This window comes from Gordonia desulfuricans NBRC 100010 (assembly GCF_001485495.1).
Lineage (GTDB): Bacteria > Actinomycetota > Actinomycetes > Mycobacteriales > Mycobacteriaceae > Gordonia > Gordonia desulfuricans.
Genome location: NZ_BCNF01000039.1, coordinates 55,999 through 100,365 on the forward strand (window position 1 = coordinate 55,999; position 44,367 = coordinate 100,365).

General features: G+C 69.9%; 39 protein-coding genes and 1 pseudogene (1 of these 40 only partly in view). 22 read left to right on the forward strand and 18 right to left on the reverse strand.

The genetic code is table 11. The features are described 5' to 3' along the window. From GD1_RS06765 to msrB, 3 genes are all read left to right on the forward strand, one after another. A protein-coding gene (locus tag GD1_RS06765; protein ID WP_083533928.1) for an alpha/beta hydrolase crosses the window boundary here: on the forward strand, positions 1 to 1,497 show its 3' portion. Its footprint begins 123 nt before the window's first position; 1,497 of the gene's 1,620 nt are visible here — the last part of the coding sequence; its start codon lies off the left edge, out of view; it ends in the stop codon at positions 1,495 to 1,497. Positions 1,498 to 1,544: 47 nt separating this feature from the next. Next, complete coding sequence (locus GD1_RS06770; RefSeq protein WP_020790487.1) at positions 1,545 to 2,831, forward strand: glycosyltransferase family 87 protein; 1,287 nt, start codon at positions 1,545 to 1,547, stop codon at positions 2,829 to 2,831. A gap of 165 nt (positions 2,832 to 2,996) precedes the next feature. Continuing rightward, positions 2,997 to 3,440 carry a peptide-methionine (R)-S-oxide reductase MsrB gene (gene msrB, locus GD1_RS06775; protein ID WP_053776448.1) on the forward strand — a complete coding sequence of 148 codons (444 nt, stop codon included), beginning with the start codon at positions 2,997 to 2,999 and terminating at the stop codon, positions 3,438 to 3,440. A 270-nt stretch (positions 3,441 to 3,710) separates the two neighbouring features. On the opposite strand, the gene hemQ is transcribed toward msrB, so the two are convergent. Genes hemQ through hemE form a run of 3 tightly spaced genes read right to left on the reverse strand, consistent with a single transcriptional unit; the run spans position 3,711 to position 6,861 of the window. Beyond that, entirely contained in the window at positions 3,711 to 4,406 is a 696-nt protein-coding gene (hemQ, locus tag GD1_RS06780; protein ID WP_059036454.1) for a hydrogen peroxide-dependent heme synthase, read from the reverse strand. Between the two features lie 20 nt (positions 4,407 to 4,426). After that, positions 4,427 to 5,800, reverse strand: coding sequence for an FAD-dependent oxidoreductase (locus GD1_RS06785; protein ID WP_059036455.1), 1,374 nt, complete (start codon positions 5,798 to 5,800; stop codon positions 4,427 to 4,429). Beyond that, positions 5,800 to 6,861, reverse strand: a complete 1,062-nt coding sequence (hemE, locus tag GD1_RS06790) for a uroporphyrinogen decarboxylase (RefSeq protein ID WP_053776537.1) — start codon at positions 6,859 to 6,861, stop codon at positions 5,800 to 5,802. Before hemE ends, GD1_RS06785 begins: the two co-directional genes overlap by 1 nt. An 84-nt stretch (positions 6,862 to 6,945) precedes the next feature. Here hemE and GD1_RS06795 point away from each other — a divergent pair, with 84 nt between their 5' ends. Together GD1_RS06795 and GD1_RS06800 are read left to right on the forward strand one after the other, a co-directional pair. Beyond that, positions 6,946 to 7,557 (forward strand): DUF3000 domain-containing protein, encoded by a 612-nt coding sequence (locus GD1_RS06795; protein ID WP_059036456.1) that lies wholly within the window; start codon positions 6,946 to 6,948, stop codon positions 7,555 to 7,557. Beyond that, positions 7,554 to 8,795, forward strand: coding sequence for an HRDC domain-containing protein (locus GD1_RS06800; protein WP_059036457.1), 1,242 nt, complete (start codon positions 7,554 to 7,556; stop codon positions 8,793 to 8,795). Before GD1_RS06795 ends, GD1_RS06800 begins: the two co-directional genes overlap by 4 nt. A 140-nt stretch (positions 8,796 to 8,935) precedes the next feature. Here GD1_RS06800 and dxs read toward each other — a convergent pair whose 3' ends face one another. The 3 genes from dxs to GD1_RS06815 form a co-directional block, all read right to left on the reverse strand. Then, on the reverse strand, positions 8,936 to 10,924 hold the full coding sequence (gene dxs, locus GD1_RS06805; protein ID WP_059036458.1) for a 1-deoxy-D-xylulose-5-phosphate synthase: 1,989 nt from the start codon (positions 10,922 to 10,924) through the stop codon (positions 8,936 to 8,938). Between the two features lie 78 nt (positions 10,925 to 11,002). Beyond that, positions 11,003 to 12,346, reverse strand: a complete 1,344-nt coding sequence (locus tag GD1_RS06810) for a class I SAM-dependent RNA methyltransferase (protein WP_059036459.1) — start codon at positions 12,344 to 12,346, stop codon at positions 11,003 to 11,005. Further along, positions 12,343 to 14,355, reverse strand: coding sequence for an APC family permease (locus GD1_RS06815; protein ID WP_174519023.1), 2,013 nt, complete (start codon positions 14,353 to 14,355; stop codon positions 12,343 to 12,345). Before GD1_RS06815 ends, GD1_RS06810 begins: the two co-directional genes overlap by 4 nt. Positions 14,356 to 14,556: 201 nt before the next feature. On the opposite strand from GD1_RS06815, the gene GD1_RS06820 reads away from it, so the two are divergent. Together GD1_RS06820 and GD1_RS06825 are read left to right on the forward strand one after the other, a co-directional pair. Continuing rightward, positions 14,557 to 15,219, forward strand: a complete 663-nt coding sequence (locus GD1_RS06820; RefSeq protein ID WP_053776444.1) for a potassium channel family protein — start codon at positions 14,557 to 14,559, stop codon at positions 15,217 to 15,219. Between the two features lie 28 nt (positions 15,220 to 15,247). Continuing rightward, positions 15,248 to 15,910, forward strand: a complete 663-nt coding sequence (locus GD1_RS06825) for a potassium channel family protein (RefSeq protein ID WP_053776443.1) — start codon at positions 15,248 to 15,250, stop codon at positions 15,908 to 15,910. 503 nt (positions 15,911 to 16,413) lie between these two features. Here the strand turns inward: GD1_RS06825 and GD1_RS06830 are convergent. Then, positions 16,414 to 16,788, reverse strand: a complete 375-nt coding sequence (locus GD1_RS06830; RefSeq protein ID WP_053776442.1) for an OB-fold nucleic acid binding domain-containing protein — start codon at positions 16,786 to 16,788, stop codon at positions 16,414 to 16,416. 93 nt (positions 16,789 to 16,881) lie between these two features. Here GD1_RS06830 and GD1_RS06835 point away from each other — a divergent pair, with 93 nt between their 5' ends. Next, positions 16,882 to 17,616, forward strand: coding sequence for an alpha/beta hydrolase (locus tag GD1_RS06835; protein WP_059036473.1), 735 nt, complete (start codon positions 16,882 to 16,884; stop codon positions 17,614 to 17,616). A 34-nt stretch (positions 17,617 to 17,650) separates the two neighbouring features. Here the strand turns inward: GD1_RS06835 and GD1_RS06840 are convergent, their stop codons facing one another. Both GD1_RS06840 and dut read right to left on the reverse strand, forming a co-directional pair. Beyond that, positions 17,651 to 18,562, reverse strand: a complete 912-nt coding sequence (locus GD1_RS06840; protein WP_053776441.1) for a DUF3710 domain-containing protein — start codon at positions 18,560 to 18,562, stop codon at positions 17,651 to 17,653. 95 nt (positions 18,563 to 18,657) lie between these two features. Next, on the reverse strand, positions 18,658 to 19,113 hold the full coding sequence (gene dut, locus GD1_RS06845) for a dUTP diphosphatase (RefSeq protein ID WP_059036474.1): 456 nt from the start codon (positions 19,111 to 19,113) through the stop codon (positions 18,658 to 18,660). A 100-nt stretch (positions 19,114 to 19,213) separates the two neighbouring features. Here dut and GD1_RS06850 point away from each other — a divergent pair, with 100 nt between their 5' ends. Continuing rightward, positions 19,214 to 19,795 carry a DUF3093 domain-containing protein gene (locus tag GD1_RS06850; protein WP_059036460.1) on the forward strand — a complete coding sequence of 194 codons (582 nt, stop codon included), beginning with the start codon at positions 19,214 to 19,216 and terminating at the stop codon, positions 19,793 to 19,795. 18 nt (positions 19,796 to 19,813) lie between these two features. Here GD1_RS06850 and GD1_RS06855 read toward each other — a convergent pair whose 3' ends face one another. Then, positions 19,814 to 20,113, reverse strand: a complete 300-nt coding sequence (locus GD1_RS06855) for a DUF4193 domain-containing protein (RefSeq protein ID WP_020793611.1) — start codon at positions 20,111 to 20,113, stop codon at positions 19,814 to 19,816. A gap of 299 nt (positions 20,114 to 20,412) precedes the next feature. On the opposite strand from GD1_RS06855, the gene cei reads away from it, so the two are divergent. Continuing rightward, complete coding sequence (gene cei / locus GD1_RS06860; protein ID WP_059036461.1) at positions 20,413 to 21,126, forward strand: envelope integrity protein Cei; 714 nt, start codon at positions 20,413 to 20,415, stop codon at positions 21,124 to 21,126. Positions 21,127 to 21,231: 105 nt separating this feature from the next. On the opposite strand, the gene GD1_RS06865 is transcribed toward cei, so the two are convergent. Continuing rightward, positions 21,232 to 22,113 carry an inositol monophosphatase family protein gene (locus GD1_RS06865; protein WP_059036475.1) on the reverse strand — a complete coding sequence of 294 codons (882 nt, stop codon included), beginning with the start codon at positions 22,111 to 22,113 and terminating at the stop codon, positions 21,232 to 21,234. A gap of 201 nt (positions 22,114 to 22,314) precedes the next feature. On the opposite strand from GD1_RS06865, the gene ppgK reads away from it, so the two are divergent. From ppgK to GD1_RS06880, 3 genes are all read left to right on the forward strand, one after another. Next, positions 22,315 to 23,103: a polyphosphate--glucose phosphotransferase gene (ppgK, locus tag GD1_RS06870; RefSeq protein WP_053776438.1), complete on the forward strand. Its 789-nt coding sequence runs from the start codon at positions 22,315 to 22,317 to the stop codon at positions 23,101 to 23,103. 162 nt (positions 23,104 to 23,265) lie between these two features. After that, entirely contained in the window at positions 23,266 to 24,714 is a 1,449-nt protein-coding gene (locus tag GD1_RS06875; protein ID WP_059036462.1) for an RNA polymerase sigma factor, read from the forward strand. A gap of 227 nt (positions 24,715 to 24,941) precedes the next feature. Next, positions 24,942 to 25,151, forward strand: coding sequence for a DUF7455 domain-containing protein (locus GD1_RS06880; protein WP_020793520.1), 210 nt, complete (start codon positions 24,942 to 24,944; stop codon positions 25,149 to 25,151). Between the two features lie 131 nt (positions 25,152 to 25,282). On the opposite strand, the gene GD1_RS06885 is transcribed toward GD1_RS06880, so the two are convergent. After that, complete coding sequence (locus GD1_RS06885) at positions 25,283 to 27,007, reverse strand: DEAD/DEAH box helicase (protein WP_053776437.1); 1,725 nt, start codon at positions 27,005 to 27,007, stop codon at positions 25,283 to 25,285. A gap of 143 nt (positions 27,008 to 27,150) precedes the next feature. Between GD1_RS06885 and GD1_RS06890 the strand changes: the two genes are divergently transcribed. Beyond that, entirely contained in the window at positions 27,151 to 28,473 is a 1,323-nt protein-coding gene (locus GD1_RS06890) for a YihY/virulence factor BrkB family protein (protein WP_083533922.1), read from the forward strand. Positions 28,474 to 28,498: 25 nt separating this feature from the next. Here GD1_RS06890 and GD1_RS06895 read toward each other — a convergent pair whose 3' ends face one another. Next, positions 28,499 to 28,774: a DUF3039 domain-containing protein gene (locus GD1_RS06895; protein WP_053776532.1), complete on the reverse strand. Its 276-nt coding sequence runs from the start codon at positions 28,772 to 28,774 to the stop codon at positions 28,499 to 28,501. An 88-nt stretch (positions 28,775 to 28,862) separates the two neighbouring features. On the opposite strand from GD1_RS06895, the pseudogene GD1_RS24625 reads away from it, so the two are divergent. Continuing rightward, positions 28,863 to 29,264 (forward strand): annotated as a pseudogene (locus tag GD1_RS24625) (DUF3099 domain-containing protein); the annotation flags it as partial. 418 nt (positions 29,265 to 29,682) lie between these two features. After that, positions 29,683 to 30,702 carry a sigma-70 family RNA polymerase sigma factor gene (locus GD1_RS06905; protein WP_020793826.1) on the forward strand — a complete coding sequence of 340 codons (1,020 nt, stop codon included), beginning with the start codon at positions 29,683 to 29,685 and terminating at the stop codon, positions 30,700 to 30,702. A gap of 394 nt (positions 30,703 to 31,096) precedes the next feature. Here the strand turns inward: GD1_RS06905 and GD1_RS06910 are convergent, their stop codons facing one another. Further along, positions 31,097 to 33,937 carry a bifunctional acetate--CoA ligase family protein/GNAT family N-acetyltransferase gene (locus GD1_RS06910; protein WP_059036463.1) on the reverse strand — a complete coding sequence of 947 codons (2,841 nt, stop codon included), beginning with the start codon at positions 33,935 to 33,937 and terminating at the stop codon, positions 31,097 to 31,099. Continuing rightward, on the reverse strand, positions 33,930 to 35,177 hold the full coding sequence (locus tag GD1_RS06915; protein WP_059036464.1) for an acetoin utilization protein AcuC: 1,248 nt from the start codon (positions 35,175 to 35,177) through the stop codon (positions 33,930 to 33,932). Before GD1_RS06915 ends, GD1_RS06910 begins: the two co-directional genes overlap by 8 nt. 195 nt (positions 35,178 to 35,372) lie before the next feature. Here GD1_RS06915 and GD1_RS06920 point away from each other — a divergent pair, with 195 nt between their 5' ends. Next, positions 35,373 to 36,056 carry an iron-dependent transcriptional repressor DtxR gene (locus tag GD1_RS06920; RefSeq protein WP_053776531.1) on the forward strand — a complete coding sequence of 228 codons (684 nt, stop codon included), beginning with the start codon at positions 35,373 to 35,375 and terminating at the stop codon, positions 36,054 to 36,056. Positions 36,057 to 36,118: 62 nt separating this feature from the next. Here the strand turns inward: GD1_RS06920 and GD1_RS06925 are convergent, their stop codons facing one another. Together GD1_RS06925 and GD1_RS06930 are read right to left on the reverse strand one after the other, a co-directional pair. Next, positions 36,119 to 37,321 (reverse strand): DUF4192 domain-containing protein, encoded by a 1,203-nt coding sequence (locus GD1_RS06925; protein ID WP_053776435.1) that lies wholly within the window; start codon positions 37,319 to 37,321, stop codon positions 36,119 to 36,121. Between the two features lie 96 nt (positions 37,322 to 37,417). Next, on the reverse strand, positions 37,418 to 38,083 hold the full coding sequence (locus GD1_RS06930) for a hypothetical protein (RefSeq protein WP_157079394.1): 666 nt from the start codon (positions 38,081 to 38,083) through the stop codon (positions 37,418 to 37,420). A 319-nt stretch (positions 38,084 to 38,402) separates the two neighbouring features. Between GD1_RS06930 and GD1_RS06935 the strand changes: the two genes are divergently transcribed. Genes GD1_RS06935 through GD1_RS06945 form a run of 3 tightly spaced genes read left to right on the forward strand, consistent with a single transcriptional unit; the run spans position 38,403 to position 42,030 of the window. Further along, on the forward strand, positions 38,403 to 39,386 hold the full coding sequence (locus GD1_RS06935) for a proteasome assembly chaperone family protein (protein WP_053776433.1): 984 nt from the start codon (positions 38,403 to 38,405) through the stop codon (positions 39,384 to 39,386). Between the two features lie 5 nt (positions 39,387 to 39,391). Next, positions 39,392 to 41,488, forward strand: a complete 2,097-nt coding sequence (locus GD1_RS06940) for a DEAD/DEAH box helicase (RefSeq protein ID WP_373855257.1) — start codon at positions 39,392 to 39,394, stop codon at positions 41,486 to 41,488. Beyond that, positions 41,485 to 42,030: a nitroreductase/quinone reductase family protein gene (locus tag GD1_RS06945; RefSeq protein WP_082365733.1), complete on the forward strand. Its 546-nt coding sequence runs from the start codon at positions 41,485 to 41,487 to the stop codon at positions 42,028 to 42,030. Before GD1_RS06940 ends, GD1_RS06945 begins: the two co-directional genes overlap by 4 nt. Here the strand turns inward: GD1_RS06945 and GD1_RS06950 are convergent. Beyond that, positions 41,994 to 42,965: a hydrogen peroxide-inducible genes activator gene (locus tag GD1_RS06950; RefSeq protein ID WP_059036466.1), complete on the reverse strand. Its 972-nt coding sequence runs from the start codon at positions 42,963 to 42,965 to the stop codon at positions 41,994 to 41,996. The genes GD1_RS06945 and GD1_RS06950 overlap by 37 nt on opposite strands. A 136-nt stretch (positions 42,966 to 43,101) precedes the next feature. On the opposite strand from GD1_RS06950, the gene GD1_RS06955 reads away from it, so the two are divergent. Together GD1_RS06955 and GD1_RS06960 are read left to right on the forward strand one after the other, a co-directional pair. Then, positions 43,102 to 43,689 carry a peroxiredoxin gene (locus GD1_RS06955; protein ID WP_053776429.1) on the forward strand — a complete coding sequence of 196 codons (588 nt, stop codon included), beginning with the start codon at positions 43,102 to 43,104 and terminating at the stop codon, positions 43,687 to 43,689. A gap of 11 nt (positions 43,690 to 43,700) precedes the next feature. Then, positions 43,701 to 44,234 carry an alkyl hydroperoxide reductase gene (locus GD1_RS06960; RefSeq protein ID WP_020793778.1) on the forward strand — a complete coding sequence of 178 codons (534 nt, stop codon included), beginning with the start codon at positions 43,701 to 43,703 and terminating at the stop codon, positions 44,232 to 44,234. Positions 44,235 to 44,367 lie beyond the last annotated feature (133 nt).

Consider the following 44,367-nt stretch of genomic DNA (forward strand, 5'->3'; position numbering starts at 1 on the left):
GCCGGCTGCGCTGTCGGACCCGACCCCGGCCCCGCCCTGGTCCCCGGTGGCGGCAACGGCGGAGGCCCGGCCGCGTCGACCACATCGAGCACCCCCGCCCAGGCACCCACCCTGCAGAAGCCCGGCACCGACCTGGCCTGGGGTGGCTGCGCCGGGGCACCCGCGGCACCGGCCGGGGTCACCCTGCAATGCGCCGAGCTCGACTCACCGGTCAACCCCGACAACCCGCGGTCGACGCTGACGGTGCACTTCACCCGGGCATCGGTCGCCGACACCCCCGCCGACGCCGCGCCGCTGGTCCTCACCGCGGGCACCGACATGCCGTCCTCTCGGGCGCTGCGACTGCTCGCCGACGGCCCGGGCCGCAGCCTGCTGAACAAACACCCGATCGTCGCCGTCGACCGCCGCGGTATCCCCGACAGCACGCCACTGGACTGCCTGACGCGATCAGAACGCGTCACCCTCGCCGACAACGGCCTGACCGCCGGCGCCGACACCGCCAAGCGCATCACCGACCTCGCCGACGCCGCGTCGTCGGCATCCGACGGCTGCACCGAGACCCTCACCCCGGATCAGCTGCAGTTCGGCATCACCGCGGCGGCCTCCGACATCGAGACCCTGCGTCAGCGCTGGAACGTCCCCACCCTCGGGCTGATCGGTCTCGGGGAGGGCTCCGACGTCGCGATCGCCTACACCGCGCTCTACGGCGGGCGCACCGGCCGGCTCGTCCTGGACACACCCACCCCGTTCGGGGCCAACGCCCGCGACGCCGGGGCCGTACGCGCCTCGGGCGTCCAGGCGGCCCTGGTGACCTTCGCCCAGCGCTGCGGCGCCCTCGGCGCCGGCTGCCCGCTCGGCACCGCCGGCGTCGCCACCATGGGTGACGTCCTGACCAAGGGCCGCACCGGCGCACTCGGCGGGCTCTCCGACACCCAGGCGCTCGCCGCGATCACCACCGGACTGGCCCTGGCACCCAACGACACCGCGGGACTGACCTCCGTCGCCTCGGCGATCGCCGCCGCCGACAACGGCGACGTCAAAGCCCTCACCGACCTCGCGAACCAGGCCGAGGAACTGCGCCTGACCGACGGCCAGGTGGTGTCGGTGTGCAACGACGTGACCGGCCCGGTCGGCCAGAACGAGGTCGCCGGCCTGGTGACCGCCTGGACCAAGCAGAACCCGCTCACCGGAACCGACACCGCGCTCTCGCTGGTCCGCTGCAACGGCTGGGCGTCGAGCGAGCCGGTGAACCCGCCGGAGTCGTTCCCGGTGGCACCGCTGGTGCTGCTCAACAGCGGTGACCCGATCAACGGCGGAGAGGGCGTCAAAGGCCTGTCGCCGCTGTTCGCGCGCGCCGGCACCACCCCGGTGACCGTCGACTGGAACGGCCTGGGCTACTCGGTGCTGGCCCGCAGCACCTGCGCCGCCGACGTCGTCGCCCAGTATGTGGCGCACTCCCCGCTGGAAGGTCCCGCCGACCGCGGCTGCCCGGCGTGAACAGGGGTTTGTCGAACGTGGTCGGGGCCACGTAGTACGGTGCGCGGGTGCCCCTTCTCGACAGGTACCTCTACCCGCAGATGAGCGTGCAGCGGATCGTCCCGCTGGTGCTCTGGCCCATCACCATCCTGATGATGTTCCACCGGTCGGTCATCCTCGGCGTCAACGGTGACCGCACCGACGACTTCCGGCCCGTCTACCAGGCCGCGCTGGCATTCCTGAACCGCCAGCCGGTCTACGGCGAGAACCTGAACACCGTCGATCCGCACTACCTGTACCCGCCGTCGGGCACCCTGCTGATGTCCCCGCTGGCGGCGATCGACCCGGAACGGTCCCGCTGGCTGTTCATCGCCGCGAGCGTCGTGGCGCTCGTCGTCTGCGCCTACCTGATCACCCGGCTGTTCGGCTACGCCGCCAACACCTGGGTCCTGCCGACCGTGCTGTTCTTCTTCTTCAGCACCGAGACCGTCGCGCACACCCTGATCTTCACCAACTTCAACTCGTTCGTGCTGCTCGGGATGCTGGCGTTCATGATCCTGATGCGCGGCCGCCACGACTGGTGGGCGGGGATCGCGATCGGACTGACCTTGGCGGTCAAACCGGTCCTCGCCCCGCTCCTGCTGTTGCCGCTGCTGACCCGTCAATGGCGGATCTTCGTCGGCGCCATCGGTGTTCCGCTGCTGTTGAACATCCTGGCGTGGCCGATCTCCGACGACCCGAAGTCGTTCGTCTCCAACACGCTGCCGTACCTGATGGAGGCCCGCGACTACTACAACAGCTCGATCGTCGGCAACGGCATGTACTTCGGTGTCGCCGACTGGCTGATCGTGCTGCTGCGTATCGCGTTCACCCTGATGGCGGTGTTCTCGCTGTGGTTCCTGTACCGCTACTACCGGCACACCGACGAACTGCTGTGGATGACCACCTCGTCGGGGGTGCTGCTGTGCACCACGTTCCTGGTGGGCTCACTCGGCCAGGGCTACTACTCGATGCTGCTGTTCCCGCTGCTGATGACGGTGCTGCTGCCCGGTTCGACGATGCGCAACTGGCCGGCGTGGCTGGGTGTGTACGGCTGCTTCACCTTCGACGCGTTCTACTCCGATCGCTGGGAGCACTTCGGCCGCGCCCTCGAGTACAACAAGGTGACCTGGGGCTGGTCGCTGCTGATGATCGCGGTGTTCTGTTCGCTGCTGTTCCGCTACCTGGACCTGCGCAAGGCCGGGGTGGCCGGCCGCTGGAACGAATGGTCGGCGCCGGCCGCCGCAACCATCCCGGCGACGACGCCGTCCCCGGACGAACTGGACACCCGCAAGGCCGAGACCCCCGCCGTCTGACCGCCGGGCGGTCTGGGCGCCCTGACTTCTGCGAACCCGGACGTCGAACGCCCGGTGAGAGAGCCACGGAATCGGACATCACAGAAGTCTCACACGCCACAGAAGGGCCGCTGTGGGGGCGAGGTCCTGTGGCGTGTGCGGGTGGGGACTCGTACGGTGGGAACCATGACCGATACACCCGCCGAGACCCCCGCTGACACCCCGGCCGAGCTGGCCGATCTCACCGATGAGCAGTGGCGCGAACGCCTGACCCCGGCCGAATACCGCGTCCTGCGGCAGGCCGGTACCGAGGCCCCGTTCACCGGCGAGTACACCGACTCCAAGACCGTAGGCGTCTACCGCTGCCGGGCCTGCAACTCCGAGCTGTTCCGCAGCGAGCAGAAGTTCGAATCGCACTGCGGATGGCCGTCGTTCTTCTCCCCGCTGGCCGGCGAGGCGGTGATCGAACGCTCCGACACGTCGCTGGGTATGCGCCGCACCGAGGTGCTGTGTGCCAACTGCGAGAGCCACCTCGGTCACGTCTTCCAGGGTGAGGGCTACCCCACCCCCACCGACCTGCGGTACTGCATCAACTCAATCAGCCTGTCGCTGGAACCCACCGAGGACTGAACCGGCGAGGCATCGCCCGGCTGCGGCTCGACCACCATCCGGTGGTCGAGCCGCAGCCGTATTCGGTGGTCGAGTATTTGGTGGTCGAACCGCAGCCGTATTCGGTGGTCGACCATTTGGTGGTCGAGCCGGGACCGAGCCCGAAGGGCGAGGACCCGTGTCGAGACCCGGTGACCCGACGGTGTCGGTGACCACCTCGAACGCGAGAAGGGGCCGGTCCGGACGTCATGTCCGGACCGGCCCCTTCTGTCAATCGGGTCGGTCAGTGCGTCACGGCAGGGCCTCGACGAGGGCGTCCACCTCGACCCGCGGGCCGGTGAAGAACGGGGTCTCCTCGCGCACGTGCATGCGGGCCTCGGTGGCGCGCAGGTCACGCATCAGGTCGACGATGCGGTGCAGTTCCGGCGCCTCGAAGGCCAGCAGCCATTCGTAGTCGCCGAGGGCGAACGAGGCGACGGTGTTGGCGCGGACGTCCTTGTAGCCGCGGGCCTGCTTGCCGTGGTCGGAGAGCATCTTGCGACGCTCCTCGTCGGGCAGCAGGTACCACTCGTACGACCGCACGAACGGGTACACGCAGATGTAGTTGCCCGGCTCCTCCCCGGCGAGGAACGCCGGGATGTGGCTCTTGTTGAACTCCGCGGGGCGGTGCAGTGCGACGTTGCTCCACACCGGCTCGCAGACGCGGCCCAGCTGGGTCTCGCGGCGGAACCGGTTGTATGCGGCCTGCAGGTCCTCGATCTTCTCCGCATGCCACCAGATCATGAAGTCGGCGTCGGCGCGCAGGCCGGACACGTCGTAGACACCGCGGACCATGACGTCGGTGTCGGCGAGGGATTTGAAGAAATCCGTGGCGTCGGATTTCACCGCGTCACGATCGTCGCCGATCCCATCGGGTCGGACGGCGAACACCGAGAACATCAGGTAGCGGATGGTCGAGTTCAGTTCGGCATAGTCCAAGCGGCTCATGACCCCATCGTGCCACCGTCTCAGTGCAGGTCGGTGAGCAGGTCCCGGGCCGCACGACCGGCCTGCCCGATACATGCGGGCACCCCGACACCGGCGTAGGACGACCCGGCCAGCGCCAGCCCTGTGGGCCGGTGGCCGAGCACCTCGGCCATGCGGGCCAGATGCCCGGGCGCGTACCGCGGCAGTCCCCCGGTCCAGCGTTGCTGCCACACGTCGATCACGTGCCCGGATGCCGGCGCGACGCCGGCGGCCGCGCAGATCCGGTCGAGGTCGGCCAGGGCCTGGCCGCGCAGCGAGTCGAGGGCGTCGTCGGCGATCGGGGCGCCGTAACGGCCGAACGACGCCCGCACCGACACCGGCCGGTCGGGTCGGCCCAGATGCGCCCACTTGCGGGAGCTGAGCGTGAACGCCTTGGCGTGCAGGTCTCCTCCGGTCGCCACCAGCACGCCCGAATGGGCGGGCAGGTCGGTGCCCGGAGCCAGGGCCAGGGACAGCACCACCGACGACGCCGGTTCCACTGCGCGCAGCGTGGGCGCCAGGTCGGGTGCCTGCGTGGCGAGCAACTCGCCGGCGATCCAGGCGGGGACCGCCAGGATCACACCGTCGTAGGTGGCCTCGACCGGCCCGTGTACCGCCCAGCGGTCGCCGGTACGGGAGAGTCCGGTGACCCGAGCGCCCAGATGCACGGTGGGGCGGGCGGCGTCGACGAGCGCGTCGAGCAGCACCCGGTACCCGCCGACGAGGGTGCCGAACACCGGCCCGGTGCCGGTGGATGCGGCGAGGATGTCGGTGACCGCCCCGGTGAGACTGGTCGCGCCCTGATCCAGACGCAGGGCCAGGGCCGGCAGTGCCTCGCGCAGCCCGATGTCGCCGGCCAGGCTCGAGTAGACGCCGCCGAGCATCGGGTCGACGCAGCGGGCCACCACCGACGGCCCGAACCGGTCGGCGACCAGTTCCCCGACGCTCACGTCGGTACCCGGGCGCCACGACAGCGGCCGGTCGGCCTCGCCGCGGATGCGGTCCACGTCGGCCGGGTCGGCGATACCGGCGACGATGTCGGCGGATGCCGGGATGCCCATGAGAGCCGGGGACGGCAGCGGGTGCAGGCCGCCGTTCGCCCAGATCGCCGGTCGTGCGCCGGTCGGCGCCACCACCCGGTCGGTCAGGCCCAGCTCGGCGACCAGGTCCACCGCCTCGGGGCGGCGCACGATGAACGCCTCGGCGCCCACGTCGACCGGCCGGCCGCCCACCTCGACGGTCTGCAGGATGCCACCGGTCGACTCCCCCGCCTCGAGGATGTCGATCACCGCGTCGTCGCCGAGTGCCTGCCGCAGCCGGAGTGCGGCGACGAGGCCGGACACACCGGCACCGACGACAGCGATCCGGGCGGACATCAGAGTGTGTGGATCAGTTCGACGGCGCGGGTGAGCACCTTCGCGTCGGTGTCGGGGAGCACGCCGTGCCCGAGGTTGACGATGTGGCCGGTGGCGCCGGTGGCGATCGCGGTCGCCCCGTCGTCGAGGACGCGGCGGATCTCACGTTCGATCACCTGCGGCCCGGCGAACAGCACCGTCGGGTCGAGGTTGCCCTGCACGGCCTTGCCCGGACCCACGCGGCGCACCGCCTCGGTCAGCGGCACCCGCCAGTCGACGCCGATCACGTCGGCGGGGGCGGCCATCGCGGCGAGCAGTTCACCGGTGCCGACACCGAAGTGGATGCGGGGTACGCCATAGCCGGCGACCTCGGCGAACACCCGGTCGGTGTGCGGGGCGACGTAGGTGCGGTAGTCGGCCTCGGAGAGGGCCCCGGCCCACGAGTCGAAGACCTGGATCGCGTCCACCCCGGCCTCGAGCTGCACCTGCAGGAAGGTGATGGTGATGTCGGCGAGCCGGCCCATCAGCGCATTCCACACCTCCGGCGCACCGCGCATGAGAGCCTTGGTGTTGACGTAGTTGCGGCTCGGACCGCCCTCGATCAGATATGACGCGAGGGTGAACGGCGCCCCGGCGAAGCCGATCAGCGCGGTCTCCGCCGGCAGCTCGGCGAGGATCCGCTCCACCGCGTGGGCGACCGCCCCGACCTGCGCCGGATCGAGCCGCGGCAGCCCCGCGACGTCGGCCTCGGTGCGGATGGGCGCGGCGATCACCGGGCCGGTCCCGGCCACGATGTCCAGGTCCACACCGGCGGCCTTGAGCGGCACGACGATGTCGGAGAACAGGATCGCGGCGTCGACGTCGTGGCGTCGGACCGGTTGCAGCGTGATCTCGGTGACCAGCTCCGGGTCGAAGCACGACTCGAGCATGCCGTGGTTCTCCCGGATGGCCCGGTATTCCGGCAACGACCGACCGGCCTGCCGCATGAACCACACTGGGCGCCTGCTGGGCGTGGAGCCCTGCGCCGCGGCCACCAGCGGCATGGTGGCGTGGCCTGAACGGGTACGTTGTGAATGCGACATCATCGATCACTCTGCCATGTCGTCCGAATCGACCACCGGCGCGCCTCCGCCCTTCGGCGCAGTGCTGGTCTTACCGTCACAGTTGTGACCTCCTCCGGAGCTCCGACGGAGCCTGCCGACTTCCGCACCGCGGTCGAGTCGCTGCATTCCGCGCGCATCCGACGCGACATCGAGGTCGGGCCGATCCGCCCGCCGCAGCGCCTGGCGCCCTACAGCTATGCGGTGGGCGCGGAGGTGCGCCGCGCCGACGACGATCCCGACGACGACCTGCAGGGCAGCGCCTTCGGGCGGCTGATCCTGCTCTACGACCCCGACGGCCAGGACGCCTGGAACGGGACGATGCGTCTGGTCGCCTACATCCAGGCGGAGGTGGAGGCCGCGCTCGCGGCCGACCCGCTGCTGCCCGAGGTGGCGTGGAGCTGGCTCGCCGATGCCCTCGGTGTCCCGGTCGGTGAGACCGCCAACGACGAGGGACCGGTCCACGTGACCGCTCTCGGCGGCACCGTGACCTCCACGTCGTCGGTGCGCTACGGCGACATCGCCGGTCCGCCGCGCGCCCATCAGCTCGAGTTGCGGGCGTCGTGGACCGCCCCGTCGGCCGAAGGGCTGGGCGCGCACCTGGAGGCGTTCTGCGAAGTGTTGTCGGCGGCCGCGGGTCTGCCCCCGGTCGGTGTCACCGAACTCGGGTCGGCGTGAGCGATCCGGCAGCGCCCGCCGAGGACGCCACCCCCACCACCCCGCTGCTCGAACCGCGCGAGGGCGTCCCGCCCGTGCTGTCGTCGGCCGGGCAGTTCGCCGACGCCGCCGAGCGGCTCGCCGCCGGCACCGGGCCGATCGCCCTCGACACCGAACGCGCGTCGGGCTACCGGTACTCCCAGCGCGCCTACCTGATCCAGATCCGGCGCACCGGATCGGGCAGTTTCCTGATCGACCCGATCGAGGAACCCGACGCACTGGACCCGCTGATCGAGGTGCTCGACGGCCCCGAATGGGTGCTGCACGCCGCCGACCAGGACCTTCCGTGCCTGCGTGACCTGGGTTTCCGCGCCAACGACCTGTTCGACACCGAACTCGCCGGACGGCTGCTCGGGCTGACCCGGGTGAATCTGGCCGCGATGGTCGCCGAGTTCCTCGGCCTCGGTCTGCAGAAGGGGCACGGCGCCGCCGACTGGTCACGTCGTCCGCTGCCACCGGAATGGCTGAACTACGCCGCCCTCGACGTCGAGGTGCTCGTCGAACTGCGCGATGCGATGGACGCCGCACTCGGCGACGCCGAGAAGCAGGAGTGGGCGGTCGAGGAGTTCCGGTACGTGCTGGGGCGTCCGGTCTCGCCACCGCGCACCGACCGCTGGCGGCGCACCGCCAACATCCACACCATCAAGACCGCACGCGGGCTGGCCACCGTCCGCGAGTTGTGGGCGGCGCGGGAGGAGATCGCGCAGCGTCGGGATGTCGCGCCGGGGCGGGTGCTGCCCGACTCGGCGATCATCACCGCCGCCGCAGCCGCCCCGCAATCGGCCGGCGACCTGACCAAACTGCCGGTGTTCGGCGGTCCCCGACAACGCAAGCAGGCCGCGGTCTGGATGTCGGCGATCCTGCGGGCCCGCGACCTGACCGACAAGGAACTGCCGCCGCGTAAGGCGCCGACCACGGGACTGCCGCCGATCAGCCGGTGGGAGCCCCGCAATCCGGAGGCCGCCGCCCGCGCGGCGACGGTGCGGCCGCTGATCAAGGAGATCGCCGAGGCCCACGAGGTACCGGCGGAGAACCTGCTCTCCCCCGACCTGGTGCGCCAGCTGTGCTGGGACGGGGTGCCCGCCCCGATCACCGCCGAGGCGGTCGACGCGGCCCTGGCCGCCGGTGGGGCCCGCACCTGGCAGCGTGCGCTGACCGCGGCGCCGATCGCGGCGGCTATCGCCGGACTGCCCGGCTAGATCACACCGCCACCCCACCGCGAGACCGCTACCCGGGAGACGGATACCCGGGAGACGACCCCCGGCGATGACGTGATGCCAGAACGACGTGGGGCAGCACCCGCCGGAAATGCCCGGCCGGTGCTGCCCCACGTCATCGGTCAGTCCTGGGTGTGTGCCTCTTCGGGGGTCCGGACCTCCTCGGGAGCCCGCGCGACGTCGGGCTCGGAGGCGGTGTCGGCGCGATCCATCCCCGGCAGGGTCTGCATCTCGGAGACCGTCGCGGTGATCGACCGCGCCAGGTCCTGGGCGGTCAGGCCGAGCTCGGCGAGGATCTGGCCGCGCGAGGCGTGGGCGATGAATTCCTGTGGGATGCCCCGGTTCTGGACCGGGACCACCACGTCGGCCGCCGACAGCGCAGCCGCGACCGCGGATCCGACGCCGCCCTGCACACCGCTGTCCTCGAGGGTCACCACGAGCCGGTGACGGGTGGCGAGGTCGGTGATCGACGCGGGCACCGGCAGTACCCAGCGCGGATCGACAACGGTGGCCTCGATGCCCTGGCTGCGCAAGCGGTCGGCGGTGTCGAGGGCCAGCGAGCAGAACGCGCCGACCGCGACGATCAGCACATCGCCGCCGATCTCGCCGACACCCGGGCCGCGGCGCAGCACGTCGACGCCGTCGTCGAGGCGGGTGACCGCGCGGATGTCCTCGGGCACCGCCCCTTTGGAGAAGCGCAACACGGTGGGGCCGTCATCGACGGCGAGTGCCTCGTCGAGTTCCTCGCGCAGCCGGACCGCGTCGCGCGGTGCGGCCACCCGCAGGCCGGGCACGATCGACAGCAGCGACAGATCCCACATGCCGTGATGGCTGGGGCCGTCCGGTCCGGTGATCCCCGAGCGGTCGAGTACCACGGTGACCGGCTGGCGCAGCAGCGCGACGTCCATCAGCAGCTGGTCGAAGGCGCGGTTGAGGAAGGTCGAGTAGATCGCGACCACCGGATGCAGACCGCCCAGCGCCAGACCGGCGGCCGAGGTCATCGCATGCTGTTCGGCGATCCCGACGTCGAACATGCGATCCGGGAAGGCATCCCCGAACGCCGACAGCCCGGTGGGTCCGGGCATCGCCGCGGTGATCGCGACGATGTCGTCGCGGGTGTGCCCGGCCTCCACCAGCGCGGTGGAGAACACCGTGGTCCAGTCCAGCGGTGAGACCGATGTGGCGCGGCCCGTCCTCGGGTCGATCACGCCGGTCGCGTGCATCTGGTCGGCCTCGTTGTTCTCCGCGTGCGCATAGCCCATCCCCTTGCGGGTGACGGTGTGCACGATCACCGGGCCGCCGTAGGCGCGGGCACGGCGGAACGCCGATTCGAGGGCCTCCACGTCGTGGCCGTCGACCGGTCCGACGTATTTGAGGCCGAGGTCGGTGAACATCGCCTGCGGGGCGAGCAGATCCTTGAGGCCGCTCTTCATCCCGTGCAGCACCGCATACGCGGGGTCGCCGACGACGGGCAGTTTGCGCACCACACGGCGCCCCTCGTCGAGGACGCGCTCATAGCTCGGCTGCAGGCGCAGCCCGGACAGGTGGCGGGCGAAGCCGCCGATCGTCGGGGCGTAGGACCGGCCGTTGTCGTTGACCACGATCACCAGGGGGCGGTCGCCGGCGGCGATGTTGTTCATCGCCTCCCAGCACATGCCGCCGGTCAGGGCGCCGTCGCCGACGACGGCCACCACGGTACGGTCGGGCTGGCCGGTGAGGGCGAACGACTTGGTCAGGCCGTCGGCGTACGAGAGTGCCGCCGAGGCGTGCGAGGACTCCACCCAGTCGTGTTCGCTCTCGGCGCGGTCCTGGTAGCCGGTGAGGCCGCCCTGCTGCCGGAGGGTGTCGAATCGGTCGCGGCGCCCGGTGACGATCTTGTGCACGTAGCACTGATGTCCGGTGTCGAAGAGGATCGGATCATGCGGTGAGTCGAAGACCCGGTGCATGGCCAGGGTGAGTTCGACGACGCCGAGGTTCGGGCCGAGGTGCCCGCCGACCGCGGAGACCTTCTCGATCAGGAATCGACGGATCTCCGCCGCCAGCGTCACGACCTGCTCGGACGTCAGCTCACGGAGGTCGGCCGGGGATTCGATCTGCTCCAGCAGCCCCATCCGGTGTCCTCCCTCATCAGTACCCATCCGTCCCAGTCTACGGTCGTCGCCGCGCATGTCTGCGCAGCGGTGAGGTAGTCAGTGGCGTGACGTCGACCGCACCAGTACCGCGATCGCCTCCAGATGGTGGGTCAGCGGGAACGCGTCGAACCCGGCGATCCGCTGCGGGGTGTAGCCGTGGCGCCCGTACAGCCCCAGGTCGCGGGCGAAGCGGCCGACGTCGCATCCGACGTGCGCGATCACCTCCGGCGCGGCATCGGCGAGCTGGGCGATCACCGCGGGTCCGGCACCGGTCCGCGGCGGGTCCAGGACCACGACCTGCGGGGCGGGCAGGTCGGCGATCAGGCGCGCCACCTCCCCTCGGTGCAGGTGGATGCCGGTGTCGGTGGTGAAGGTGTGCTCGGCGGCCTCGAGGGCGCCGGGATCGGATTCGACGACGTGCACCGAGCCCGCCGCGAGGGTGTCGGTGAGGGCGGCCGCGAACCCCCCGGCCCCGCCGTAGAGATCCCAGCAGACGCCGGGCGCGGCGTCGCCGAGGGCCGACCGCACCATGTCGGTGACGGTCGCCGCGTAGGTGTCGGGGGCGGCCCGGTGTCCCTGCCAGAACCCGGCGACCGGGATCTCCCAGCGTCGCGCGCCGACGCGGTGACCGGCCGTCGGCGCACCGGCGACCACCCGCTGCGGGCGGGGTGCCTCGCGGTGTCGGCGACGCTGCTGTGCGGCCCTGCGGTCCCGGGACCGTCCGCGTGACGAACCGCCCCGCTCCGGTCCTCCGCGTGGTGGTCGGCCGCCGCCCGCCGCAGCGGCCGGGACCGGTCCGATCTCGACGATGTGCCGGGTGCCGGTGTCGTCGAGGGTGATCGCGAGATCGCCGCCGGGGGCGTATCCGTCGCCGAGGTCGGCGACCATCAGCGGATCGTTCTGGGCGCACGGATCTCCGGTGACGATGCCGGCACCGCCACGTTCGTGCAGCCCCGGCCGGCCGTCGGCGTCGACGGCGAGCCGGGTGAGGATGCGCCAGCCGGTCGCGCCGCCGTCGAGGGCCCGCACCGCCTCACCGGGCAGCAGCCGGTCGAGCCGGGCGGCGTCGAATCCGCCGATCCGGCCCAGCACGTCGCGCAGGACCTCCGCCTTGAGCCCCCGCACGTGGTCGGGGGTGATGAACGACTGGTCGCAGCACCCGGCGCCGTGGGCGGCCGCAGCGCACAGCTCGTCGATGCGCTGCGGTGCGGGCTCGAGCACGTCGACGGTCTCGGCGGTGAGGAACCTCGGCTTCTCCTCGACGATGCGGGCGGTGACCTGCTCGCCGGGGATCGCACCGCGCACGAACACCGCGCGGCCGTCGTCGGCGCGCCCGACGGCGGTGCCGCCGTTGGCCGGCCGGTCGACGCGCAGGGTCAGCAGGATGTCGGTGTCGGTCACCGGTCGGGACCGCCGAGAGCGCGGCGGGTGTCGCCGGGGGCGTGATAGGCCATGTCCGCCTTTCGATGTTCGGACGACGTGAGCTGCCACGGCACCGAGGTGACCATCACCCCGGGTTCGAACAGCAGTCGCGTCTTGAGCCGCAGCGCGGACTGGTTGTGCAGGATGGTCTCCCACCAGTGCCCCACCACGTACTCCGGGATGAACACGGTGATCACGTCGCGGGGCGACTCGCGGCGCACCCGGCGCACGTACTCGATCACCGGTCGGGTGATCTCGCGGTAGGGCGAGGCGATCACCTTGAGCGGGATGGAGATGTCGCTCTTCTCCCACTCCGACACCAGTTTGCGGGTGTCGCGGTCGTCGACGTTGACGGTGATCGCCTCCAGGGTGTCCGGTCGGGTGGCACGGGCGTACAGGACCGCCCGCTTGGTCGCCAGGTGCAGCCCCGACACCAGCACCACCGAGTGGGTTCGGCTGGGCAGCACCGCGCCCTCGTCCTCGTCCTCGGCGCGTTCCAGTTCGTGCTGCACCGTCGAGTAGTGGTGGTGGATCGCCTTCATCAGGACGAACAGCGCCACCATCGCCAGGATCGCGATCCAGGCGCCCGCGGTGAACTTGGTGATCAGCACCACCACCAGCACGGTGGCGGTCATGATCAGGCCGACGGTGTTGATCACCCGTGACTGCTTCATCCGACGCCGCGCACTCGGGTCGGTCTCGGTGCGCAGCAGTCGGGTCCAGTGCCGGACCATGCCGGTCTGGCTGAGGGTGAACGAGACGAACACCCCGACGATGTAGAGCTGGATCAGGGCGGTGACCTCGGCGCCGAAGGCGACGACGAAGGCGGTGGCGGCCAGCGCCAGGAAGATGATGCCGTTGCTGAACGCGAGCCGGTCACCGCGGGTGTGCAGCTGCCGCGGCAGGTAGCGATCCTGGGCGAGTACGGAGCCCAGTACCGGGAACCCGTTGAACGCGGTGTTGGCCGCCAGGACCAGGATCAGGGCGGTGACGGTCGCGACGAAGTAGAAACCGACCGGGAAACTCGCGAACACCGCGTGTGCGAGCTGGGCGATCATCGCCTTCTGGTGATACCCCTCGGGGGCACCGATCAGGTCGGTCGCCGGGTTCATCACATATTTGGCGCCGATCCGCTCGGCCAGGAACACGATGCCCAGCAGCAGCGTGATGGCGATCGCGCCGAGCAGGAACAGGGTGGTGGCGGCGTTGCGCGACTTGGGTTTCTGGAAGGCCGGCACCCCGTTGCTGATCGCCTCCACACCGGTCAGCGCGGCACACCCCGACGAGAACGCCCGGGCGATCAGGAAGACGAACGCCAGGCCCATCAGATTGGAGTGTTCGGCCTTGATCTCGAAGCCGGCGGCCTCCGAACGGACGGTGTCGCCGAGCAGATAGATCTGGATGAAACCCCAGATCAGCATGCCGAGCACGCCGAGGATGAAGGCATAGGTGGGGATCGCGAGCACCGACCCGGACTCCTTGAGTCCGCGCAGGTTGACCGCCGCGAGCAGCACGATGGCCGCCACACAGAACCACACCCGGTGCTGGGACACGAACGGGATCGCCGAGCCGATGTTCTCCGCCGCCGACGAGATCGACACCGCGACGGTCAGCACGTAGTCGACGAGCAGGGCACTGCCGACGGTCAGACCGGCGGTGGGACCCAGGTTGACCGTGGCGACCTCGTAGTCGCCGCCGCCGGACGGGTAGGCGTGCACGTTCTGCCGATAGCTGGCGACCACCACCGCCATCACCACCGCGACGGCGACCGCCACCCACGGGGTGTAGACCAGTCCGGAGAGCCCGGCGACCGACAGGACCAGGAAGATCTCCTGCGGCGCATAGGCCACCGACGACATCGCATCGGATGCGAACACCGGCAATGCGATGCGTTTGGGGAGGAGGGTGTGACCGAGCCGATCACTACGGAACGGCCGTCCCAACAGCAACCGTTTGGTTGCGACGGACACCTTCGACACGGTGGGCACCACGCCACACTAAGACCTGCGCCACCCGATCACCACAACTGACACGTCGACCCGCGACGACACGCCCCCGGGACCCGGATCGACCCGGGGAACGACACCGCGCGCCGGGATACCGGGCGCGAGGGTAGGTTCATCTCAACGGCGGTCACCGGACGCCGAGACGACCAGCGGCACCCACCGTGCCGAACGGGAGGATGCGACGTGCGGGTAGTCATCATGGGCTGTGGACGAGTGGGATCGTCCCTGGCCGCAGCGATGGAACGCCGTGGACACGAGGTGTCGATCATCGACCGCAATCCGTCGGCCTTCGCCCGTCTCGGGGACGGCTTCCGCGGCCAGACCATCGTCGGCGTCGGCTTCGACCGGGATGTGCTGACCCGCGCCGGGATCGAGCGCGCGGACGCCTTCGCCGCGGTGTCCTCCGGCGACAACTCCAACATCATCGCCGCGCGGGTGGCCCGTGAGACCTTCGACGTCGAGCGGGTGGTGGCCCGGATCTACGACGCCAAACGTGCCGAAGTGTATGAGCGACTGGGTATTCCGACCGTCGCGACCGTCCCGTGGACCACCGAGCGGTTCGTCTCCGCACTCGGTGAGGCATCCACCACCACCGAGTGGCGCGACCCGTCGGGCACGCTCGCCATCGCCCAGCTCGAGATCCATGAGTCGTGGATCGGGACCAACGTGGTCAAGTTCCAGGAACTCACCGGCGCGCGGATCGCGTTCATCAACCGCGTCGGCCATCCGGTGCTGCCGGAGGCGCGGACCGTGCTGCAGCAGGACGACGTGGTGTTCGGGGCCGTGGTCCTGGACAACCTCGCCGAGACCCGCGCACTGGTGTCTGCACCGTTGAGCGGCGAATAGCGGCCGGGCCGAGAACGAGGAGAGACAGATGAAGGTCGCCATCGCCGGAGCCGGCGCCGTCGGACGTTCGATCGCCCGCGAACTCCTGGTCAACAAACACGAGGTGACGCTGTTCGAGCGCAACGCCGGGCACATCGATCCCGACTCGGTACCCGAGGCGCGGTGGATGCTCGCCGATGCCTGCGAGCTGTCGAATCTGGAGTCCGCCGGGCTGCAGTCGTTCGACGTGATGATCGCCGCCACCGGCGACGACAAGGCCAACCTGGTGGTGAGCCTGCTCGCCAAGACCGAGTTCGCGGTCAACCGGGTGGTGGCCCGGGTCAACGATCCGCGCAACGAGTGGCTGTTCGGCGAGGATTGGGGTGTCGACGTCGCGGTGTCCACCCCGCGTCTGCTCGCCTCGCTCGTCGAAGAGGCCGTGTCGGTGGGAGATCTGGTGCGGCTGATGACCTTTCGCCAGGGTCAGGCCAACCTGGTGGAGCTCACCCTGCCACCCAACACACCGCTGGCCGGCCACCCGGTACGCAAGCTGGCCCTCCCCCGCGATGTCGCCCTGGTGGCGATCCTGCGAGGCGGTCGGGTGATCGTCCCCGAGCGCGACGACCCGATCGAGGGCGGCGACGAACTGGTCTTCATCGCCCCCACCGAGGCCGAGGACGCATTGCACGAGTCGATGCAGGTGGCACCGTAGGACGGACGTCGTTGCGACACGCGACGACGCGCGCGACCATCCACTCGACCACCAAACCCAAACGCTGGTTCGACCGCGATAGCCGGGGAACCCACTCGACCACCAACCCCAAACGCTGGTTCGACAGCAATGGCCGGGGAACCCACTCGACCACCAACCCCAAACGATGGTTGAGCCGACGAGGAGCGCAAGCGACGAGACGAGTCGAAACCTCCGCCGCCCAACCTCGGCAGGCGACCACCATCAAACCGGTCACCGACACCGCAAACCCACCAGGCCTCGACACGGGTCCTCGCCCAGAGGCTCGGTCCCGGCTCGACCACCAAACCCAATGGCTGACTGAGGCGACCACCAAACCCAAACGATGGTTGAGCCGACGAGGAGCGCAAGCGACGAGACGAGTCGAAACCTCCGCCGCCCAACCTCGCCAAGCGACCACCATCAAACCGGTCATCGACAACGCAACCGACGACCTGGCCAACCATCGGAAAGAAGGGCGACGGTCAGTCTTCGGTGCCTTGGAGTTCGTAGTACGGGTTGTAGATCACCTTCATGCCTTCGTGCTCGGCGAGGCGACCGCGCACGGTGATCTTGCGTCCGGGTTCGATCCCGGGAATCCGGTTGCGGCCGAGCCACTTCAACAGCACCACGTCGGAGCCGTCGAAGAACTCCGCCTTGACGCCGGTCTTGGCGGCGCGCGAGCAGGTCTCCACCGACCTGAGTTCGCCGTGCATCGACACCTCGTCGCCTCGGCAACACTCTGCGGCGCGCTGGGCACCGGTGGCCTGCGACTCGGCCGCGATCTGCTCGGCGTCGACGTTGCCGAGGTCTTCGGTCAACCGTCGCGTCAGCCGCTTGAGATAACCGGTTGTCGGCATCACAAACCTCCGGGGACGAACTTCGATCTGTAGGAACTCGCCTCAGCGTAGACCCACGTTCTCATGGGGTACAACGCGCGGCATGATCTGTTCATGCCCGCAGATGACAGGAACAGCCCGGACCGTCCAGAAGTGCTGGTCGCGCTCCCCGGAACCGGCTCCGACGCCGACTTCGTCCGCCGCGCATTCGGCCCGGCCGCAGCGGATCTCGGCATCGAACTGATCGGCCTGCAACCCACCGACGACCTGATCGACGGATACCGCCGACGGCTCACCGACATCGCCGACCAGCGGGGCTCGATCCTGGTCGGCGGGGTGTCCATCGGGGCCGCGGTGACGGTGGAATGGGCCCTGGGCGCCGGTGCGGGGCGCTGCGCGGGTGTGTGGGCGGCGCTACCCGCCTGGAGTGGTCCGGCGACCACCGCGGTGGCGGCCGCGAGTGCACGGGCCACCGCGCAGGCACTGCGCGCCGACGGCCTGGATGCGACCGTCGCCGCGATGGCACAGGGCAGCCCGACGTGGCTGGCCGACGAACTCGGGCGGTCGTGGCGGGCGCTGCATCCCGGACTCGTCGTGCAGCTGGAACAGGCGGCCGCCTATCGTGCACCCACGGTCGCCGAGATCGCCGGGCTCACAGTGCCGTTGGGGATCGTCGCGGCCGCCGACGATCCGCTGCACCCGATCGACGTGGCGCGGGCATGGGCCGACGCCGCCGCGCATGCCTCACTCGCCGAGGTGACCCTCACCGCGTGGGGTGAGCAGCCGGAGCTCCTCGGGCGGGCATGCGCACGCGCATGGCAGTCGGTACGTACGACGACGGCCGGGTGATCCCTGTCGGGACCCACCCGGCCGCTCGCACGACTCAGTTCTTGGAACGCCGCCGACGGAAGCGCTGCATGGCCGATCCGCTCGACGGCGGCGCCTCGTCGGCATCGCCGGAGTCGGGGGCGACACCCGCGGCGGTCTCGGCGTCGGAAGCATCGGAGGCGTCGTCGGCGGTGGCCTCGGCACCACCGGCATCGCCCACCGGCGCCTCGGTCACGACCGTGGCCTGCTCGATCTGATCGAGCGCTCCACCCGGGACGCGATCGCCGGCGTCGGCGGGCTGGGCCTGCGCCGTGTCGGCGACCGGCTCGGATGCGGGTACGGGCTCGGCTGCGGCCGGCTCGCCGGCCTCGGCCCCGGTCTCGCCGAACATCTGCTGCTGGGCGGCGGCGACCTGGTCGGCGAGCACCGGCGGTAGCACGATGGGCAGCATCTCCCGCGGCGGCACCGGGTCCTTGCCGCGGCGCACCACGGACTCGGCCAGCACCGCGCGGGCGAGCTGGGCCAGCTGTTCGGCGGCCTCGGCGGGTCCGCTGGCCACGCAGCGCACCATCCAGCGCGGACCGTCGACGCCGATGAAGCGGTGGGCGGCGCCGGGGACCTCGGCGAGCACCTCGCGGCCCCAGTGGCCGTCCTCGACGCTGGTGGTCGCGCCGTCGTCACGCAGGGACGACGCCAGTTCGCGGACCACCTCGCGCCACAGACCGGGCGACTTCGGGGCGGCGAACGCGGTCACCGAGATCCGGCCGACCGGAGTCACCAGATAGACGCCTTCGGGCTGATGGTCCGGGCTCATCTCGACGGTGACCTGCCCGCCCTCGACCACCGGTACCAGCACCGATCCGAGGTCCAGGTGCGAATTGGCCAGCTCTTCGGCCGGCGTGTCCAGTGCCTCGATGTCATACGGTCCGAGCGCCTGCCCGACCCGCAACTCCCCGTCCTGTGCCATCAGCTCCGTCTCTCCTCGCACGACCCGGTCGAACTGCCCGGTCGACCGGTTCGAGGGTAGTCGAGTTCATCCCCGACGACGGTCACCGACCCGGCTCAGCCGACCTGCGGATCACCCAGGATGGCGTGTCCGCCGCTCGATCCGTATCCGCCGGTCCCGCGACTGGTGTCGTCGAGCTCGTCGACCTCGACGAAGCCGGGCAGCTCCACACGCTGGACGAGCAGCTGCGCGATCCGGTCGCCCCGGCTGATGTGGATGGTCTCGGTGGGGTCCAGATTGATCAGGCACACCTTGATCTCGCCGCGGTAGCCGGCGTCGATGGTGCCCGGGGTGTTGACGATCGAGAGTCCGGCACGGGCGGCGAGACCCGAGCGCGGGTGGATCAGGCCGACGGTGCCGACCGGCAGGGCGATCGCGATGCCGGTGCCGACGAGCTGTCGGCGGCCGGCGGGCAGTTCGAGGTCGATGGTCGAACAGAGGTCGACGCCTGCGTCGCCCGGATGTACGCGGGTCGGCAGCGGGATTCCGGGATCGAGCCGCCGTACGCGGATCGGCGGGGTTTCCGGGGCTGTTCCGGCAGGGGTCTCGGCGGGGTCTCCGGCAGGGGAAGGGGTCAGATCAGCGGCCACGCAGGCAGACTACGCTGGTCCTGTGAGTGATCCATCATCGGCGAGCGGCCCCTCGTCCTCCTCCGGCCCCTCGTCCCCCACCGGCACCGTCCGCTTCAGCGAGCGTCTCTACGTGCCCTGGTGGTGGGGGCTGGCCGCACTGGTCGTCACCGGGGTCGTCGGCTACGAGATCTCGTTGTCGGCGCATCGCTCCGCGTGGGGCTACCTCGGATATGTGGGGACCGCGGTGCTGTGTGCCCTGGTGCTGTGGTCGATGAGCCGGACACAGGTGACGGTGACCGCCGACGGCGAGCTAAGCGCCGCGAAGGCCCGGCTACCGCGTGCGGTGATCGGCCGTGCGGCCACGATCCCGGCGACCGCCAAGAGTGCTGCGCTCGGCCGTCAGCTCGACCCCGCGGCCTTCCTGGTGCACCGCGCGTGGGTCAAGACGATGGTGTTGCTGGTGCTCGACGATCCGGACGATCCGACGCCCTACTGGCTGGTGTCGACGCGGCGTCCGGCCGAGCTGTTGAAAGCCCTCGGAGTGCCCGATGCGGCCGAGGCTGTGACCGCACCGGACGAGGGGACTGCATCTGATGAGGATCGGCGATCCGGGTCCGACTAGGACCTGGATCGGCCCGACTCAGGCGCAGTCGACACAGATCATCTCGGAGCCGCTCTCACGGGCGAGACGACTGCGGTGGTAGACGAGGAAGCAGCTGCTGCAGGTGAACTCGTCGGCCTGCTTCGGGACGACCCGAACCGAGAGCTCCTCGCCGGACAGATCGGCTCCGGGGAGTTCGAACGACTCCGCGGTGTCGGTTTCGTCCACGTCGACCGCCGCGGACTGCGCCTCGCTGCGCCGGGCCTTGAGCTCCTCGAGTGAGTCCTCGTTGAGATCCTCGGACTCCGTGCGACGGGGCGCATCGTAATCAGTAGCCATTGTGTGCCTTACCTGGTTGAAGGAGGGCGCCGTGGGTTCGGGCTCGTGACCTGCGAACCGTGGAGCGCGAAGTCGCCGGGATTGTCTTGCCGGCGTCACTACAACGTCATGACCGGTGCGATTCGTTACCCGCCACCCGCCGTACTGTTGTGATATTCATCACATTGTATTGCCATGACCTCCAACAGTTCCAGGAGGGCGGGCGCCCGAAGCATAGAAGAGAGCAGACCTCAAGTCAACATGCACTCCGTCGGGGCGTCCGACGGCATGTCGGCGCCCCCACCCTCTACAGTGGGCGCGTGGTATCGCAGATCACTACCGGCTACCCGACCGATCACAACGGTCGCCCGATCCGCCGCCGCAGTTTCCGCCCCGCGATCATCCTGCTGGCGGTCCTGGTGGTGCTCGCGGTCATCGTGTGGACGGTGGCACTCAGCAACTCGGAGGCCGCCGCGACACCCACCGACTGCAATCAGCCCACCCCGGCCACACCGACGGCCACCGACGCCTCGGGGGCGCCGACGGCCGCTCCGGCGAGCACCGCGGCGCCGACGGTGACCGTCGCCGATCGCGACGAGATGCTGGCAGTGTCCCCGGCCTCACTGGCCACCTTCCAGGTCCGGGTACTCAACGCCTCCACCACCCGCGGTGCCGCACGCTCGGCCTCCGACGACCTCACCCATCTCGGGTTCACCCCGGCCACCGACTCGGCCTACGGCGACGACCCGATCTACCCCAACCACGACCTCAACTGTGTCGCCCAGATCCGGTTCGGCCCGGCGGGCAAGGCTGCGGCGGCAGCGGTGTGGCTGGCCATCCCGTGCGCCCAGCTCGTCGACGACGGTCGCCGCGACACCACCGTCGACGTCGCCCTCGGTGAGCACTATCGCGCCCAGGAGCAGTCGCAGGATGCGCAGGCGGCCCTGGAGGCGCTGCGCTCGGCCGACCCCAAGAGCGACAAGAACGCCGTCGACCCGGGGCTCGTCAGCGCGGTGCACGCACAGAAGTGCTGAGCCCGGCCGGGTCCGACGCGCACCCGGCCGTCCTCACCCACAGGCGCACGACCGCTCAGCGGGGCACGATCACCCAGAGAGACACGGTCACGCGCCTGCGCACACTCACTCGGCGGTGAGGCAGACCCGCGCGCCGATCTCGTCGAGCAGGCCGAGGAAGTCCTCGGCCACCCCGCCGGCCACCGCGATCGTGGGATGCCCGTCGGCCGAGCGCGAATCCGGCGGCGGCAGGATCACCGTCGCGCCCGCCTCCGCAGCGATCAGGCCGCCGGCCGCCCAGTCCCAGGGACTCAGCCCGTGTTCGATGTGGGCGTCGACGGCGCCGCTGGCCACCATGCACAGGTCCAGGGCCGCGGCACCGATCCGGCGCAGGTCGCGCACGCGCGGCAGCATCTGGGCCACCAGCTGCCCCTGCGCCCGCCGACGCTGCGCGTCGTACCCGAAGCCGGTGGCCACCAGGGCCATCTCGACCTGATCGATGTCGTTGCACCGCAGTCGGCGCGGTGACTCGCCCGGCCCGTGCCGGAATGCTCCCCCGCCCAGCGTGGCGGCATAGGTGATCTGCCGGGCGACGTCGACGACCGCACCGGCCACCGACCGTCCGTCGATCTGCGCGGCCACCGACACCGCATAGGCCGGAATGCCGTACATGAAGTTGACGGTGCCGTCGATCGGGTCGATCACCCAGCGCACCCCGGACGGGACGCTGACGCTGCCACCCTCCTCCTCGCCGAGGATCTCGTCGTCGGGGCGATGGCTCCGCAGCAGCGTCCGGATCAGCTCCTCGGTCTCGGTGTCGGCGAGGGTCACCGGGTCGGTCGGGGTGGACTTGGTGGCGACCGCGTCGCTCTGCTCGTGGGTACCACCCTCGCCGGCGACGCCGAACAGTTCCGGCCGTCGCGTCCGCACATGCGCGGCGGCGGCCTCGGCGACGGTGACGGCCACCTCCCCCAGTTCGGCTGCGCGTTCCCGGTCGGTCTGGCTCATCTGTTCCTGCACTCGTCCATGTCAACACATCCGGCCGCCGCACGTGGCGGCGGGCACACCCCGGCGCCGCACCTCACACCGGCCGGCCGCCGCCGGGCGCCGTGTCGACTTCGCCGGGAACCGCGCACACCGCGCCCGCCCTGGATAGCCTGGTACACCGAGGCTTCCGACAACGACAGTCATCATCCGAGAGGATCTCCCATGACCGAACCCGCCGCATCCGACTCGCCGTCCCCCGCAACGCATCTGAGCTTCGGCGTGGACGTCGGGGGCTCCGGCATCAAGGGCGGCATCGTCGACCTCGACACCGGTGAACTGGTCGGCGACCGGTTCAAGGTGCTCACCCCGCAACCCGCCACGCCCGACGCGGTGGCCGCCGGGGTCGCCGAGGTGGTCGCCCACTTCGGCTGGGCCGGTCCGGTCGGCATCACCCTGCCCGGCGTGGTCACCGACGGCGTGATGCGCACCGCGGCCAACATCGACCACGGCTGGATCGGTACGGACGTCTCGGAACTGTTCGGCACCGCCCTCGGCGGCCGGCCGGTGTCGGTGCTCAACGACGCCGACGCGGCGGGTCTCGCCGAGGTCGCCTTCGGGGCGGGCAAGGGCGTCGACGGCGTCGTGATGCTGCTCACCTTCGGTACCGGCATCGGCTCGGCCCTGCTGGTCGACGGCAAGCTCGTGCCCAACACCGAGCTCGGGCATCTGCTGGTCGGCAAGAAGGAGGCCGAGCACATCGCGTCGTCGCGAGTGAAGGAGGTCAAGGAGTTGTCCTACCCGAAGTGGACCGAGAAGGTCTCCGAGGTCCTGGGGACCTACGAGGCGCTGTTCTGGCCGAAGCTGTTCATCGCCGGCGGCGGCATCAGCCGGAAATCGGACAAATGGATTCCGTTGCTCACCAACACCACCCCGGTGGTGCCGGCGACCCTGCGCAACACCGCCGGCATCGTGGGCGCCGCAATGGCCGTCGAACAAGGCCTGAGAGCCTGATCAGAGACGCGACGCGACCCCATTCACCTGGCCTTTGTCACTTGAACGGTGATGGTGTCGTTACAATGGAACGCACCGGTGCCCATTGTGCCGGACCAAGCCCTGATCCGCGACGGCTCACGCTGCCGCGACGGTTGTGAGATTCATCCCGAAAGGTTGTACGTGGCAGCCACCCAAACCCGTCAGGAGGGCGCCGAGGTAGACGACTCGACCTCGACGACGACCACCCCGGCGCAGAAGGCACCCGCGAAGAAGGCCGCCAAGAAAGCGGCGGCCAAGAAGGCCCCCCGCAAGGCTGCTGCCAAGAAGGCACCCGCCAAGCGGACCGCCAAGAAGGCTGCGGCCAAGAAGGCCACCTCGGCCAAGTCCGGCGAGGGGGTCGACGACGGCGATCTCGAGTCCACCTCGATCGACGACATCGACGGTCCCGACGCCGACCTCGACGACGACGTGGAGATCGATGATCTCGACGTCGACGATGACGACGACGCCGAGGACTCCGCCGACGACGAGGAGGAGGACGAGGGCGACGAGTCCTCGACCCCCGCGGCTCCCGCGGCCGCCAAGAAGGCCACCGCCGCGGCCACCGACAAGAAGGGCAAGGACGACGCCAAGTCGTCCGGCGACTTCGTCTGGGACGAGGAGGAGTCGGAGGCCCTGCGGCAGGCCCGCAAGGACGCCGAGCTCACCGCCTCGGCCGACTCGGTGCGCGCCTACCTCAAGCAGATCGGCAAGGTCGCGCTGCTCAACGCGGAGGAGGAGGTCGAGCTCGCCAAGCGGATCGAGGCCGGCCTGTTCGCCACCGAGCGGCTGCGTCGCATCCTGGAGTCCGGTGAGAAGCTCACCACCACCCAGAAGCGTGACCTGAACTGGATCTCGCGTGACGGCAACCGCGCCAAGAACCATCTGCTCGAGGCCAACCTCCGTCTGGTGGTGTCGCTGGCCAAGCGCTACACCGGTCGCGGTATGGCGTTCCTGGACCTGATCCAGGAGGGCAACCTCGGTCTGATCCGTGCGGTCGAGAAGTTCGACTACACCAAGGGCTACAAGTTCTCCACCTACGCCACGTGGTGGATCCGGCAGGCCATCACCCGCGCCATGGCCGACCAGGCCCGCACCATCCGTATCCCGGTGCACATGGTCGAGGTGATCAACAAGCTCGGCCGTATCCAGCGTGAGCTGCTCCAGGACCTCGGCCGCGAGCCGACCCCGGAAGAGCTCGCCAAGGAGATGGACATCACGCCGGAGAAGGTGCTGGAGATCCAGCAGTACGCGCGTGAGCCGATCTCGCTGGACCAGACCATCGGCGACGAGGGCGACAGCCAGCTCGGTGACTTCATCGAGGACTCCGAGGCGGTCGTCGCCGTCGACGCGGTGAGCTTCACCCTGCTGCAGGATCAGCTGCAGTCGGTCCTCGAGACGCTCTCCGAGCGCGAGGCCGGCGTGGTGCGTCTGCGCTTCGGTCTCACCGACGGTCAGCCGCGCACGCTCGACGAGATCGGCCAGGTCTACGGCGTCACCCGTGAGCGCATCCGTCAGATCGAGTCGAAGACGATGTCGAAGCTGCGCCACCCGTCGCGCTCCCAGGTTCTGCGCGACTACCTGGACTAGTTCTCACCACGCTTTCTGTGATGACGGTCTCGCCGCCGGTTACCCCCCTTGTCGGGCGTGTAACCGGCGGCGGTTCTGTTGTAACGGGTGAGTGACGACACAACTCTCGGCGCGTCGGAACAATACGAACCGCCCGAACGTCTGACAGAGTGAGGTTGACGCATCGCCCGGATGTGTCGGCTCTGAAGGAATGGCGCAGAGAGCGCCGGACCGGGACGGAGGAACCAATGCCAGACATCGCGACCACTACCCCGATCTCCATGCCGCTGACCGCATCTGACCGTTGCGATCGCTGCGGTGCGGCGGCGAAGGTACGTGCCGTGCTTCCCAAGGGCGGCGAACTCCTCTTCTGCCGACACCACTTCAACGAGCACGAGGCCCGCCTGGTCGAGATGAGCGCCATCGTGCTCGACGACTCGGCCACCGAACTCGTGTGACCACCCCGAACTGACCCTCTCAGCAGCGAAAGACCCGGCGGATCCCATCCGCCGGGTCTTTCGCTGTGTCGGGGCCGGTCACCGTCGGGTGCTCGGTCGTGGCCGCCGGCGTGTGGCTCGGTCCGGTCTGCTCAGCGCCACTCGCGCAGCGCCTGGATGCGCTCGCGCAGTTGCTCGGCCGACGCCAGGGCCGTGGGCGGACCACCGAGCCGGCTGCGCAGCTCGCTGTGCACCACACCGTGCGGTTTGCCGGTGCGGTGATGGTGCATGGCGACCAGGGTGTTGAGTTCCTTGCGCAGGGCGTGCAGGTTCTCCCCCGCCGCCCGCGGCGACGCCTCGGCCTTGGGCGCCGGTGTGGGTTCGGCGGAGCGTCGCGCCACCTGGCCGTCCTGACGCTGCCGGAGCAGCTGCTTGACCTGGTCGGCGTCGAGCAGGCCGGGCAGGCCCAGATAGTCGGCTTCCTCGTCGCTGCCGGTGAAGGTGGCCGTGCCGAACGACGAGCCGTCGAAGATGACCTGGTCGAGTTCGGCGTCGGCGTGCAGCGACTCGAAACTCTTCTCCTCCTCGCCGGGCTCGTCCTTCTGCTTGTTGGCCTCGGCGATCAGTGCGTCGTCGAGTCCGTCGCTCTCCCGGTGCGGCTTGCCGAGCACGTGATCGCGTTCGGCCTCCATCTGGCTGGCGAGGTCGAGCAGCACCGGCACCGACGGCAGGAACACGCTGGCGGTCTCACCCGGCCGGCGCGACCGCACGAACCGGCCGATGGCCTGTGCGAAGAACAGCGGGGTGGACGAGCTGGTGGCGTACACGCCCACGGCCAGGCGGGGCACGTCGACGCCCTCGGACACCATGCGCACCGCGACCATCCACTCGTCGTCGGACGCCGAGAACTCGGCGATCCTCGACGACGCCTTCGGGTCGTCGGAGAGCACCACCGTGGGGGCCTTGCCGGAGATCGCGGTGATCAGTTCGGCGTAGTCGCGGGCGACGGTCTGGTCGGTGGCGATCACCAGCGCCCCGGCATCGGGCATGCCGCCGGCACGCAGCTGCCGCAGCCGGGTGTGCGCGGCCTGCAGCACCGACGGGATCCAGTCGCCGTGCGGGTCCAGGGCGGTGCGCCAGGCACGGCTGGTGTGCTCGGCGGACAGGGGTTCGCCGAGCCTGGCGGTGAACTCCTCCCCCGCGCTGTTGCGCCAGCTGGCCTGCCCCGAGTACGCCAGGAACACCACCGGCCGGACCACGCCGTCGCGCAGTGCGTCGGCGTAGCCGTAGGTGTGGTCGGCGCGCGAGCGCATCGCCCCGCCCGGTTCGGGCTCGTAGGTGACGAACGGGATGGGCGAGTCGTCGGAACGGAACGGCGTACCGGTCAGCGCCAGCCGGCGTTCGGCGTCGTCGAAGGCCTCGCGGATCGCCTCACCCCAGGACTTCGCGTCACCGCCGTGATGGATCTCGTCGAGGATGACCAGGGTGCGGCGACGTTCGGTACGCACCCGGTGCCGGGTGGGATGCGCGGCGACCTGCGCGTAGGTCAGGGCCACCCCGTGGAAGTCGGTGCTGGTCTGACCGGTGGAGTTGCGGAAGTTGGAGTCGAGCTGGATGCCGACGCGGGCGGCGGCCTCGGCCCACTGGTGTTTGAGGTGTTCGGTCGGGGTGACCACGGCGATCTGCTCGACGGTGCGATCGTCGAGGAGTTCGCGCGCCACGCGCAGGCCGAAGGTGGTCTTACCGGCACCCGGGGTGGCGACCGCGAGGAAGTCCTTGGGGGCGGTCGCGAGGTAGCGGGTCAGGGCGCGCCGCTGCCAGGCGCGGAGCGGCGGACCTGCGGTGGCAGCAGAGACGACGTCTTCGGCAGAGGTCACTGGGGTACTGACTCCGTGTTCGCATGAGAGGAGGCTGGTCGCGCCGCGGGGCGAGAACGAGGTCGCGGCGCAGGGACGCCCGGTGCAGCGCATCGAGCCTCGATCATGCTACCGATCCGTGCCGACAACGGCGTCGGCGACACATGCGGTCCGGGACACACCGCCGTGACACACCAGGTGACAGGGGTATCGCACCGGCGTCGGCCGGGATCAGGAATGCTGTACCCATCAGCACACCACACCGCAACCCGGTCCCCCTGCCGCCCGACGACCATCGGCCGTCCGGGGATGCACCGGTGTCCGACGACGCGGTGACCGATGCCCTGCCGTCCGGCCGGTCCGCCGCCGGGCAGCCCCCGCACGCCGGCGACGGGTCGCCGGACCGTCCGTCCGGGCACGCCTCACCGGCGGAGGATCGTCCGCCGGGACCGGAAGGGAAGCCCCTGCCGGTCTGGCGCAACATCCATCGACTGGTGTGGCGCACCATCGTGAAGTCGTGGGACGACGGCATCGTCGGCTGGGCCGCCCAGGCCGCCTTCTGGCAGGCGCTGTCGTTGCCACCGCTGCTGCTGGGGGTGTTGGGCTCGGTCGGCTACCTCGCCGGCTGGTTCGGACCGGACACGGTCAACGTGATCTCCGACCGCATCATCTCCTTCGCCGACCGCACCTTCTCGGCGAGCGTCGTCGACGACCTGATCAAACCGACCGTCGACAACGTCCTCGGCCGTGGCCGGGTGGGCGTCATCTCGGTGGGCTTCTTGCTGTCGCTGTGGGCCGGGTCGTCGGCGGTGTCGTGTTTCGTCGCCTCGATCGTTCGGGCCCACGATCAGCACGAGGTGCGCAATCCGGTGTGGCAGCGGATCTTCGCGCTGCTGCTGTATGTGGTGTTCCTGGCGGTGGCGGTCCCGCTGCTACCGCTGGTGGCGCTGGGACCGGACTATCTGCGCCAGATCGTCCCGGACTCGTGGGACCCGATCGTCAGCCAGCTCATCGCGTTCGGCTACTTCCCGTTCGTCGCGGTGCTGATGCTGCTCGTGCTGACCACGCTCTACCACCTCGCGCTGCCCAATCCGCTGCCGTGGCATCGACTGGTGGGCGGGGCGATCGTGGCCGGGGTGTTCTTCTGGATCGCCAGCTACATCCTGCGTATCTATCTGGCGCAGATCGTGCGGGCCGGCTACTCCTACGGCGCGCTCGCGACGCCGATCGCCTTCTTGCTGTTCGCGTTCTTCCTCGGCTTCGCGATCGTGATCGGCGCCGAGTTCAACGCCGCACTGCAGTCGATGTGGCCGGCCAAACCGACGATGACGGTGCAGGTGCGCGAGTGGGTGACCACGCAGACCGCGGAGGTGACCGAGCAGCTCAAGACGCTGCCCGAACGCCTGTCCAGCGGTCCGATCAGCCGGCGCCGGCGGGCCGACGACGAGCAGGATGCCGACGACCCGGCCGATCACCGACCGGACTGAGCGGGACCGACCGGACCGACCGGCACTAGTCCTTGCGCATGCGCTTGTAGATCTTCTTGCACTTCGGGCACACCGGCGAGCCGGGCTTGGCGGCACGGGTCACCGGGAAGGTCTCGCCGCAGAGGGCGACGACATGGTTGCCCATGACGGCGCTCTCGGCGATCTTGTCCTTCTTGACGTAGTGGAAGAACTTGGGCCGATCGTCGTCGGAGTGGTCGGTCGCGTCGGCGTCCGGCCGCTCGTCGGTCTTGGTGTCGGACCACTCGTCGAGGTCGGGCCGCTCGATGGTTTCGGTAGACATGTCCTCCATTGTGCGTCACCACACCGGGCTCCGACGACCCCGTCGACCCGCCTGTGCTTTACGCCCCCAGAAGTGGGACAGTGGAGATATGGGTGAACAGGATTCTCCGACCGGCCGGTCCACACGGGAACACGGTGGGTCCGACGCCTTCCTGATCACCGGCGCTCCCCAACCCTACGACGAGCAGCACCGCGCACGGGTTCGGAAGTACCTGATCCTGATGGCGTTCCGGGTGCCCGCCCTGATCATCGCCGGCATCGTCTACAGCTCCACCGGTTCGGGACTGCTCGCGCTGGCGATCATCGCCGCGTCGATCCCCCTGCCGTGGATCGCGGTGCTCATCGCCAACGACCGCCCGCCCCGCAAACGCGGTGAGCACCCCAACTACATGCACGGACCGGAGCACGATGTGCTGGGCCCGGCATCGCTCGGCGCGACGTTCCGGGTGATCGACACGAACGCCACCTACTCCGACGGCACCACTCCCGGCGGCTCCGCCGACACCGACTCGACCCGTGCCGACTCCACCCGCGCCGACTCCACCCGGGCCGACTCCACCCGGACCGACTCCACCGGCACCGGCACGTCCGGATCGGTCCCGACGGGTTCGCCCACCGCCGGCGACCGGACCCGCGATCCCCGCACCGTCGACTCACACACGGTCGACCCGCACCCGGTCGACCCGCACCCGGTCGACTCCCATACCGCGGAGGGCTCCGGCGGCGCCTGATCGCCCGGGTTCCACCCAGGGGATCATCTCAGGAACTTCTCAGACGATCTTCTCCGGCCGAGCGGGATATCCGCAGGCCACAGGCATTCATCCCGGTTCCCGTACCGGGGAACCCCCGGGAACTTTCCCACCCTGACCCGCGTTGGACGAAGTGAACGCACTCAAGTCAGGAGGCCGAATGTCACGCTCCACCGTTACTCGCTCCACTTCCTCGTCCACCACCATCACCGACGAGGCCACAACTTCGGCCCGCCCCGCCATGACCGAGCAGGATCTGGACGCCCAGTCCCCTGCCGCCGATCTCGTCCGCGTCTACCTCAACGGCATCGGCCGCACCGCGCTGCTCAATGCCGAGCAAGAGGTCGAACTCGCCAAGCAGATCGAGGCCGGGCTCTACGCCAAGCATGTGCTGGCGAACCGCAAGCGCCTCTCGGCGGTCAAGAAGCGCGACCTGGCGGTGGTCATCCGTGAGGGTGAGGCCGCTCGGGCGCATCTGCTCGAGGCCAACCTCCGGCTGGTGGTGTCCCTCGCGAAGCGCTACACCGGTCGCGGGATGCCGCTGCTCGATCTGATCCAGGAGGGCAACCTGGGCCTGATCCGCGCGATGGAGAAGTTCGACTACGCCAAGGGCTTCAAGTTCTCGACGTACGCCACCTGGTGGATTCGTCAGGCCATCACCCGCGGCATGGCAGACCAGAGCCGCACCATCCGGCTGCCCGTCCATCTGGTCGAGCAGGTGAACAAGATCGCCCGGATCAAGCGCGAGTTGCACCAGCAGCTCGGCCGTGAGGCCACCGACGACGAGCTGGCCGCCGAGACCGGCATCCCGGCGGAGAAGATCGCCGACCTGCTCGATCACAGCCGCGATCCGGTGAGCCTCGACATGCCGGTCGGCAGTGACGAGGAGGCCCCGCTGGGTGACTTCATCGAGGACGCCGAGGCCACCTCCGCCGAGAACGCGGTGATCGCCGGGCTGCTGCACTCCGACGTGCGGGCGGTGCTGGCCACCCTCGACGAGCGGGAGCAGCAGGTGATCCGGATGCGCTACGGCCTCGACGACGGACAGCCGCGCACCCTCGACCAGATCGGCCGCCTGTTCGGCCTGTCCCGTGAGCGGGTCCGCCAGATCGAGCGCGAGGTGATGGGCAAGCTGCGTCAGGGAGATCGCGCCGAGCGTCTCCGCGCCTACGCCAGCTGACCCGCCGGTTCCCTTCGACCCACTGACCCCGTCGGCGTTCCCACGCCGGCGGGGTCAGTGCTGTCGGGGTGCAGTTTCTCCGTTGCGGTGACCTCGAAGAACCCCAGGACGCGACACCACCAGCCGCCGATCGAGCCACCTACGCTGATCGAGCCGACGAGGAGCGCAGCGACAAGTCGTGTCGAGATCTCCGCAGGCCGAACACGACAGGTGACCACCTCCGAGGTGGTCATCGACACCGGCACCCCTCACATGGGGTTCTTCGTGGGCGCGATCACCTACGCTGATCGAGCCGACGAGGAGCGCAGCGACAAGTCGTGTCGAGATCCCCGCACGCCGAACACGACAGGCGACCACCCGATCGACCCCGGCCGCGCCGGGGCCGCACCGGGGGTCAGGCCAGTCGTCGTGGTCCGGTGTCGGCCTTGTTCGGCACCGGACCGATCCGGATCTGGGCGTGGAGCACCGCGGCGGTCTCGGTGGACACCAGGATCGGGTCGAGGTGGACCTCGCGGATCTCGGGGATGTCGTCGACGAGTGCCGAGATGCGTCGCAGCAGGTCGACCAACGCCTCCTTGTCGGCGGGATGCTCGCCTCGGTACCCGTCGAGCAGCGGCGCCGAACGCGGTGCGGTGACGAGGTCGGCGGCGTCCCGGTCCGACAGCGGGATGGCCCGGAACGCACGGTCGCCGAGCAGGTCGAAGGTGCTGCCCGACAACCCGAACGAGATGATCGGACCGAACGACGTGTCGTCACGCATGGTGATGACGGTGCCGATCCCCTTGGGCGCCATCTTCTGCACGTGGAGTACCGGGTCGCCGGTCAGCTCGATGAGTTCGGCGAAGGCACCGACCACCGCGGTCGGGTCGGGCAGGTCCAGACGCGCACCCTCACGGTCGATCCGGCCACGCCACCCGGCCGAGGTGGCCTTGACCGCCACCGGGAACCCGAGTTCGCGGGCGGCCGCCGACGCCTCGTGCAGGGTCCGGACCTCGCGGAAGGGCACGATCTCGATGCCGTACCAGGCCAGCAGCCGGGCCGCCTCGAGATGCCCGAGGACCTTGCCGGGCTCGTCGGTCTCCTCGACGTCCTGCAGGTCGGCCATCTTCTCCCGCACGAACATCCGGGCCGCGGCGGGGTCGAGGCCGGCGGGCCGGACCACCGAGGACTCGGGCTGGCCACGCCAGCGCGCGTACGCCCACGAGTGGGCCAGGGCCGCGGCCGCGCGTTCGGGACTCGAATACGACGGGATCGATCCCCGTGCGGGCAGACCGTTGGGGCCGGGCCGCATCAGACCCTGCGGGATGCCCTCGACGGCGAGGAAGGTGGTCACGATCGGCTTGGGGCCGTCGGCGTCGGGGGTGTTGGCCGCCGCCATCAGGGCGCGCGCATGCCAGTCGGCGTCCACGGCGACCGGGGGCACGAAGACCACGATGATCGCGTCGACCTCGGGCGCGGCCATCGCCGCGGCGACCGCGGACTCGAACTCCTCCTCCGATGCACCGGCGCCGAGATCGACGGTGTCGATCACCTCGAGCCCTCGACTGCGGGCGGTGTCGGCGGCGATGCTGCCGATCACCGAGGAGTTCCCGATGATCCGGGTGCGCGGGCCCCGCGGCAACGGCTGGTAGGCGAAGATCGTCGCGCAGTCGAACAGTTCGGGGATGGTGTCGACCTGGATGACGCCGGCCTGCTCGAGCACCATCTGCGCGATCCGGTCGTCGAGCGTGGCCGCCGCCGATCGGGCCGCGCGCGCCGGGGTGAGCGCCCCGCGACCGGACTTCACCGCGACGATCGGCTTGGACCGCGATACCCGCTGGGCGATCCGGGAGAACTTGCGCGGGTTACCGAAGCTCTCCAGGTACAGCAGGATGACATCGGTGGCGGCGTCGGTGTCCCAGTACTGCAGCAGGTCGTTGCCGGAGACGTCGGCGCGGTTGCCTGCGGAGACGAAGGTCGACAGCCCGATCTGACGGCGCGCGGCGGTGTCGAGGATGGCGATCCCGAGGGCGCCGGACTGGCAGAAGAAGCCGACGCGGCCGTCTGCCGGGATGCGCGGTGCCAGGGTCGCGTTGAGGGCGGTCTCGGGGTCGTTGTTGGCGACGCCGAGCGCGTTGGGTCCGACCAGCCGCATGCCGTGGGCACGGACCTGTTCGAGGAGCCGGCGTTCGCTGGCCAGCCCGGCCTCGCTGCTCTCGCCGAAACCGGCGGACACGATCACCAGGGTGCGCACCCCTTTGACCAGGCAGTCGTCGAGGACGGCGTCGACCATCGGCGCGGGCACAGCGACCACGGCCAGATCGACCGGGTCGGGGATGTCGCGGACGGTCTCGTAGGCGCGGATACCGCGCACCGACGGCGGACGTTCACGCGTCTGCCGCCGCGGGTTGCCGTGTACCGCGGCGTGACGGGCCGGTACCTTGGCCGCCGCGGCGTCGTCGGCCTCCTCGGCGGGATGGGCGGGCCCGTTGACCGGGAAGACCGGTCCGGCGAAACCTCCGGCGAGGATGTTGGCCAGCAGGGTGTTGCCGACCTTCTTGGGGTCGCGGGAGGCACCGATCACGGCCACCGAGGTGGGCCGCAGCAGGTTGGCGACGCTGCGCGCCTCGGAGGCGCGCTCACGGGCGTTGCGCACCGACAGCAACGCCTCGGTGGGGTCGATCAGGAACTCGACGTGCACGGTGGCACCGTCGAAGGCCCGGGAGATCTGGTATCCGGCGTCGCGGAAGACCGCCACCATGTTGGGGTTCTCGCTGAGCACCTCCGCCTCGAACCGGGTGAACCCGTTCTCGGCGGCCGCACCGGCGAGGTGTTCGAGCAGGACCGGCCCGAGACCACGGCCCTGGTGGTCGTCGGCGACGACGAAGGCCACCTCCGCCGACTCGGGCTTGCCGTCCATCGACAGGCCCTCGTAGATACCGATCGCGATGATCTCGCCACCGAGCACCGCGACGAGGGCGACCCGCTGGTTGTGGTCGACGGTGGTCATCCGCACCACCTCGCGGGGCGGCAGCGTCGGGGTGGGCCCGAAGTAGCGCATGTAGCGGGTGCGCTCGCTGAGGCCGGCGTGGAACCGCACCACCCGGTCGGCGTCGTCGGGGACGATCGGCCGCAGGTGCACCACACCGCCGTCGGAGGCCAGCACGTCGGCGATCCAGTGCCGCGGGTAGTCCCAGGGACCTCGGGGGGTCGCCTCGTCCGTACCGGCGATCGGGGATGCCTGCTGGTCAGTCACGGGGGTCCTCCGGGTCGAGTCCGTGTAGGGGAAGAACGGCCTTGCGCGTAGCCATGATCGCACGGTCGGTCTGCCGCAGGGCCGACTCGGCGACCCCGTCCGGCGGCTGCTGGCCCGTATCGCCGTCCCAGGCGGGATAATTCACGTCCGCGCCCGTGTCCCCCATCACCGTCTCGGGTGGCCGCGCATAGTCCGAATGCACCTGAGTGGAGATCTGTTCTGCTGTGGCACACCATGTTTCGTCGATCTGGGTGGTGACGTCGACATCCTTGTCCAGAACCACACCGATCATGTGTGACCAGGATCGCGGTACGACGTTCACCACGCCGTAACCGCCGCCACCGACGACGATCCACCTTCCCTCACAGTGTTTCTCGGCGAGCTCACGCATCGCGATCATCGCCTCCCGCTGCCCGTCGACGGTCAGCGACAGATCGGTCAGCGGGTCGGCCCGGTGCGAGTCGGCACCGCACTGGCTGATCAGGATCTGCGGCCGGAACGCCGCGATCACCGACGGGACCACCGCATGGAATCCGCGTAGCCACATCCGGTCCGAGGTGTCCGGCATGAACGGCAGGTTGACCGCGGTGCCCTGCGCGTCGCCGTCACCGACCTCGATGGGCCATCCGGTGCCGGGCCAGAGGGTGGCCGGATGCTGGTGCAGCGAGACCGTCAGCACCCTCGGATCGGCGGCGAACTCCACCTGGACACCGTCGCCGTGGTGGGCGTCGATGTCGATGTAGGCGATGCGGTCGTAGCCCTGCTCGAGCAGCCACCGGATGGCCACCGCGCAGTCGTTGTAGATACAGAACCCGGCGGCGCGTGACTTCATCGCGTGGTGCATGCCGCCGCCGATGTTCACCGCCCGCCGCACCGACCCGGAGTGCACCGCCTGCGCCGCGGCGAGGGTGCCGCCGACGAGCAGCCGGGCCGCCTCGTGCATACCGTCGAACACCGGGTTGTCGCTGTCGCCGAGGCCGAACAGCCGCTCGAGCAGCGGCCCCGACAGCGAGGCCATACCGGACCCGACCGCTCGCACCGCGTCGATGTAGTCGCGCGAGTGCACGACGGTCAGGGCGTCGTCGTCGATCTGCAACGGCGGGGTGAGGTCGACGTCGTCGAGGATGCCCAGACTCTGTGCCAGGGTCATCGTCAGCGCCAGCCGCACCGGGTTCATCGGGTGGGAATGTGCCCACCGGTAGGACAGAAAGTCCTCACTCCAGATCACTGCGGCGTTCATCGAGGACCCTCCTGGCTCAACACCCCCTCAGGCTAGTGGGTGATGAGATCCAGATGCTCAATTCGGCCCCCGAGCGAGGTCCCTCACAGCCGGGGGCCGCTCGCGCGGTGCGCCACTGACACGGTGCGGCCGCCGGATCGTCCGGACCGTCGGATCCGCAGGGTAGCCTTGATGGCGACGAAGGGACTGCGCACAGTGAACGATCTCGTTGACACCACTGAGATGTACCTCCGGACCATCTACGACCTCGAAGAGGAAGGCATCGTGCCACTTCGGGCACGCATCGCCGAGAGGCTGGAGCAGAGCGGACCGACCGTTTCCCAGACGGTCGCCCGAATGGAACGTGACGGACTGCTGCGAGTGGCCGGTGACCGGCACCTCGAGCTCACCGACAAGGGTCGCAACCTGGCGATCGCCGTGATGCGCAAGCACCGGCTGGCCGAGCGGCTGCTCGTCGACATCATCGGGATGCCATGGGATCAGGTCCACGACGAGGCGTGCCGGTGGGAGCACGTCATGAGCGAGAACGTCGAGCGGCGCCTCCTGCAGATCCTCGACAACCCGACGACCTCGCCGTACGGCAACCCGATCCCGGGCCTGGAGGCGCTGGGCGCGGATGCACCGTCGCTGAACGACACCGCCAGCCGCCTCGCGGATCTGCCGCAGGGCGAGCCGGTCGCGGTGATCGTCCGACGCCTGGCCGAGCACGCCCAGTCCGACCGCGAACTGATCGCCGAGCTCCGGGAGGCCGGTGTGGTCCCCAACGCGCGCGTGACCGTCACCGTGTCCCCGCAGCACGTCGAGATCGACACCCCCGGACACGACGGTCTGGTGCTGTCGAGCGAGATGGCGCATTCGCTCTTCGTCGACAAGGTCTGACGCACAGGGCATCCACGACGGACGGTGGCCGGGTGAGCGAGCGATGGTCTCCCCGAACCCGGTCACGCCGTCCGGTCCAGGGTGATCGCGGGTAGTTCCACGCCGAGGGCGGCGGCCGCGGCCCGGCTCTCGGAGATCATCTCCCACAGCATCTGCGGGTGTTCCCCGCTCCGGAGTGCGGAGTCGAGCAACTCCGCCAGCCGTGCGTGCGGGTCGGCCTCTCGCGCGATGTCGATCGTCACCCCGGCATAGCTGCCCTCGCCGGCGATGTAGTACAGGTGGCCGAGCAGCGTCGCCGCCTGCGCCCGGCCGTGTCCGGTCAATCGCCGGGTCAGCATGCGCCACAACCATTCCGCGTCCATCCGCAGGTCGGTGACCGCGCACGCCAACAGGGCATCACGCACGGCCGGTGTGGTGATGGCCAGTTCCAGTTCCGACACCGTCGGGCAGTCCAGGCGGGGTCGGCTGCGCAGGACACCCATCACCGTCGCGAGCAGTGCCCGCCGGTCCCGGGTGATCCGGTCACCCCAGACCGGGTCGAGTTCGGTGATCCCGACGAAGTCGGTGATGTCACCGAACCCCGTGATCGCCGTCTCGGCACGGGATCGCACTCGATACGGTCCGGTCACCGCACAGTCCTCGGATTCGCAGTGCGGCAGCGGTGCGAGCATCTCGGCGATCTCCGAGCGCCGGGCGAGCAGGCGTCGCCCGGTGTCGACCGCATGCCGTACGGCGGTCGGCGCGATGTGCGGGTCGCCCATCGTCCCGGCGATCCGCCGGGCCGGCCACCCGCGCACGTCGCGTCCGGCCTCGCCCACACCGGTCTCCACCCGCGACGGGCCCTCGCCCTGCCAGATCAGCTCCCACGGGGCGTGCTCCTCGAACTCGGTGACGACGAATCCGTGGGCGATACCGCCTGCGGCGGCGAAGAAGCCGTCGGCGGTGGCCAGCACCCGGTGGTAGCGCTCGTCCCGCGGGGAGAAGCGGTTGTCGGCGATCGCCCCGACGATGAACTCCGGGGCCTGGCCGGCGACGATCCGGCCGAGCCGGTCGAGTACGGCGAGCAGATCGTCGTCGGGCCACCCGTCGGACCCCAGCGACAGGTCGTAGCGCATGGTGGCGTGCACCCGGTTCTGCTCCCGCATCGAGATCAGCACCAGTGACGACTCCGGGATGAAGCCGAGCAGGCCCGGGACGGCGGTCAGCAGGCCGGTGGCGGTGGGCCGCGACGATGCCGGCCGTGGGAGGTGATGTGGCTGGTTCATGCGCTCATCGTGCGGTCCCCCGCCGTCGAGGGGGATCGCCGTCGGCGCCGCGCCGACCGGTTGTCCACAGCCACCGGGCCGTGCACAGGCGCCGGCTCAGCCGAAGGCGCGTGTGACCGCCACGGTGAACAGTGAGTCCAGGTCGGATGCCGGGGGTACCTCGGTGCCGGGCCAGCGCTGCTGCGCATACACCCGGACGCTTCCCCGCTGCCCGATCAGGGTCCGACTTTTGACCTGGGTCTCGGCGCCGGCTCCGGGCGCATCGGAGGTCACCTCCCGCACGATCTCGGTGGTCGCGACCCCGGACAGGCCGGGGTCGTACACGTCGGTACCGACGTGCACGACCATCTGCCCGCCCCCGACGGTGTATCGCGCGCACCGCCGCGCCTGGTCGTCCACCGACGACAGATCGTCGTCGGAGTAGGCGACGGCGGCGGTGAACGACTGCGGGCCACCGGCCGGGATGACCTGCAGCACCACCGCCCCGGTGGGATCGAGGGTCGGCGGGGTGCAGTCGGCGGGATCGACCGCGGCCGGGTCACTGCCGGTCAGGCCGCCGAGTGCGAACCCGACGGCCGGTTGCGGGACCCGGGTGGCACCGGGCACCGGGAAGTCGTCGGCGGTCACCGCGAGCGGTGAGAGATCCTCCCGCGCGGGTACCGCCCGACCGTCGACGCCACATGCCGCGACCACCGTCACCGCGAGCGCCGCCACCGCGATCACCCCGGTCCGGCGCATCCTGCGCCCCCGATCCCTGCTCACACCACCAGTCCTCTCTCCGACCGGTAGGTCACCGATCCGGCCCGACACACCGATCCACACCGGCCCCCGAGTCCGCCGGCACACATCTGTTTCCCCCAACCGTGCCACCGGCGTCGCGCCCCGCGTGCCCCGACACACCGGCCGATCCACGGCGAGTCGGGAATCGTGCCCGCCGATGTGACGTTGGACCCTGATGAGCGGGGGATCTTCTTCCTTCGTGACCAATGCACGACCCTGCGACCTGCATGATTGGTCCCGGATGTGGCGGATGCGAGACAATCACCGACATATCCGGCCGCTGACACCGAGGAGCGACGACATGGACGAGCACCCGACCGGGGACAGCTCGTTGTACGAACTGGCATTTCCCGCGCCGCACATGAGCCGAGGCGACTCCGAGACCGGCCCCGTGCTGGTGCATGCCCTCGACGGTTTCGCCGACGCCGGACACGCCGTCGCACTGGCCGCCGCCCATCTGCGCGACACCCTGGAATCGGATCTCGTGGCGACCTTCGACGCCGACGAACTGATGGACTACCGGTCCCGGCGTCCCACCATCTCGTTCAGTGGCGAGACCTTCACCGACATCACCATGCCGCAGCTGACGCTGCACGCCGTCCGTGATGCCGGGGACAAGGTGTTCCTGTTGCTGTCGGGTGCCGAGCCGGATCTGCGGTGGGAGAGGTTCGGTGAGGCCGTCCGCCGGCTGGCCGATCATTTCGGCGTCAGCGACGTGGTGGGCCTCAACGCGATCCCGATGGCCGTCCCGCACACGCGCCCGGCCACCATCACCGCCCACGGCAACGACCCGGAATCGCTCGGGGACCTGCCGCGGTGGGGGTCGGCGATGAAGCTGCCGGCGAGCGCATCGATGCTGCTGGAACTGCGTCTGGGCGAGCACGGCCGACGGACCACCGGGCTGTCGGTGCATGTGCCGCACTATCTCTCGCAGACCGACTACCCGGCCGCGTCGGCGCGACTGCTGACCGCGGTCGGCGACTACACCGGCCTCGATCTCCCGGTGGCCGCACTCGACGTCGCCGCCGAGCGCGTCCGTGAACAGGTCGACTCCGAGGTCAGCGGCAATCCCGAGGTGGAATCGGTGGTCAAGGCGCTCGAGCAGCAGTACGACGCCTTCCAGGAGGCCCAGACCGAACGCGCCTCGCTGTTGGCCACCGAGGGCTCGCTGCCCAGCGGTGACGAGCTCGGCGCCGAACTCGAGCAGTTCCTCGCCGGCCTCAACGGTGACGACCAGACCGACGGTCCCGACGACACCCCGGGTGGTCGGCCATTCCCGATCTGACCGATATCGCCGATCCGCTCGCACCCGTATCCGGGGACGACGACGCCGCGTTCGACCGGTTCACCGAGTGGTGGTCCGGGCGCGGCATCGACTTCTACCCGCACCAGGAGGACGCCCTGCTGGAGCTGATCTCCGGCAACAACGTCATCCTGGCCACCCCGACCGGCTCCGGAAAGTCGCTGGTGGCCTCCGGGGCGATCTACTTCGCCCGCTGTCACGGGCGGCGCGCGTACTACACCGCCCCGATCAAGGCGCTGGTCAGCGAGAAGTTCTTCGACCTGTGCGATCAGTTCGGCGCCGACTCGGTGGGCCTGCTCACCGGTGACGCCGCGGTCAACGCCGACGCCCCGATCATCTGCGCGACCGCCGAGATCGTCGCCAACCTCGCCTTGCGCGACGGCCCCGACAGCGACATCGGGGTGCTGATCGCCGACGAGTTCCACTTCTACGGTGAACGCGACCGCGGCTGGGCGTGGCAGGTACCGCTGATCGAACTGCCCGACACCCAGTTCCTGCTGATGTCGGCCACACTCGGCGACGTCTCGTTCTTCGTCGACGACCTGACCCGCCGCACCGGACGGCCGACCCGCGAGATCGCCGGCGCCCAGCGCCCGGTCCCGCTGGAGTACGCCTACGCGCTGACCCCGATCCACGAGACCATCGAGGACCTCATCGACCGGGGCCGGGCACCGATCTACGTCGTGCACTTCACCCAGGCGGCCGCCGTCGAGCGGGCCCAGGCGCTGCTGTCGGCGCGGATCTGCGACAAGGCCGAGAAGGCCGCGATCGCCGAGGCCATCGGCGACTTCCGGTTCAGCACCGGCTTCGGTTCCACCCTGTCGAAGCTGTTGCGCGCCGGGATCGGTGTCCACCACGCCGGGATGCTGCCGCGGTATCGCCGCCTCGTCGAACGCCTCGCCCAACGCGGGCTGCTGAAGGTGGTGGCCGGCACCGACACCCTCGGGGTGGGGATCAACGTGCCCATCCGCACGGTGCTGTTCGCCGGGCTCAGCAAGTACGACGGCACCCGGGTGCGCCGTCTGCGGGCCCGTGAGTTCCACCAGATCGCCGGTCGGGCCGGCCGGGCCGGCTTCGACACCATCGGCTACGTCGTCGCCCAGGCCCCCGAGCACGATGTGGAGAACGCACGCGCGGTCGCCAAGGCGGGCGACGACCCGAAGAAGCTGCGCAAGCTGGTCCGCAAGAAACCCCCGGAAGGATTCGTCTCGTGGGGCGAGAAGACGTTCTACGCACTCACCGAGGCCCCCGACGAACCGCTGCGCTCGCATTTCCAGATGACCACCGCGATGCTGCTGGAGGTGCTCGGCCGCCCCGGTGACTGCTTCGTCGCGATCCGGCATCTGCTCGAGGACAACCACGAGCCGCGGGACCGGCAGCTGCGTCACATCAAGCACACCATCGCGGTCTATCGCGATCTGCGCAACGCCGGGATCGTGGTGCGCCTCGACGAGCCCGACGAGGACGGCCGCCAGGTCGCGTTGTCGGTGGACATGCCGGAGAACTTCGCGCTGACCAACCCGTTGTCGGCGTTCGCGCTGGCGGCGTTCGAACTGCTGGACCCGGCGTCGTCGACCTACGCCCTCGACGTGGTGTCGGTGCTGGAGTCGACCCTCGAGGACCCGCGGCCGGTGCTGCTCGCCCAACGCAAGGTGGCCCGCGATGCGGCGATCGCCGAGATGAAGGCCGACGGGGTCGAGTACGAGGAGCGGATGGCGCGACTGGAGGAGATCTCGTGGCCGCGCCCGCTGGCCGAGGAGATCGAGTACGCCTTCGGCGTCTACCGCCGTGGGCATCCGTGGGTGTCGTCGTTCCCGCCGAAGCCCAAGTCGGTGCTGCGCGAGATGCTGGAGAAGGCGATGACCTTCACCGAACTGATCTCCGCCTACGGACTGGCGCGCAGCGAGGGCATCGTGCTGCGCTACCTCACCGACTGCTATCGCGTACTGCGGCAAGGACTTCCGTTGGCCGTGGCGACCGACGAGATCGAGGACATCACCGACCGGGTCGGCCAGATGGTGCGTGAGGTGGACTCGAGCCTGCTCGACGAGTGGGAAGAACTCGCGAACGCCGGTGACCGATGAGGTGTGCAACACCGGTCGGACGCCGGATGCGGTCGGCCCACCCCGGACCGTCGCGGCTGCCCGTGCGCCGGCCCCTGCCGGTGATCGGCTGGTTCGAGCGGGGTCCGGCGTCGGCCGGCGGATGGCCGGCCGTCGAGGATCCGTCGGCCGCGGCCCTGCCGAAGCCCGGCGACGCCGCGGCCGGTCTCGTCGCCGATCCCGCGGTGGTGATCGTGACCGCGGCCGACGACACGTCCGGCGAACTGCGCCAGACACCGCTGATGCGGATCGAGCACGACGGTGTGTACGCGGTGGTCGCGGTGCGCGAGGACACGCCACGCGAGGACACCCCGCACGAGGCGGGCTGGTACCGGGTCCTGCTCGCCGAGCCGCGCGTACAGGTGCGCGACGGCGACCACGTCGGCGAGTACCTCGCACGTGAGGTGTCCGGTGCCGAGCGAGAGTTGTGGTGCGAGCGTGCGGTGGCGGCGTGGCCGGCCTTCGCCGACCACCTGGCCGCCGCCGATCACCTCTTCCCGGTCTTCGTCCTCGAACCGGTCTGAGCGGCCACCGGCACGATCGCCCCGCCCCGGTCCACGAGGTCGGTGATCACCGCAGCCAGCCGCCGGTAGGGTTCCTCACGGCCCGACGACGCCCGGAAGACCAGCCCGATCCGTCGCCCCGGTCGTGGCCGGGTGAACGTGGCGGTGGCCAGTTCCCCACTGGCGGTTTCGGATTCGACGGCGGTCGCCGGGATCAGGGTGACCCCCAGACCGCCTTCCACACACTGCACCGCGGTGGCCAGCGAGGCCGCACGGGTCTGCCCGAGATCCGGCGACACCCCGGCCAGACGGCACACCTCGAGCGCCTGATCACGTAGGCAGTGCCCCTCGTCGAGCAACAGCAGCGGGAGGTCGGCGAGCGTCGTGGGGTCCACGCGGCGACGCCCCTCGAGCGGATGCCCGGACGGCAGTGCGAGTACGAAATCCTCGTCGTACATGGGGATCTCGGCGATCCCGGCGGTCTCGGCAGGTAGTGCGAGGACGGCCACGTCGAGGCTGCCGTCACGCAGTGCGGCGAGCAGCCGTGCGGTCTGGTCCTCCACCACCTGCAGCCGGATGTCGGGCAGGGCGGTGGCGATCCCGCGCAACACCGTGGGCAGGATGTAGGGCGCCACGGTGGGGATCAGTCCCAGTCGGATCGGCCCGGTGAGCGGGTCGTCGGCCCCGGCCGCCGCGGCCAGGAAGTCGTCGGCGGCATCGGTGATGGCGATCGCCTTGCCGAGCAACGACTGCCCCTCCGGAGTCAAGAAGACACGCCGGGTCGTGCGATCGATGAGTTTGAGCCCGAGGCCCGCCTCAAGTCCCGCCAGGGACTGCGACAGTGAGGGTTGACTCACCCCGAGTTCTTTTGCTGCAGAACCGAAATGGTGAGTGCGAGCAAGGGCGACAAAGGCGCGTAGTCCGGCCAGACCGGGCTGATAACTTTTATCAGTCATACCTATCAGTATAGTGCCAATCATCACGTTTAACTTTTACCGATCTGGGCGCACAATAGAAGAGTCATCGAAACGACACGTCGTCGTAGTTGTACGACCGTGCCGAATAACCACCACGAAGGAGCGAGAGCACACCATGGCTTTGCTGACGATCGGCGACCAGTTCCCCGCCTACAACCTCACCGCGGTGATCGGTGGTGACCTGTCCAAGGTCAACGCCCAGCAGCCCGACGACTACTTCACCACCGTCACCAGCGACGACTACGCCGGCAAGTGGCGGATCGTGTTCTTCTGGCCGAAGGACTTCACCTTCGTCTGCCCCACCGAGATCGCCGCGTTCGGCAAGCTGAACGACGAGTTCGCCGATCGTGACACCCAGGTGCTCGGCGCCTCGGTCGACAACGAGTTCGTCCACTTCCAGTGGCGCGCACAGCACGAGGATCTCAAGACCCTCCCCTTCCCGATGCTGAGCGACCTCAAGCGCGAGCTGGTCGAGGCCACCGGTGTGCTCAACGCCGACGGTGTCGCCGACCGCGCGACCTTCATCATCGACCCGAACAACGAGATCCAGTTCGTGTCGGTCACCGCCGGCTCGGTGGGCCGCAACGTCGACGAGGTGCTGCGCGTGCTCGACGCCCTGCAGTCCGACGAGCTGTGCGCCTGCAACTGGCGCAAGGGCGACCCGACCATCGACGCCGGCGAACTGCTGAACGCCAGCGTCTGAGAGGAACATTCATGAGCATCGACAACCTCAAGGAAGCCCTTCCCGAGTACGCGAAGGACCTCAAGCTCAACCTCGGCTCGATCAGCCGCACCACCGTGCTGAACGAAGAGCAGCTGTGGGGCACCCTGCTGGCCACCGCCGCCGCCACCCGCAACGCCAAGGTGCTCTCGGAGATCTCCGACGAGGCCGCCGACAACCTGTCGGCCGAGGCCTACAACGCCGCACTGGGCGCCGCGTCGATCATGGGTATGAACAACGTGTTCTACCGTGGCCGCGGCTTCCTCGACGGCAAGTACGACGACCTGCGTCCGGGCCTGCGGATGAACATCATCGGCAACCCCGGCGTCGACAAGGCCGCCTTCGAGCTGTGGTCGTTCGCGGTCTCCTCGATCAACGGCTGTGGACACTGCGTCGCCGCACACGAGAACACCCTGCGCGAGGCGGGCGTCGACCGTGAGGCGATCCTCGAGGCCCTCAAGGTCGCCTCGATCGTCGCCGGCGTCGGCCAGGCCATCTCGACCACCGAGGTGCTGGCCGGAGCCTGATCCCCCGCCACACCGCACAGCACCGCGCCCGGTACCCGGAGAACCCGGACACCGGGCGCGGTGCTTTTCTGCCGTTACCGCCCGGCTCGGGTCACGACCTCGGGTCCGGTCGCGACTCGCGACCGGACCCGAC

Excerpts from the sequence above, each read along its gene's own strand:
- GD1_RS06915 (WP_059036464.1), bottom strand. The coding sequence starts at position 35,177 with ATGAACGCCGCAGTGATCTGGAGTGAGGACTTTCTGTCCTACCGGTGG.
- GD1_RS06955 (WP_053776429.1), top strand. The coding sequence starts at position 43,102 with ATGGCTTTGCTGACGATCGGCGACCAGTTCCCCGCCTACAACCTCACC.
- GD1_RS06960 (WP_020793778.1), top strand. The coding sequence starts at position 43,701 with ATGAGCATCGACAACCTCAAGGAAGCCCTTCCCGAGTACGCGAAGGAC.
- dxs (WP_059036458.1), bottom strand. The coding sequence starts at position 10,924 with ATGGGGCTGCTGGAGCAGATCGAATCCCCGGCCGACCTCCGTGAGCTG.
- ppgK (WP_053776438.1), top strand. The coding sequence starts at position 22,315 with ATGACCGAACCCGCCGCATCCGACTCGCCGTCCCCCGCAACGCATCTG.
- msrB (WP_053776448.1), top strand. The coding sequence starts at position 2,997 with ATGACCGATACACCCGCCGAGACCCCCGCTGACACCCCGGCCGAGCTG.
- GD1_RS06945 (WP_082365733.1), top strand. The coding sequence starts at position 41,485 with ATGAGGTGTGCAACACCGGTCGGACGCCGGATGCGGTCGGCCCACCCC.
- GD1_RS06785 (WP_059036455.1), bottom strand. The coding sequence starts at position 5,800 with ATGTCCGCCCGGATCGCTGTCGTCGGTGCCGGTGTGTCCGGCCTCGTC.
- GD1_RS06880 (WP_020793520.1), top strand. The coding sequence starts at position 24,942 with ATGCCAGACATCGCGACCACTACCCCGATCTCCATGCCGCTGACCGCA.
- GD1_RS06865 (WP_059036475.1), bottom strand. The coding sequence starts at position 22,113 with ATGAGCCAGACCGACCGGGAACGCGCAGCCGAACTGGGGGAGGTGGCC.
- GD1_RS06905 (WP_020793826.1), top strand. The coding sequence starts at position 29,683 with ATGTCACGCTCCACCGTTACTCGCTCCACTTCCTCGTCCACCACCATC.
- GD1_RS06890 (WP_083533922.1), top strand. The coding sequence starts at position 27,151 with ATGCGGTCCGGGACACACCGCCGTGACACACCAGGTGACAGGGGTATC.
- hemE (WP_053776537.1), bottom strand. The coding sequence starts at position 6,861 with ATGTCGCATTCACAACGTACCCGTTCAGGCCACGCCACCATGCCGCTG.
- GD1_RS06935 (WP_053776433.1), top strand. The coding sequence starts at position 38,403 with ATGGACGAGCACCCGACCGGGGACAGCTCGTTGTACGAACTGGCATTT.
- GD1_RS06840 (WP_053776441.1), bottom strand. The coding sequence starts at position 18,562 with ATGGCACAGGACGGGGAGTTGCGGGTCGGGCAGGCGCTCGGACCGTAT.
- GD1_RS06895 (WP_053776532.1), bottom strand. The coding sequence starts at position 28,774 with ATGTCTACCGAAACCATCGAGCGGCCCGACCTCGACGAGTGGTCCGAC.
- GD1_RS06925 (WP_053776435.1), bottom strand. The coding sequence starts at position 37,321 with ATGAACCAGCCACATCACCTCCCACGGCCGGCATCGTCGCGGCCCACC.
- hemQ (WP_059036454.1), bottom strand. The coding sequence starts at position 4,406 with ATGAGCCGCTTGGACTATGCCGAACTGAACTCGACCATCCGCTACCTG.
- GD1_RS06950 (WP_059036466.1), bottom strand. The coding sequence starts at position 42,965 with ATGACTGATAAAAGTTATCAGCCCGGTCTGGCCGGACTACGCGCCTTT.
- GD1_RS06825 (WP_053776443.1), top strand. The coding sequence starts at position 15,248 with ATGAAGGTCGCCATCGCCGGAGCCGGCGCCGTCGGACGTTCGATCGCC.
- GD1_RS06830 (WP_053776442.1), bottom strand. The coding sequence starts at position 16,788 with ATGCCGACAACCGGTTATCTCAAGCGGCTGACGCGACGGTTGACCGAA.
- GD1_RS06855 (WP_020793611.1), bottom strand. The coding sequence starts at position 20,113 with ATGGCTACTGATTACGATGCGCCCCGTCGCACGGAGTCCGAGGATCTC.
- GD1_RS06835 (WP_059036473.1), top strand. The coding sequence starts at position 16,882 with ATGCCCGCAGATGACAGGAACAGCCCGGACCGTCCAGAAGTGCTGGTC.